Source organism: Sedimentitalea nanhaiensis DSM 24252 (genome assembly GCF_000473225.1).
GTDB lineage: Bacteria > Pseudomonadota > Alphaproteobacteria > Rhodobacterales > Rhodobacteraceae > Sedimentitalea > Sedimentitalea nanhaiensis.
The window spans coordinates 4,056,336-4,113,608 of sequence record NZ_KI421509.1 but is presented as its reverse complement, the minus strand read 5'-3'; the positions used below and the strand labels follow the sequence as shown (position 1 = coordinate 4,113,608).

The following is a 57,273-nucleotide window of genomic DNA, read 5'->3' as shown; positions in this document are numbered from 1 at the left end:
CAGCAAGACGCCAAACCCGTCTTTGGCGACCTTGAAGTCTGGCTGGCCGCGCAACTGAACCGCATCTCGGGCAAATCCGAGCGCGCCAAGGCGAAGCGCCAGCGCTCGTTGCCGGCTTCGGCTATGTCGCAACGATGGGTGAGGCTGGCTCTTCGTCTGATGTCATTTGCAAAGCTCTGGCTGCATCAAACTGCGATAAGAACACTTGGCCTGTCAGTTCCGACAAGAAATGCGCTCGTTTGAGGCGGTCCATCACGGGACCTTTGACTTCGGACAAGTGCAACTGCACGTCCATTTCCCGAAGCCTTTCATTGATGGTCTCGAGCGATTCCAGGGCGCTTAGGTCGATGTCGTTAATTGCCGAACACTGCAGGATTACGTGCCGGATATTTTTTTCACCCGCCACCCGATTGTGAATTTTGTCTTCCATATAACGCGCATTGGCGAAATACAGGCTTTCGTCAACGCGCAGGGAAACGATATTCGGGTCGGTGATAACGTCATGGCGCAGTATATTACGGTAGTGTTCTGTTCCAGGGACCTGGCCAACTTCGGCAATGTGGGGTTTTGATGACTTGTAGAGATGCAACAGGATTGACAGTCCAACACCAGCAGAAACGCCAGCTTCAACACCCATCGCAAGGGTGATGATGATTGTCCCGAAAACGGCTGAGAAATCGGCTTTGGAATAGTCCCAACTGCGCTTCAGGATTGAAAAATCCACCAGGCTCAAGACCGCGACGATAATGGTCGCGGCAAGGGTGGCTTTGGGCAGAAAATAGATTAACGGTGTAAGGGCCAGAGCGGCGATTGCCAAACCGACGGCGGTGAAAGCTCCTGCGGCGGGTGTTTCGGCACCTGCATCGAAATTGACGACAGATCGAGAGAATCCGCCGGTGACCGGGAAGCCGCCTGTCAGCGAGGCCCCGATATTGGCGGCACCAAGGCCGATCAACTCTTGGTCGGGATCGATGCGCTGGCGTTTTTTGGCGGCAAGGGTCTGGGCGACAGAAATCGACTCGACAAAGCCGATGATGGAAATCAGAAACGCAGGAAGAAGAAGCTGGCCAAGCAGTTGGGGGGAGAAAGAGGGGAGTGTCATAGGGGGAAGGCTCTGCGGCACTTCACCAACGATCTTGACGCCTTTGTCCGCAAGCCCCAAAACCCATACGGCAAACGTCGTCGCGACGACGACGGCCACCGGACCCGTTTTGACGAGAACGCCGACCAGGCCGGCCGAGATGCCGATCCGCTGTAACAGGGGTTTCAGGCCCTTACGGACCCAGAACAGGAACGCTGTCGCAAGTATGCCGATGATGGCTGTTATCCAGTTTGTCTCGGCGATATGGCGTGTGATCGAAATGACCAGCTCAAGCAGATTGTGGCCTTCGCCATCAATCCCGAGGATGTGCTTGAGTTGGCTCGCGGCAATGATGATGCCCGATGCGGTGATAAAACCGGCAATGACGGGATGTGACAGAAAATTCGCCACGAAGCCAAGGCGAAACAGCCCCATGGCCAACAAGATCACACCTGAAAGTGCCGCCAACGACAATGCCGCAACCGCGTAACCCATTGTTCCCTGCTCAACGATGTTGTTGAGGGCTGCGGCGGTCATCAGGGACACCACGGCAACGGGACCGACGGCCAAGGCACGGCTGGTGCCAAAGACCGCATAAAGCATGATCGGCGCGATAGAGGCGTAAAGCCCTGCCTCGGGCGGCAGCCCGGCCAGCAAAGCATAGGCCAGCGATTGCGGTATTAGCATGATTGTCACGATCAACGCGGCAACAAGGTCGTTGGACAGGGCAGAACTGTTATAGGCCCGCCCCCATGTCAGTATGGGCAGGTAGCGCGTCATATCGGTTTTCATTTTGTTCTCTGGGGGTTAAGTAACCCCCGCATGGTGCGTGGGGGTTTTGTTAGGAGTCTATTTAACAGTTACCTTTTCCGGCTTTGCCATCCATTCGTGACCCTTGAGCATGCCTTGCCAATAAATCGGTGGGAGCATTTTTTCTTTCAGGAACCACGCCGCGCGGGAGGGTTTTGTGCCGTCGATGATGGCTTTTGGGAAGCTGGGCAACATCGTCCCGCCATAGCCGAACTCTGCCAGAACGATCTTGCCGCGCTCGACTGTCAGCGGGCAGGAGCCGTAGCCGTTGTATTGGGCCACAGGGGAACCGCCGCGCATGTCTGCCACGATATTCTCGGCAACGATCGGTGCCTGAATGCGCGCTGCCGCCATGGTTTTGGCGTTGGGTGCGTTCATCACATCGCCCAACGACCACACATTGTCGTAGGTCTTGTGGCGCAAAGTGGCTTGGTCCACGTCGACCCAACCTGCGGCATCCGCGAGCGCAGACACGCGAATGAAATCTGGTGCCGTCTGCGGGGGGCAGACGTGCATCATGTCGAATTCCATCTCGATCCGCTCCACAGGTGTGTCGGGCTTTGCCACATCGAACCAGGCTTTCTTGGCAGGGCCATCTACAGCAACCAGATTGTGGAAAAAGTTGAGAGTCGCGTCGTATTTCTTGACGTAGTCCATCAAAGCAGGAACGTAGTCCTTTACGCCGAATAACACGCCGCCTGCGTTGTTGAATTGAATGTCGATATTCTTGAGGACGCCGAACCGGTGCCAGGCGTCGCCTGACAGGTACATCGCCTTTTGCGGCGCGCCAGCGCATTTGATCGGCATAGAGGGCTGGGTAAAGATCGCGCGGCCCTGTTTCAACTTCTCAACAAGCTTCCACGTGTAGGGCGCGAGATCATAGCGGTAGTTCGATGAAACACCGTTCTGGCCGAGCGTGTCGACAAGACCTTCGATTTTGTTCCAGTCCAGCTTGATCCCGGGACAAACGATCAGGCGATTGTATTTCACAACGCGGCAACCGTCCAAAATAACGGCGTTGTTCTGAGGTTCGAATGCCGCAACGGCCGACTTGATCCAATGCACGCCTTTGGGGATGAGTGACCCCATTGTGCGAGAGGTCTTTTCTGGCTCAAAGATGCCGCCGCCGACCATCGTCCAACCGGGCTGGTAATAATGGATGTCAGCTGGATCAACGATCGCAATTTCAAGATCCGGCTTGCGGGCTTTCAGGCTTGCCGCAGCGGCAATACCACCTGCGCCGGCCCCTACGATGACGATCTCATAGTTTGCATCGCCGGTATCAGTGGGGGTTTTGCCCCCATTGACAATCCGCCGAACGACGCCGCCCATATCGTATCCTGCCGCTTTGGTCGCGGCAAGGATATCCGCAAGGCTGCGCTGGCCAGCTTGCGCCAGCGACCAAAGGGTTGCGGACCGAGTGCCCGTGCGACAATAGGCCAGTACGGGGCCGGGCAATTCGGTCAGCGTTTTGTCGAATGCAACCGCATCGTCATCCGTGACCTTGCCCGATACGATCGGCACATAGGCGACCTGAAGACCGGCTTTTTTGGCGGCTTTTGAAATTTCCTCGAAGGCCGGCTGGTCAGCGCCTTCGCCGTCAGGACGATTGCAGATGATGGCGCGAAAGCCTGCCTCCTTGATGGCTTGCATATCCGCAGGCATGATCTGTTCGCTCACGGATAGCCCCGCGGTCAATGGTTTGATGTCCATGATTTCTCTTCCTGATCAGATGGCGTTGATCGGCACTTTCAACATTGGGTTGCCGTCCTGGTCGGTCGGAACCTCTCCGGCACGCATATTTACCTGCAAAGACGGCATGATCAGTCTCGGCATTGCAAGTTGCGCGTCACGTTCCGTGCGGAATTTGATAAAGTCGTCGCGGGACTTGCCGCCACCGACGTGGATGTTGTCGGCCTTCTGCTCAGCCACTGTGGTTTCCCATTCAATCGCGCGTCCGTTCGGGCCGTAGTCGTGACACATAAACAGACGCATCTCGTCCGGTAGCGACAGAACCTTCTGGATGCTGTCGTAAAGCACGCCAGCGTCACCACCGGGGAAGTCGGCACGCGCAGAGCCGCCATCAGGCATGAACAGCGTATCGCCTGCGAAGGCGGCGTTCCCGACAACATGGACCATACATGCGGGCGTGTGACCGGGGGTGTACATCGCAAAGGCTTGCATTGTTCCGATCATGTAGGTGTCACCATCTTTGAACAGCGCATCGAACTGCGATCCGTCGCGCTGAAATTCGGTCCCCTCGTTGAACACTTTGCCAAAAGTCTCTTGAACGACCATGATCTTTTCGCCGACGCCAATTTTCCCGCCCAGTTTCTGCTGGAGGTAGGGTGCAGCGCTCAGGTGATCGGCGTGCACATGCGTTTCAATGATCCAGTCCAGCGTAAGGCCGCGGCTTTGTATTTCTGCTATCAGAGCGTCGGCCGCGTCATAAGTGATCCGTCCCGCAGCATAGTCGATATCCATAACGCTATCGATAATGGCGCAATGATCACTGTTCGGGTCTTTTACGATATAGGTGATCGTGTTGGTTGCGTCGTCGAAATGGGCTGAAATCTCAGGTTTGACGGACATATCGACAGGATAGGTCATGTGTTTTCCTCGAGTTGATTAGGCTTGGGCGATGCCCGGTTAGAGATTGCCGCTTGCAGCAGTTTGGCCGCGATAATTCCGCCCAACAGAGCGGCTACGAAGATAAAAACTTCGGCTTGGCCTGTACCCAGAGCAGGCAGTGCACCACCCGGGCAAAAACCGGCGATGCCCCAGCCAACACCGAAGGCGGCGGAACCGCCGATCAAAGGCAGATCGAGGTCGCGGCGTGTGGGTAACTGAAAGCTTGCCGAAAGAAATGGGGCAGGGCGCTTTAACACATAGCGATAACCGATGAAGGTCACGATAAGAGCGCCTCCCATTACATAGGCAAGGCTCGGATCCCACGTCCCGGCAACATCAAAAAAGTTCAGTACTTTTGCTGGATTTGCCATCCCGGAAATGGAAATGCCGACACCGAAAACCAGACCAATGAGGTATATGGTAAGTATACGCATCGATTATGCCCCTAGTATGTGTCGGACCACAAAGACTGTGATGCCGGTTGTGAGCATAAAGGTGATCGTTGCGGCGATAGACCGGGGCGATAGCCTGGCCATTCCGCAGACGCCGTGGCCCGACGTGCAGCCCGACCCGAATGTCACGCCGATGCCAACAATAAAGCCACCGATGACGAGCATCGTCGTTGAGATCGGCACCTGCACTGCTGGAAGCTTGCCGGTGATGAGCAGGACCGCAATGGGGCCGCTGATCATGCCGGCCAACACGGCGGCACGCCAGGCCCAGTCCGAAAAGTTTGCTGGCTGCATCAGCCCAGCAAGAATACCCGTAGCTCCCATGACACGTCCAATGGTTGCCATAAGCAGAACTGAGGCCAGGCCGATCAACGCACCGCCACCAAGCGATTGAAATGGGGTAAAGGCGGTCTCAATCATACTTTACAGGTCCGGATGCCAAAGATGCGGTAAAGTGGGCAGAACTTCATGGCCGATGTCGCAACCATTACGATGCCCGCGATGACGGAAACCATCGTAGCGGTGCTGGATTCAAATATCGCCAGGCCGCTTACGAACGGTGCGGCCAGCAAGGCGATGCCAAGCGCGAGGCGGAAAATCCGATCTATTGTGCCAAGATTCGCAGTCATTTTTTGTCTCCTATCAAAAGCTATACCGGACATAGACCTTTGAGCTGCAATCGTTGGTGACAATGTCACCAAATGTTGAAATTGTTCATGTGTTATGGTCGGCCAGCACTGCAAGCTGGGCCCGGTCAAGCAGACTCACGCTGCCACGGGCCTGTTCTATCCATCCTCGGCGTTGGAACTCTTGAAGCTGGCGCGAGACCACTTCGCGCGCCGTTCCAAGTTCCACTGAGAGTTTCTGGTGTGTTGTTGCGACCAAATCCTGGCCATTTGAAAGCCTGAGCAATTTGTCCGCAAGTCGGACGTCCAGCCTTTGGAAGGCGACCTCGTCAATCATCAAAAACAAGTCGGTTATGCGTTTGGAAAATGCAGCAAACACAAAGTTTCGAAAGGATTTCGACTGCGCGACAAGGTCATCAAAAACGTCACGCGGGACGGCAGCGGCTTGGGTGGGTGTTTCTGAAATGCCTTCCGCTGAATAGTTTTCGTATGCCAGAAGGCAGGCTGTTGTCAGAACACAGCTTTGCCCGGCGTGAATGCGATAGAGTACAATTTCATGCCCGGTATCAGACACCTGTCGCACCGCTACCGTCCCATCCAATAGAAACAGCATATTTTCGGGTGAGTTTCCGGGGCCAAAGATTGTCGCCCCTTTAGGAACCTCAATGATGGCACTCCGGGAGAGCAAGAGCTGTTTTATTGATGGCTCCAGACGAGAAAGGCCCGGGAAACGCTCTACCCATTCTTGCGCATTGGTCATCGGGCGGTCGTCTCCGTCCTTGGCATCTCCAACGGGGCGATCCGCTCCATCAGTTGCCCGCGGTTTGCGGCAATATTGGCTATCGTAAGAGCGTCCAATACGGCCATGAAAGCCGCTATGGCTTCCTGCATTTTCCTCGACAAGATACAGATCCCCATCAGCGGACAGGTGTTGTTCCTGGGGTTGAAGCACTCGACGACTTCAAGAGACCCCTCTGTAATCCGCACTACGTCGCCAACGATGATGTCTTCGGGCGGGCGCGCAAGACGAAAGCCACCACCGCGCCCTCGAACAGTCTCAAGATAGCCGGCCCTGCCTAGCTCGTGCACGATCTTCGTTATGTGGGGGCGAGAGAGACTATGGATCTTGGCCACATCGTCCACGCGGACAAGGTCGGGAGACTTGAGCGCTGCAAGTTGCAAAGATCGCAACGCATAGTTGGTATAGCTGGTCAGTTTCATGATGCATCCTATTGCTGCACCATAAAGTTATATTGAAAGTATTGCTTTTGCAAAATTCTTCGTGCCAAGACGTCGGTGACGGGGTCGTCCCTGTCAATGGGATTAAGACAGCCGGAATTTGGCCCTGTCACGGTTTGAGGCCGCTCCGTTTGCTCATCTGCGCGGCGTTTCTTTCGAAAGCCAAGGCGCTTTTCCGGCCTGGGCACCAGCGCTTCAAGTCGATTAATGGGTCTGGGGCCTGAATGCTGCAGGGTACGCAATCGGCGGCTTTGGCGGAAATGCCGCGCTCGACCGAGCAACCTTCAGACGGGGCTTGCCGTCGATGGAAAATCCTGCCAATGATCTTGGTGTCGGTTTCCTTCGGGAATGAAAAGGGAATCCGTTCCAGCTTAGGTTGGGAAACGGAACTGCCCCCGCAACTGTAAGCGGCGAGCGCTTCTCAACATGCCACTGGGAATACCCGGGAAGGCGAGATGTGCGATGACCCGCCAGTCAGGAGACCTGCCGACGCGAGCGAAACCACGACCGGACGGGGAGTGCCGGGGCGAGAAACCTCATGCGGCCCCGGTCGCACGCTGTTTCGCGTTTCGTCCCCGAAGGTCCTATCTGACGGGACGAGACAGATGAGACAGACCATAGTCGCCACCACGTTTCTGGTCGGCACAGCGATGCCACTACAAGTACAAGCGCAAGAAACGGATTACCCCTTTACCCTGACAAATTGCGGTGTCGAGACCACCTTCGACGTTGCTCCCGACAGCGCCGTGACCATCGGCCAATCCGCAACTGAGATCCTATATTCATTGGGTCTCGCGCCAAAGGTCGTCGGCACTTCTGTCTGGTTCAATCCGGTTCTGCCGGAATATGCCGAGGTGAACGAGGGCATTGAACGGATTTCTGACAACGATCCCAGTTTCGAGAGTGTGGTCGGAAAAAAACCCGGATTGGTCGCGGTTCAATACGAATGGCATGTGGGGGAGAGCGGCATCGTGGGCACGCGCGAGATGTTCCGCGACGTGGGCATTCCGACCTACATCCTTCCCGCGGATTGCGACACCAAGGACAACTCCACTGGCGGCGACGGCACGCGAACCGGAGCGTTTGAGACAGACTCTGTCTACAAGGGCATTCGAGAACTCGCGGCGATCTTCGACGTTCAGGCGGCGGGCAAGGAATTGGTCGCGGAGCTGCAAAACACCGAGAGCGATGCGGTCGCCCGCGCGGAAGCACTCGATTTACCGGACGATCTGTCGGCCGTGTTCTGGTTCTCTTCGGCGGATCTTGAGATCGACCCCTACGTCGCCGGGCGGCTCGGTGCGCCGGGCTACATGATGGCGAAACTCGGGATCGAGAACGTCATCGAATCCGACGAGGAATGGCCGACGGTCGGGTGGGAGAGCATCTCCCGCGCTGATCCTGATGTGATCGTCATCGCGTACATGGACCGTCGCCGTTTCCCTGCGGACGATGTCGAAAAGAAGATCGCGTTCCTACGCACCGATCCTGTCGCCAGCCAAATGACAGCCGTGCGCGAAGGACGGATTGTGCAGATGGACGCCCACGCGATGAGCGCAACCATGCGGTCGATCTACGGCCTCGAAACTTTGTCGGATGCGCTTTCGGAGATGTCCTTCGAATGAAGATGGCAGCCGCGCCTGTGCGGCTCGTAGCGGGGCGTGGCCTTTGGTTGTCGCCTCTCCTTTTGGCGGCGGCGATCATGGCGGGGACAGCAATCGGCGAGACCCGATTGCCATTCCTCACGGTATTGCAAACGCTTGCAAACCACCTTTGGGGGGCGGGCTACCCTGTGGACGGGATCGAGGCGGGGATCATCTGGAGCTACCGGCTACCCCGCGCCATCATCGCAGCCTGCAGTGGCGCGGGACTGGCACTGACAGGTGTGGTCCTGCAGGCGCTTCTGCGCAATCCCCTGGCCGACCCCTACCTCATGGGCCTCTCGGCAGGTGCCTCGACAGGGGCCGTGCTGGTTACGGTCGCAGGCGTGGGGGGGGGCGCAATCTCCATGTCGCTGGGTGCGCTGACGGGGGCCCTTCTGGCCTTCGGTTGCGTTGTCGCGCTCGCCCATGCCGTCAACGGAGCCGCGGGGGGCGGTCGGGCCACGCAGGCGGCGGCCGCAATCATTCTCGCCGGGATCGCTGGGTCGCAAATGTTCAATGCACTGACGGCTTTCACAATCGCCCGTTCGGCCAATGCCGAGCAAGCGAGGGGCATCATGTTCTGGCTGATGGGCAATCTTTCAGGCGTCCGGTGGGAGGATGTGTGGGCCTGTGCTGGCGTTTCCCTTGCGGGGGTCGCTTTGTGCCTGTGGTACCGACGCGGGCTCGACGCTTTTACCTTCGGCGCTGATGGCGCGGCCTCACTCGGTATCAACGTGCAGGCCCTGCGCGGCAGTCTTATCACTGCGACAGCGATAATGGTCGGTGTTCTGGTATCGAAGGTCGGTGCTATCGGTTTTGTGGGTCTTGTTGTGCCCCACGCCATGCGTTTTCTCGTGGGCACGCGCCACGACCGTCTGGTCCCTGCCTCGGCGTTGGCGGGAGCGGTATTTCTTGTTGCAGCCGACGTGATCAGCCGGATTTTGGTGCCGGGGCAGGTTCTGCCGATCGGGGTGGTGACCGCCTTGGTCGGAGCGCCGGCCTTCGCGCTGATCCTCGTGCGGGGTGGGGCGCGGCGATGAAGATCGACGTACAGGCCCTGTCGGCGCGAGTTCACCGCACCCCGCTCCTGACGGATGTGTCGCTCCATATCGAGAGCGGGGAGCTATTCGGCCTCGTCGGACCCAACGGATCGGGGAAGTCTACATTGATGCGCTGCCTTGCCGGATTGCGCCGCCCGATCCTGGGCCGTGTCATCGCCGACGACACCGATCTTGGACAAATGCCCGCCAGGCTGCGTGCCTGCCGCATCGCTTTTGTCGAGCAGCAGGCCGACACGACGGACCGTCTGACCGTTCGGGAGGCGGTGGAACTGGGACGTACGCCCTATCTTTCGCCGCTACGTCGATGGGGGGCCGACGATCAGGCGGCGGTCGAGAATGCCCTTTCGTCCGTGGAAATGGATGCTTTCGCCGATCGCCTCTGGCATACTCTCTCGGGGGGCGAGCGGCAACGTGTCCATATCGCCCGCGCGCTTGCTCAGGCGCCGGACCTCCTTCTTCTCGACGAGCCGACGAACCACCTGGACATCCGTCATCAACTTTCACTCATGGCGTTGGTCCGTGACCTGCCCCTCACTCGGGTCATCGCGCTGCACGATCTGAACCAAGCTATGACCTGCGACCGGGTTGGGGTCCTGCACAAGGGCCGGCTAATTGCCGCTGGGCCGCCTGCCAATGTCTTGCACGAGGATCTGCTCGCCCGGGTTTTCGGCGTAGCAGCAAAGAGCGCCACGGCACCCGATGGGGCGCCGCGCCTCCATTTTTCACATGCACTGTAAAGAATCGCCCTATGCGCACACTCGCCTGGCTGCTCGCCCTAATGCCGATGACGGCATATGCCGAAACCCATGATGTCGCTATGCTTACCCGCAGCGAAGCAGGAGCCATGATTTACGATCCCCCTTATCTGGAGATTGCGCCCGGCGACACGGTGCGTTTCCTGCCTGTCCAGGGAGGTCACAACGCTGCGTCAATCCCCGAGATGCTACCGGAAGGAGCGGAACGCTTCATCGGTGGGATCGACGAAAAAATCTCGGTGACCTTCGGTATTGAAGGTCGCTATGGCATCAAGTGCTCTCCGCACTACGGGATGGGAATGGTTATGATTGTCGATGTGGGAGAGGTTGCGGAAGCGCCCATTCCCGATGGCGTTCCAGCCCGCGCCCGCGAGCGGATGGAGGAGTTCCTCGGTCAATGAGAGTGAAAGAGTAGACAGGATCTGATGCACCGCCAACTTGGCTCACCTCAGAAAGAGATCCTTCATATGGAACGGAGAAGGGCCGCTTTGGCCTAAGGTCTGCTGTCGGGCCGTTCCATCCCGTCCGTTGCGATATATTTCCATTTCAGGGTTTGAATTTCGCCAAGGCGGCAGCCGGTCGGGATCAGCAACCGGAATGCCGTGACGATATAGGGAGCTTCGCTGCCATCGCGTTCCACCTCGGCCAAGACCTTGGCCCTCGAAGACATCACCCGCACTCCGAACCCGGAAATCTGGCTGTCCCAGACAAAGAAATCCCGGTCCTCGGGGCGCAGCGCATCGATGATGCGTCTGGACAGTTTGGCCATGATTGTCCCTGGAAGTGACCTGCCCTCCGATGGGGTTGTCCTCCCGAGCTTGTGACGCGCGTCTGACCGTTTTCATCGGGAAGGGTGAGTCCCGGTAAATTCTTGACCACTGCAACATAGCTCATGTGAAGCGTCGCACAATTGAGACGGGCACATGAACGCACCCGATCGCATGTTTAAAGCGTTAACACGATTGCATAAACGGAAGTATCCACACCTGCTATAGCGCTGTCTTACTGGCAGCGCATTTCTGACGTCTCGAAAATGCGCTGTATCCTATCCTGGTCGAACTGGTCTTTCAGCCCGATACAGATCACGCCGGTATTGTGATCTTCCTGCACGTCTTCGATACTGTAACGGTTCCCGACAACGTGGATCAATGCCATACCGGTTGCCGTCGCAACGAACCCTTTGGCCCGGTCCACGCCGGGATCGTCGGCCAACGCGGCGCCGAGGACTTCGGCATCTATGCGATGCCTGGACCGCAATACAAGGCTATGGAAGCGACCATGTCCCGTTTCAGCGCCAGCAGCCCTGCGAGCCGGGAAGGGTAGGGCGCCCAGGGCTGCCGAAATGGGAATTTTGCCGGAGGTAACCGGCAGAATGCGCTTTCCTGGGAACTTTTCGCTCAGCCAGTCGCGCACGGTTTTCAACTGTTGCGCCGCCACGAGGTCGGCCTTTGTCAACAGAAGTATGTCGGCCTGGTTCAGTTGTCGTTCGATTGTATCGGCCAGATAACTATTGCTCGCGTTCTTGCGGATCTGTTCGGCGTCCGCCAGTACCAGTATCGCGTCCGGTCTCAAGCCTTCGATCATGCCGACACTCGTGGCGATGGACGCGGGCAGGGCGACGCCGGACGCTTCGATCAATATGTGGTCGGGACGGGGGGACATGTTTTGTATATCGGCCAACGCACCAATCAGATCGCTTCCAAAAGCGCAGCACACACACCCACCGGAGATGGCGATCAGGCCGTCTCCGGTGGACTCGATCAGATCGGCATCGATCGGAAGTTCGCCAAACTCGTTGACCAGCACCGCCAGACGCTGGCCCTCGTTATGACGTAACAAGTGATTGATCAGTGTCGTTTTTCCCGCACCGAGATAACCGCCTATGACCGAAACCGGCAGGTCCATCATATTGACGCGGCCTCAAAGATTCGCCCTCCCTGAACCGTACCCCAGACGGGAATATCCTTTAGCGCCTCGGGGGCAACTGTGGTCGGGTCGCTTTCAAGCACTGCGAAATCAGCGCGTTTCCCGATCTCGATCGAGCCGATTTGATGGTCCATCTTCATTGTAATCGCGGCACCCAGTGTAACAGCGTGCAGCGCCTGTAAGACAGTGATCCGTTCGTTTTCACCTTGAACGCGCCCCGAGGCGGTGCGCCGGTTGACTGCGGCCCAGGCGGTGAAGATCGGCCCGAGAGGAGTCACCGGCGCGTCAGAGTGGATCGTCATCGGCACCCCTTCGGCCAGGGCTGTGTGGCAGGCGTTCATGCTTTGGGCGCGTTCGGGGCCGACGGTCAATGCGTAATGTTCGTCTCCCCAATAGAAATGATGGTTGGCGAACAGATTCACACACATTCCCAGTCTTGCCATCTTGCGAAACTGGGCCGCCGAGGCGAGTTGGCAATGCTGCAAAGTGAACCGATGATCGAAATCCGGGTGCTTTCGCAGCGATGTCTCCATTGTCTCGATCGCCAGTTGGGTGGCCTCATCGCCGTTTGTGTGCGTGTGAACCTGCACACCGGCCTCCAGTGCGCGTTCATAGATTTCGGCCAATTGGTCCGGGGCAATGTACCACAAGCCGTTTTCGGCGCCATTGTAATAGCCGGGCCAGCGCATACGAGCTGAAAACCCCTGAATTGAGCCGTCCGCAATTACCTTGATCCGGCCAAGTTCCAGCCGTTCTGTACTGCGTTCGCGCAATGAAGCCGTGTATTCTACCAACTCCTTTGGCGATAGACCCATGTTAATGCGAAAAGGGACCAAACAGACGGGATAGTCACCTGCTCCGGTCACTTCGGAAAACATCTCGACGAGATCGTCATCAAGCTGCTGGCCAAGGTCCGAGGACGTCGTTACGCCCGATCGCACGCAAAGTCTTGCATAGTTCTGCAGGGCTTCTGGATCTGCGGACAGGAACGCCCGGTCCATTCCGACATGCTGGCCCGCGGGCATCATTATCTCAGGGCTCTTGAGCTCGCCGGTCGGAAAACCGTCCTCACCCAGGGGAATGCCAGGGTGCGTGTTGCCTGGCTTCAAAAGACCTGCCAGATCCAGCCCTTTGGTGTTGACGTTCAGGATGTGTCCAGAGGCATGTAACACGCCAATAGGCCGTGTGTCCGAGACACGGTCCAGGTCGGCCCTCGTCATGCGTACATTGGCCATGTATATCGGATCGAAACCCCACCCCAACAAAGGCCGGTCTGGGTCTTCCATGGCCGACGCAGCTTCTTTCAACCGTGCCACCGCCTCGTCCACGGTTTTCAGCCCGTCCCAAACCTTGCCGTCGGGGTCCATGCGGTCGAACCACCCAACATAGGTAAAATTCCATAATGCGCCTTCCATGCTGTGCGCATGACCTTCTATCAGGCCCGGCATCAGCACTTTGTCTGCAAAGCGATCATCCAGTTCGTAGGGTCCCCAACCCGCCAGGTCTTCAAGCGTTCCCGCACCCAGGATCCGACCGTCGCGAACCGCGACGTGACTGACCTCGGGCTGGTTCGGATTCATTGTAATGACTTTTTGGGCTGAATAGATTGTAGTCTTCATTTTTTATCCTGTCCGTCGCTCAAGCGCCTGCAAGGAACCTAGGAAGATTTCATTCGTCAGGAAAATAGATATAACTAAGGGATAAGCGCTATTAGATGATGGAATGGTGGCGATGCAGAACTTCACACTCAAGCAACTGCGGTACGTTGAGGCTGCCGGCCGACTCGGGTCGATTGCGCGCGCTGCCGCTGAAATGTCTATTTCGCAGAGCTCGATTGCAGCCGCCATCGAAGTGCTTGAAACTGGCTTGGGCTTTAATCTTTTCATCCGGACACCCTCAAAAGGAATTCGGCCTACACCACAGGGTGTACAATCGCTTGCGCTGATCCGGCGTTTTCTGCAACAGGCACGGAATTTCCAAACAGAAATTCAATCTGTTGCCGGCACAGCTCGCGGTACGATCCGTATTGCTTGCTATGCAACGGCTGCACCTTCGTTTTTACCAATAATCTTACGCAGTGTCACCGAACGCTTCCCCGAATTGTCAATCACGGTTTTGGAGGGTTCGCTCAAGATGATCGTCGACTTCGTTAACGAGGGGGAGGCCGACCTGGCCTTCACGTATGATCATTTCAGGGATGCAAAGCATCGTTTCTATCCGCTGTTTTCAGCTCCGCCTTATGCTATCGTGCCGAGCGACGATTCAATCGCTTCTGCGGGCCGGACGACGCTGGCCGAGCTGTCCGAGAAGCCGCTCGTAATGCTCGACTTGCCGGGTGCACGCGATTACTTTGCCGATATGTTTCAGAAGGCTGGGTATAATCCAGTCGTCGTTCACTCGACCCGTTCGTCAGAAATACTGCGGGCCCTAGTCGCAGGCGGCTTTGGTGTCTCCCTGCTCAATATCCGCCCTCTCGACTACCGTGAGGCCGAATCTGGTTATCGCATTGTTCCCATTTCAGACAACGTACAAGCGGCACCCTTTGGTATTGCCATAAACGACACTGCAGGCATTCCGGGAATGATCATGGCGTTTATCGATAACTGTCTGGAATTGCGAGAAAAAGGCGCATTCTCACATCTTGTAGTCGAGTGAAAGGAGGATTCCTGTGTTTTTTGGTGGATGTCGGACTAATTTATCAACTTTTTGATGGAAGAAGCCTGCGCTAAGCTTTGCGAAACCACCCGACCGCAACAAAACTGCGGCACTTGCAAATGGTCATCAACAGGGAGACCGGAACGTGAAACACAGTACCAAAAACCTGGTAGCTGCAACTCTGATCGCGGTTTGCGCCGCTGGCACGGGTTGGGCGCAGGACACACCAAAGGCTGGCGGAACGCTGGTGGTTGCGTTGCCCGGAGGGACACCTCGGGTCTTGAACCCTGCGGTGCAATCCGGAACTGCGACCGGCATGCCGGGTTCCCAACTCTTCGCCTCGCCGCTTCGATATGACGAAGATTGGACACCAAAGCCCTATCTCGCCAAAAGCTGGGAAGTCAGCGATGATGGGCTGAAGGTCACACTGCATCTGCAGGAAAACGCAACGTTCCATGACGGTGTGCCGATCACCTCTGAAGATGTTGCTTTTTCGGTGGATGTCATCAAGAAATATCACCCTTTCAAATCGATGTTCGCGCCGGTCGAAAGCGTCGATACACCGGACGAGCACACCGCTGTGCTGAACCTGACTTCTCCGCACCCGGCGTTGATGCTGGCAATGTCCGGCCAGTTGATGGCGATCATCCCCAAACATATCTATGGCGACGGGCAGGACCCCAAAAATCATCCACGCAACAATCAGGATGTCGTGGGATCCGGACCTTTCAAACTTGTTGAATTCAAGCCTGGCGAGCACGTCATCCTCGAACGCTATGATGGGTATTGGGAAGAGGGGCTGCCTTATCTGGACCGGATCGTGGCGCGCATCATCAACGACAGTTCGGCCCGCGCGATCGCGTTGCAGAACGGTGAAATTCAGCTGTCCACCTTCGAGATGGAGCCCACGACCATAAACCGCCTTCAATCCGACGAGAATCTGACGGTGACCAAAGAGGGGTACGGCGGCATCGGCGCGATTGACTGGCTTGCGATGAATACCACCCGTGGACCGCTGCAAGATGTAAGAGTACGTCAAGCCATTGCTTATGCGATAGACAAGAACTTCATTCTCAAGGCCCTGATGCGGGGTACCGCAGTCGAGGCGAAAACCGGTATCCATCCCGACAGTCCTCTCTACAACCCTGAGGTGGAAGCCTATGAAGTTGATCTGGACAAGGCCAACGCCCTGCTGGACGAAGCCGGTTTCCCGCTTGAAAATGGTAAGCGGTTCGAACTGAACATCGAACTGCCCGGTTTCCCCGGTTATAAAGCCCAGACCGAATACATAAAGGCAGCCCTCTCCAAGGTTGGCATTGATGTCACCGTGCGCGCGCATCCGGACTTTCCAACCTGGGCTCGGGTCATGGGCAACATGGAATTCGATCTCTCCATGGATAGCGTCTACAATTGGGGTGACCCGGTGATTGGCGTGAACCGCACCTACCTGAGCTCGAACATCGGCAAGGGTGTCTGGTCAAATACCCAAGGATACGCGAACGCGCGCGTCGACGAAATTCTCGCCGCCGCCGCGACAGAGATGGACGCTGAAAAACGCAAGGCGCTCTATTCCGAGTTCCAGGAGATCGTGGCCGAGGAAGTGCCGATCTATTTCATCAATGCCGTACCTCAGCATAGCGTGTATTCCAACAAGGTCGGCAACCCGCCGCAAGGCATCTGGGCCTCCAGTTCGCCGATGGATAAAATCTATCTGAAAGACTGATGTATCCGCCTGCGGCCCTTGCGGTCGCGGGCGCTTATTTTGCAGGCCCTCGGCTGAAAGGTGCTCACAATGAACGCGTTGCACGTCACGACAACTCGGATATTTTATGCCATCTTGTTGCTCCTCGCCGTCCTGGTGCTGAACTTCACGATGATGCATCTCGCGCCCGGCGACGTGGCCGACACCATCGCCCAATCAATGGGCGGCGCCGACGAGGAAACGATGGCCCAGATCCGCGCCGATTACGGACTGGACAAGTCCTTTCTGGTTCAACTCGGAAGTTACTTGGGCCGTGTATTGCGCTTTGATCTTGGCTATTCCTTTTATTACAATCAGCCTGTGACCTCCCTTATCCTGCAGCGGCTGCCCGCAACGCTGTTGCTGGTCTTCACCGCACAGATTTTTGCCATGTTTATCGGCGTGGTTCTGGGGGTCATTTCCGCGCGTCGCCCCAACGGCATTCTTTCACATTTTGTGACTTTCATTGCGCTATTCGGCTATTCCGCCCCGGTGTTCTGGACCGGTATTCTGCTGCTTATCGGATTTTCCCTAAAGATTCAGTGGTTTCCCGTGGCAGGCATGCGGGATGTCACGCTTGAAGGAGGCTTTGCAGTTCGGGCGCTGGATATCATGCGTCACATGGTTCTGCCGACCATAACGCTGAGCTCGATCTTCCTTGCGCTCTATTCGCGCCTTTCGCGGGCCTCGATGATGGAAACACTGGGGTCGGACTACGTTCGCACCGCCAAGGCCAAAGGGCTGACCGAACGCGAAGTGGTCTACAAGCATGCGCTCAAAAACGCACTTTCGCCGGTCATCACACTTGCGGGACTTCAGTTCAGCGCCGTGATCTCCGGGGCGGTGCTTGTCGAAACCGTCTTCGCGTGGCCGGGCCTCGGAACGCTGGCGTTCCAGTCGATTCTTGCCCGTGACACGCCCACGATCCTGGGCATTCTCTTCTTCTCTTCTTCTCTGCTTTGATGGTTATCGTAGGAAATCTTTTGACTGACTTCGTTCTGCGCCTCGTCGACCCGCGGCTGAAAGGACGTGCATGATGACCGACCAGACCATTGATCCGCCCGTCGCCAAGGCCCGCTCGCCGCTCTCCGAAGCCTGGGAGATGTTCCGTCACAACCATTCGGCCATGGTTGGGCTGGGGCTGTTGGTGCTGATCGTTTTGGCCGCGATTTTCGGCCCGCTGCTATACCCTACCGATCCGTTTGATATGGTCTGGGCACCATTTTCGCCTCCGGGTGAAGAAGGCTTTTTGCTTGGGACCGATTACCTGGGACGCGATCTGCTGTCGCAGATCCTGTACGGCGCGCGGGTGACGTTAATCATCGGACTTTCGGCGGCGATTGTCACCGTGGTGATCGGTGTTACGGTGGGTGCGCTTGCCGGGTTTTACGGCGGCATCGTCGAAGAAGCCCTGATGCGCTTTACCGAGTTTTTCCAGGTCTTGCCGACGCTGCTTTTCTCGATGGTTATCGTGGCTCTGTTCGGTGCGAGCCTGCCAATGATCACCTTTGCCATCGGTATTGTCAGCTGGACGGCGGTCGCGCGCATCACCCGATCAGAGTTCCAACGCGTACGCGAACTTGAATATGTCATGGCCAGCCGCGCTTCGGGGGCCTCCAATTCTAAGCTCATGTTCGAGGTGATCCTGCCCAATGCCCTGCCGCCGATCATCGTGCAATCGGCGCTCATGGTTGGGTCTGCGATCCTTTTTGAGGCCGGGCTGAGCTTTCTCGGACTGACCGACCCGAATGTGGTGAGCTGGGGGCAGATAATTGGGTCCAATCGGCAGTACATTCTGGAATCCAGCTTTACTGTCACAATTCCGGGGCTCGCGATTTTCATCACGGTCCTCGCCATAAGCCTGGTCGGTGACGGTCTGAACGATGCGCTGAATCCCAAGCTGAGGAAACGCTGATGGCTCCGCTACTCAAGGTCGAAAACCTGCGCATCGAGCTTGCGACACGCGCTGGCGTCGCCCCGGTTATCGACAACCTGAATCTGGAACTGGGTCACGGTGAAAGCATCAGTTTCGTGGGCGAATCCGGGTGCGGCAAGTCAATGACCGCGCTTGCGATCATGGGCCTGTTGCCGGAAGGGATCGGGCGCGTCGCCTCTGGCAGCATCCAGTTCGATGGCGAAGAACTGACCACAGCCTCGCCGCGGCGGTTGCGCGAAATTCGCGGCAACGAGATCAGTATGATCTTTCAAGAGCCGATGACCTCTCTGAACCCGGTCTACACAGTCGGCGAGCAGATCGCCGAAGTTCTTCGCGCACATCAGGGATTAAGCCAGAAAGCGGCTTGGAAACAGGCAATTGAGTTGCTGAACGCCGTGCAGATTCCCAACCCCAAGAGCCGGATGGAATCCTATCCTTTCCAGATGTCGGGCGGTCAGCGTCAACGCGTTATGATCGCAATAGCGCTGGCCTGTACGCCCAAGATCCTGATCGCAGACGAGCCGACGACCGCGCTCGACGTGACCGTACAGGCGCAGATTTTCGATCTTTTGCGTGACCTTCGAGCACAAACCGGAACGTCGATCATCATGATCACACATGACATGGGCGCTGTCGCAGAGATGTCCGAACGCATGATCGTCATGTATGCGGGACGCAAGGCGGAAGAAGGCCCGGTTGATCAGGTCATTGCGCGCGCCCGTCACCCCTATACCCATGGGCTGATTAGCTGTGTACCGCATATCGTGGCGAACCTGACCGAGGAGAGACAGGACCTAACGGAAGTTCCTGGCATTGTACCTGGATTGTCGGAATTCGGGCAGGACCTTTGTCTGTTCTCGTCACGATGCCCCCGCGTGACCGATCAGTGCCGCCAGGCCCGGCCGCCCGAAGCGCATTTCGGAAATTCCCGGATTTCGGCCTGCTGGCATGCGGAGGAGTTATGATGAGCGATCTTCTTGACGTTCAGAACCTGTCAGTCCGGTTCGGTGTTCGCCGCAAGGGCGGTTTTTTTGCCAAACCGACCTACCTGACCGCAGTGGATGATATCTCGTTCACCGTTCGCAAAGGTGAAACTTTGGCCATCGTCGGCGAGTCGGGATCCGGAAAAACCACGGCGGCATTGGCCATTGCTCGCCTTGTCAGTGGCCTGACCAGCGGCAAGATACTGCTTGAAGGCCGTGATCTCCTGCCTTTGGACCGTGAGGACCTGAAAGACATGCGCCAGAAGGTGCAAGTTATTTTTCAGGATCCGTATTCTTCGTTGAATCCGCGCAAGCGGGCCGAAGATATCGTGCGTGAACCGCTCGACAGTCTGACGGACAAGTCCATTTCCGAAAAACGCGAGATTGTGGACGGGCTATTCAAGGCCGTGGGGCTGCACCCGGAACAGAAGCGCCTTTTTCCGCATCAGTTCTCCGGTGGGCAACGACAGCGGATCGGCATCGCCCGCGCGCTTTCGACCCAACCCGAGGTCATCATCTGCGACGAACCCGTTTCCGCGCTCGACGTCGCGGTACAGGCGCAGATCCTGAATCTGCTGCGACGTCTGCAGACGGAATTCGGGCTGACATATGTTTTCATCAGCCATGATCTGGGCGTGGTGCAGCATATGTGCGACAGCGTTGCGGTGATGTATATGGGGAAGATCGTCGAGCACGCCGATCGGCTGTCGCTTTTTAATAACCCCTTGCATCCCTATACGGCTGCGCTGTTGTCTGCGGTCCCGTCCGTCGACCCGATGCTGCGTGAACAATCGCGGCGCATCTTGATCCCCGGCGATCCCCCCGATCCTCTGGATTTGCCGAAGGGCTGCCGTTTCGCGTCCCGCTGCCCCGTGGCCGAGGCGCGGTGTCGTGATGTCGCCCCTCGATTGAAACTGGCCGGCTCAAATCACCGTGCCGCGTGCCACCTGGTGGAAGACGAGACCTCTCCGCTCGCCGGGATCAGATCTTGATTGCGTCGACAGGGCCGACACAGTTGCAGGAATGCGGTTGCCACGCTAACCGGCAAGTTTGTTTTGCGACGGACCAGCGCCATGTATTGCAAACACCTCGCGCCACGGCGGGATAAGTTCGAAGAAACCGTTGCGTGATCGTGTGACAGGCGGAATGGACATATTCAGCGTCTCATCGAGATCTGCGCAATTTGGTGTCGGAGCGGCGGATCAGCGGTGTAACGGTCCCGAAGTCCTGGCAATTGTATTTTGGCAGTATGAACACCTGCCTCCCCTTTGAGTTCGTTAATTTGGCTTAGCTCTGCTCAGGTTTTGGCCTTCCTTTGGCCGGTTCGCATAGTCCCGTACCGTGTCCGACGGCGATCACACTCAAGTCTTGGGCATCTGCGCCGATGTCGGTCACGAGAAGCAAACAGCCTATCGTCAGGTCGTGGCCATTTTCAGAATCATCTGGACCGCGCTGCCTGACACCGCGTTTCCTATTGACGGACTCCGCTAAAACTCACGATCATTCTTGTGAAATGCGTCCGCTTCTGTGGATTCCATTGGTTGTCCCTTTTTTGCGGCAAATAGCGTCCTCAAGGGGGCGGAACAAAGTCGCAGGCGGCTCGATGTGACTTGAAATCCGAAGAATAAATTCATAAAGTAGAATATATATGAAAGATAGGAGCAGACCGATGTCGCTTGATCGTATAATTCTGGCCTTTGCGGGCTCCATGGTTCTTGTCTCCGTTGCATTGACGGTGTGGATCTCGCCTTATTTCGTCTGGCTGACGGTATTTGTCGGGGCAAATCTGTTGCAATCTGCGTTCACCGGGGTCTGCCCGGCGGCCCGTTTATTTATAAAGCTTGGGGCCAAACCAGGCAAAGCCTTCTAAGGCGGGAACATGCGCATTCTGACATTGATTGTCGGCTTTCTGGCCGCCGGGCCGGGATTGGCCGGAACCGTGACGCTTGCACCGACGGCGGTGACCGAATGGAAAGCGGTCTATGGCCGTATCGAAGCGCGCGAAAACATTCCGGCGCGGGCGCGCATCGGCGGGCTGCTGACCGAACTTTCGGTCAGCGAGGGCGATCTGGTGGCTGCGGGCCAGAGGATCGCCTTGGTGCATGATGATAAAATCGCGTTTCAGATCGCCGCTCTCGATGCCCAGATCCGGGCATTGAAGGCGCAATTGACCACCGCAGAGACTGAACTTGCACGCGGTCAGACGCTGGTTGATCGCGGTGTTGTCACCGCACAGCGGCTGGATCAGCTGCGCACGTCTGTGGATGTGGTGCGCGGGGAAATCGCGGCGACCGATGCACAGCGCGACGTAGTCAGCCAACAGGCAACCGAGGGCGAGATTCTGGCCCCCGGCGAAGGTCGGGTGCTGACCGTACCGGCGACGCTGGGGGCGGTGATCCTGCCGGGCGAACCGATCGCGACGATTGGTGGCGGTGGATTTTTTCTGCGATTGGCGGTTCCGGAACGCCACGCGGTGTCATTGGAAGAAGGTGCAGAAATCCGGATGCATACCGCAGGCACCGACACCGCAGGCCGGATTGCAAAGATCTATCCGCAGATTGAAAACGGGCGGGTGATTGCCGATGTAGAGGTTGACGGGCTGAATACCGCATTCGTGAATACGCGGGTTTTGGTGGAGCTGCCAGTAGGGGAACGCTCAGCGTTGCTGGTTCCCATAGCGGCTGTTGCGACCCGGTCGGGAATTGATTTCGTGACCGTGGCGGCGGGCGCGGGCAATGCCGACCGGGCGGTCGTGCTGGGTGATCCCATCGCTTGGGACGGAATGGCGATGGTCGAGGTGTTGTCCGGGCTTGCCGCCGGTGACGTTCTGGTGACCCCATGACGCCAATAAAAACGCCGCTCGGCATTGCCGGGGGGCTGACCCGGATGTTCATTACCTCGCCGCTGACACCGCTGTTTCTGTTGGCGGCGTTCGTTTTCGGTCTTGTCGCCCTGATCAGCCTGCCGCGCGAGGAAGAGCCACAGATTTCCGTACCGATGGTCGATATCCATGTCCGTGCCGACGGTCTCAGGGCCGAGGATGCGGTCAAACTGATCACCGAGCCGCTGGAAACCATCGTCAAGGGCATCACGGATGTCGAACACGTCTATTCCCAAAGCTATGACGATATGGTGGTGGTGACGGCCCGGTTTGTTGTTGGTACATCCTCGGATTCTGCGGTGCTACGGGTGCATGACAAGGTGCGCGCCAATTTCGACCGCATCCCGGTTGGAGTGCCCGAGCCGATGATCGTCGGGCGCGGTATAGATGATGTGGCGATCCTGGCGCTGACACTGTCACCGAGCGAACATTCGGCGGATCGGATCACCGCCAACGATCTGACACGCATCGCGCGCGAGTTGCGCACCGAGGTCGCCAAGATCCCCGATGTCGGGCTGACCTACTTGGTGGGGGAAACGCCTGAAATGTTGCGGGTTGCACCTGATCCGGCGCGGCTGGCGCTGCATGGGGTGACGTTGCAACAACTTGCCGTAAAGGTGGCGGGCGCAAATACCGCTTTTCCGACCGGCCGTATCCGCGACCAGGGCGAACAGATCTTTCTGCTGGCCGGGGAAACCCTGCGCTCGCCAGAAGCGATCGGAAATCTGCTGCTGACCACCCGGGATGGTCGCCCAGTCTATCTGCGCGACGTTGCAGATGTGGCATTTGCCGCCGACCGGGGCGAATTTCTGGTCTCGACGGTGACAAAAAACCAGGACGGCGTGACCCGGGTGCCCTCGGTGACGCTGGCCGTGGCCAAACGGGCCGGCGCGAACGCGGTGCATGTCGCCGAGTCCGTGCTGCACCGGGTCGAGATGTTGGATGGCGGATTGATCCCTGAAGACATGCAAGTCGAAGTCACGCGCGACTATGGCGAAAGCGCCAATGAAAAGGCGAACGAGCTGCTCTATCACCTTGGCCTTGCAACCGTGTCGATCATTGCCCTGGTCTGGATTGCCATCGGTCGTCGCGAGGCGTTTGTCGTGGCGCTGGTCATTCCGATGACGATCCTGCTGACCCTGTTTGCGTCCTGGCTGATGGGGTATACGCTGAACCGGGTGTCACTGTTCGCACTGATTTTTTCCATCGGTATCCTGGTGGATGACGCAATTGTCGTCATCGAGAACATCGCTCGGCACTGGGGCATGGGCGATGACCGGCCGCGCCGTACAGCGGCGATTGATGCGGTGGCCGAGGTCGGCAATCCGACGATTATCGCGACGCTGACCGTGGTTGCAGCCCTGCTGCCGATGCTGTTCGTGTCTGGCATGATGGGACCCTATATGAGCCCGATCCCCGCCAATGCCTCTGCCGCAATGATCTTTTCGTTTTTCGTGGCGGTGACAGTGACGCCGTGGCTGATGCTCAAGGCGGCGGGCAATGCCCCAGCGGTGCATCATGAGGAGTCAGACGGTGGCAGGTTGGGACGTCTTTACCGAACCGTGGCCAGTCCGATCCTTGCGACCAAGGGGCGAAGCTGGCTGTTGATTGCGGGGGTGACGGCGCTGACTTTCGGATCGTTGGCGCTGTTTTACACGCAGGATGTGACAGTCAAACTGCTGCCGTTCGACAACAAGTCCGAATTGTCGGTGCTGATCGACCTGCCCGAAGGGGCCTCTGTCGAGGCCACCGACGCGATTGCCCAGCAAGTCGCAGGGATCGTGCTGGATCTGCCCGAGGTCCATTCGGTGCAGACCCACGCCGGCACTGCCGCGCCGTTCAATTTTAACGGCCTCGTGCGCCATTCCTACCTGCGGGCTCAGCCCGAACAGGGCGACGTGGCGATCAATCTATTGCCCAAGGACGCGCGTACACGCAGCAGCCACGATATCGCGCTGGACATCCGGCAACGGCTGGCGGCGTTGGATGCGTTGTCGGCGGCCAGCCTGAAAGTGCTCGAACCCCCGCCCGGCCCGCCGGTGCTGGCAACCCTTCTGGCCGAGATCTACGGACCCGATGCCCAGACCCGCCGCGCGGTGGCGGCGCGGGTCGAAGACGCATTTCGTTCGGTGCCATTTATCGTCGATGTGGACAATTCCTATGGCGTTCCCGCGCGACGACTGCGGGCCAGGGTTTCCACCGATGATGCCGAATTTTTCCGGGTACAGGAATCCGATGTGCTGAACACGATTGCGATCCTGAATGGCGGACAGACAGTGGGTTATTCCCATCGCGGCGGGGGGCGGCAGCCGATTCCGATCCGACTGGAACGGCCCATTGGCGAACGCACCCTGGGCGAAGATTTTCTGACCACGCCGATTCCGGCCAACGCGCTGCCGGGCGACCGTGGTGTGGTCGAATTGGGCGACGTGGTGCAGGTGATCGAAGAGCGTGCCTCGTTTCCGGTCTTTCGCCACAACGGACGCGCAGCGGAAATGGTGACTGCGGAACTGGCCGGAGATTTCGAGGCACCGCTTTACGGGATGTTGGCGGTACAGGAGGCGCTGGATGCACAGGATTGGAGCGATCTGCCCAAGCCGACGATTGCGCTGCATGGCCAGCCCGGGGATGACCGCCATCCGATCCTGTTATGGGACGGCGAGTGGGAGGTCACCTGGGTTACGTTCCGCGACATGGGCGCGGCGTTTGGTGTGGCCTTGTTGGGCATCTATATCCTTGTCGTCGGGCAATTCGGCTCGTTCAAAGTGCCGCTTGTGATCCTGACGCCAGTGCCGCTGACCTTTATCGGCATCATCGGCGGTCACTGGCTGTTTGGTGCGGCTTTCACTGCAACCTCGATGATCGGGTTCATCGCCTTGGCGGGGATCATTGTGCGCAACTCGATCCTGCTGGTCGATTTCATCCGCCACGCCAAATCGCCCGACCGCCCCTTGACCGATGTGTTGCTGGACGCCGGGGCAGTCAGGTTCAAGCCGATCCTGCTGACTGCGCTCGCGGCAATGATCGGCGCTGCAGTGATCCTGAACGACCCGATCTTTCAGGGGCTGGCGATTTCGTTGCTGTTCGGACTGGCCTCGTCCACGCTGCTGACGGTGCTGGTTATTCCGGCATTATACAGGGTATTCAGAACCTGACGGGACCATGATGGGTGATACTGCAACGCAGCGGCCCCGCAACCAGTTCACCCGATCCGAGCCGGTTTGGGTCACGCGGCATGTCAAGCATCGCCGCGCGACCTTTCAGTGCGACATCAAACCGGGCTGGAGTGCGCTCTGGTGGATTTAGTCGCTTTTGCGACATCCTCGATCGTCTCCGTGATCGCCTCGGATTCTTCTTCTACCATGCGTTGGGCGCAGCGGTTCATCATGCCCAGATAATCACGAAAATCTTCGTTCAACCGTTGCATTGAACCCCTTTGCCAATCAATCAGCGCCCTTGACACGACTAGCGGATCGATCACACCTCCCGAGGCTGTTTCTGTCACCGCGCGCGTTGCTGTCGCGGCGGCCTCACACCGGCGCCTGAACCACTCAGAAGAGTACTTCTCGGTTTCGCTCAACAGCAGTTTCTGCATCCGTATGAAATGTGTCATTTGCGGGCTGTTCAGAGGATCCCACGGCATGCCGCCGCCGACCGCCTGACGCTTGTTCGAATTCGGCATCTCTTCTCCACCCTCCATATAAATCTTCGGTACGAAGGATAGCAGAATTGCGATGCCCGGGCTTTGACCCACATCAATGTCCATCTCTGCCCGGCGGCAGTGGAGGAATTATCTCTCGCCGGTCTTGCGCCGGTCGCGGTCCTTCAGCGCCTCAAAGCCGATGATCACATCCAAGAGTTCGGTGGTTATTTCACTCTGCCGAACTGAGCGGGTATCGCAAATAAGCTCCTCCAGCCGGTCCTCGACCGACTGTTCCGCCTGCTGCATGCGTGCCAGTCGTGCGGCGTTCTCGGTCACAAGCGCCTCGGCTGCGGCGCGGAACAAGCCTGCGAACAGGAAATTGCGGACCAGTGCGGATAAAAGCGCGTCGGGAGGCAGGCTGAAGTGTGGCAGACTCCTCGAGTTCCAGGGCCGCGCGGCAAGCGCACTGATCAATTCGGGATCCAGCGGCAGCAATTGCTGCGCAATCGGGCTTTGCTGACCGTGTTCGGCGCGGCGCATGAAAACCAAGGTCACAGAAATCGCCGCAGATATGTCATCGCGGCGGATCGCATCGATCCGGGCGATGAGATCGCCCGCCAGACGGCCCAGCCCATCGGCTGTCGCGGGTGGCAGCAGGGTGGCCAGCGGAACCATGCCCAGACCGGTGAGCGCATCCTCCATTTGCACCCCGATGCAGATGACTCGCGACGCGGGCAGCAGGGTCATTGCCCGTGCAGTTTCTGTCGCCAGAATCTCGTTATAGTTGCCGCAGAGCCCAAGGTCCGAGCCAAAGGCGATGATCACTGGCATCGCATCCGGCTGCGCCACCGGTGGCAACGCGCCGGTACGGTGCAGAAATGCGTGCAAGCCATCCAGCACGGTGTCGTGATAAGCCTCGATGGCCTGGGCCGCCTGTTCGTATGGCCGCGCGTTGATCGCCGACATCGTTTTCATCGTGCGCACGATACCGCGAATACTGCGCAGCGTCTCCGTGCGCCGGGTCAACAGTTCAAGGGTCTGTGCCATCGAGCCCTACCTGTGCCGCGATCGCACCCCGCGCGGTTGCGACAATGCGGGTACGGTCCGCATCTGTCAGCCTTTCGTTATCGGCGATGCGGACCGCCAGCCCGGCGTCATCGGCCCGCACCGCTGCCCGAATGGCCGCCATCGCCGCCGTTGCCCGGGTCTCGTCCATACCGTCCATCAGCCCCTCCATCGCGGCCAGCAACACCGTCAGCTGTTCCGCTGCCGTCATCGGGTCTCGCTCGGGCTGTCGCAACGCCGCGCGCACCGCCTCGCCGCGCGTGAGCCGGGCGCGCGTTGCATCATCCAGCCGCGTACCGAAGCGGGCGAATTCCTCAAGCTCTTCGAACTGTGACAGCGTCACCCGCAGGTTGCCCGACACGTCACGAAAGGCGCGCGCCTGCGCCTTGCCGCCGACACGTGAAACCGATACCCCCAGATCGACCGCCGGAAACTGGTTCTTGCGGACCAGGCGCGGAGACAGATAGATCTGCCCGTCGGTGATCGAGATCAGGTTGGTCGGGATAAAGGCCGACAGGTTCTCGGCCTGGGTCTGAACCACCGGCAGGACTGTGATTGATCCGCCCCCGACGCTTGGCGAAAACTGGCCGGCGCGCTCCAGCAACCTTGCGTGAACATAGAAAATATCGCCGGGAAAGGCCTCGCGCCCCGGCGGGCGGCGCAGCAGCAGCGACAATTCCCGATACGCATGCGCATGGTGTGTCAGATCATCCATCACCACCAGGACGTCCTGTCCATTGGCGGCAAAATTCTCGGCCATCGTCATCGCTGCATAAGGCGCGACATAGGCCAGGCCCGGCGCATCTTCGTCGCCAGCCACAATAATGACGGTTCTGTCCATCATCGCGCCGTCCTGTATCGCGCCGATGACCTTTGCTACCGCATCGCCACGCTGTCCGATGGAGCAATATAGACAGATCACGCCAGTGTCTTTTTGATTTAGAATGGTGTCGACGGCGATCGAGGTCTTGCCGGTTTGCCGGTCTCCGATGATCAGCTCGCGTTGACCCAACCCCACGGGAACGGCAGCATCGACGGCCTTCAGCCCGGTGGCCAGGGGCCGGGTTACGGCGGATCGGTGCAGAATATCGGGTGCCTCGACTTCGATCGGGTGCAGGTTGACGGTATCTACCGGCGGCTTGTCATCACGGGGGCGGCCCAATGCGTCGACGATGCGACCCAAAAGCGCCGTACCGACCGGAACACCGACAACCCGGCCGGTACGCCGAACGTCCTCTCCCATGCTGATCTGTTCCGACGGACCCAGCAGCACGACACCCAGCCGTCCGGGCTCCAGATCAAACACGATTCCGCGCCCGCCCGAGGCGAATTCCAGCACCTCGTCTGACAGGGCCCGCACCAGACCGGTGACGATGGCGATGCCGTCACCGACCTCTGCGACACGGCCAACCTCGCTGATCTTCGGCGCAGGCGGCGGGCTGTCCAGAACTGCCTGCACCAGTTCGTCAAAGGTAAGTTCTGGGGTGGCTTCACGCGGCATCTGTAAAACCTTGTGCGCGCGCCTGACGTGCCCGATCCGCCAGAACGGCATCGAGGCCATCAAGATAGCTGTCCACCGTCCAGGCGACCTGCGCACCGCCCAGCCGGAGGGTAAGTCCCGGTGCCAGCGCAGGTTCGGTATCGAACCGTACTGTAACGTCGGGCAGAACCGCAGCAAGATCACGTTCTAGTTGCGCGCGGACATCAGATGGCAGCGGATCGCGGGTCAGGACCACGGCCTCGCGATTGTCGCCAGCGGCCTTTTTCAGATCGTCGTTCGCCGCCGCCAGCCGTGTCACCGCATGGGCTGCAATCCGGTGTTCGAACGATTCATCGGCCAGATCCAACAGCGCCTTGCGGGTCAGCGCCAACAGCGCCTCGGCCCCGGCCCGGTGCAGATCCGCAGTGTACCGGCGGGCTTCCGTTGCGTTCTGTGCCTGTCTGGCGGCCAGATCCCGTTCCAGTTGTTTGCGCGCCTCGGCCAATAGCGCGTCGCGCTCGGCTTCGGCTTGCTGGTGCGCCTCTTTCAGCAGATCACCCCGGCTGGAGCGCAGCGACTCGATCTCGGCCCGGAATTCGGCTTCGGCCGCCTCCGCCGTCCGGCGCACCATGGTGGCGTCGTTCATCCGCTCTGCAATCTCATTCTCGCGCGCGTCGATACCGTCCAGGATCGGCCGATAGAGAAAGCGTTTGAGCAGCCAGACCAGCACCAGAAAGTTGACGATCTGGGCTATGACGGTGAACCAGTCGATCGACATGTCTAACCGCCCGTTGCCTGCGATGTTGCCTCCAGCGCCACATTCCAGAACGGATTGGCAAACAGCAGGATCATCGCAACCACAAAACAATATATCGCGGTGGATTCGATCATCGCAAGGCTGACAAACAGTGTCCGCGACAATGTCGAGGCCGCATCGGGCTGTTGCGCAATGGCGGTGAGCGCGGCAGATGCCGCCCGCCCCTCGCCAAGGGCGGGGCCAAGGGCGCCAAAAGACACGGTCAACCCTGCGGTAAAAATTGAAATGGCGGCGATGATGGAAAGATCTGTCATGTCTGCTCCTGTTTGGATCGGGGCGTGTTAGGACCCGGTGGTGCCGAGGCCGCGGAAATATAAACGGTGGCGAGGATGGCGAAGATATAGGCCTGGATCAGCCCGGTCAGCAGGCCCAGCATATCCATCACCACCGGAAAGAAGAACGGCGCAACGCCCAGCAGGATCGCCGCAATCACCGCCCCGCTCATGATGTTACCGTACAGTCGGATCGCCAGCGAAAGGCCCCGCGAGACTTCGCCGATGACGTTAAAGGGCAGCATGATCGCCGATGGTTCGATATAGGTTCTGAGATATCCCCCCAGCCCGCGACTGCCGATCCCGAAGATTGGCACCGCCACCAACACCGACAGCGCCAGCGCGGCGGTGGTCGAAAGTGAAGCGGTGGGCGGATGAAACCCCGGAATCACCAGCAAGAGGTTCGAAGTGACGATGAACAAGAACAACGTGCCGGTGAAATACAGCAGTCTCGGGTCGACGCGCTGGGTGATGCTCTGGATCTGGTCCTGAATACCGATCACGATCACCTCCAGCATGGTCCGCCACCGGTTCGGCGGCACGTCGGAACGCAGATTGCGGGTGATCAATGCGGACACCCCGGTCAGCAGCGCCATGACCAGCCAAGTGTTGAAGATTGTGGCATTGATCGCCAAATCCCCGATGGAAAAAATCGTGTCGTCGTCGGGCGTCAGTTTCATGATGACACCCGTGTTGCCGCAATGGGTCGGGCGATGGCAATTGCGGCAACACGCGCCGCGACGAAAGCCAGCGCAAACCCGGCCAGCGCCGTCGCTCCGCTTTGCGCCACCATCCAGCCCAGCCCCAGCAACAGCGAAATACGCAGTGCGCTGCTGAGCAGCAGCACCGGCAGCGGATGTGCGGCGCGCAGCGCCAGACGCATACCGAGCGCCAGTCCCAGAAAGAACGCCACGCCTGCGCCAAGACCCAGCAAGGCCCCCAGACCAAGGCCGTTCCAGTCGATCGCGATCATCTGCCGTCTCCTTCCTTGCCAATCCATGCCCAGGCGATCAATGCGCCTAGAACCACCCCGCCCAGAATCAGCGCAACGGGCCAGGAAAAGGCCTGCGGTGCCACCCGGTCCAGCCATAGCCCGAGAAATGCACCGATCACCGTTGGCACGGCGATCGACCAGCCGATCATCCCGAATGTGCCAACCCCCCGCAACGGGCTGGGTCCCGGATCGTCGCGCGCGATCTTCATGCGACGGGCCCGATCGCCGATCTCTTCGGTCGATTTATCCGCATCGTTGGTCATGGCTGCGGCCTGCGCAGATTGCTGAACCGACGGACCATATCCGCTTCAAGCCGCGACAGGGCGGCCCGCGCTGCCCGCTCGTCATCGGCCACTTCGGCAAAGGTCCGGCCCACGGTATCGTGCAGATTTTCAAGGCTGTCGCTCGGCACGCCACGGCGCACGGCTATTTCGACCGCATGGCCCTTTTTGACCAGCAGTCCTGCGTCGATGCCGAAAACCCGCTCATGCCCGTCCGGTGCCGTGATCAGCAAAACCGACGGCACCAGCGCGGTGACAAAGTCGACATGGTTGGGCAGAATGCCAAAGCTGCCATCTTCGGCGGTCGCAGCCAGACGTATGGCCGGACCCTGAAACAGAATACGCGAGGGCAACCGCAGAGCGATTTGCATTTCTGCGGCCATGCTCATGTTGCCGCCTCAAGATCCGAAAGCGCACCGATCATGTAGTAGGCACTTTCCGGCAGCTCAAATGTGGTTTGCCCAAGGATCCTTTCGCATCCGTCCAGCGTTTCGCTGATCGGCACCAGCTTTCCGCTGGTACCGGCCGATGCGGTCACCGTAAAAAAGGGCTGGGTCAGGAACCGTTCCAGCCTGCGGGCGCGCGCTACCACGGCGCGGTCATGCGCGGACAACTCCTCGATCCCCAACATGGCGATTATGTCGCGCAGTTCCTCGTATTCTGCCAGCGTTCGGCGCACCGCGCGGGCGATGTCGTAATGCCGCTGACCGACAACCGCCGGGGTCAGCATGACCGACGCCGAGGCGAGCGGATCGACCGCAGGGTACAGCCCCTCGCTGGCACGTTTGCGCGACAGAACGACAGAGGCCGACAGATGCGAGAAAATCTGCGCCGCCGCCGGGTCGGTAAAGTCGTCGGCAGGCACATAGACCGCCTGGATCGAGGTGATCGATCCCCTTTGGGTCGAGGAAATCCGCTCTTGCAGCGCCGCAAGCTCGGTCGCCAGTGTCGGCTGATAGCCCACCCGCGACGGCATCCGGCCCAGCAGGCCCGACACCTCGGATCCGGCCTGCACGAAACGAAATATGTTGTCGATCAGCAGCAGCACGTCCTGACCCCGATCGTCACGAAAGAACTCGGCCATGGTCAGGGCTGTATTGCCGATCAGAAAACGCACGCCGGGGGCTTCGTTCATCTGGCCAAACAGCATCACCATCTTGTCGCGCACGCCCGCAGCGCCCATTTCGCGCCATAGTTCTTCGGCCTCACGCGACCGCTCGCCAATACCGCAGAACAGGCTGACGCCGCGATGGTGTTCGACGGTGTTGTGGATCAACTCGCTCAGCAACACCGTCTTGCCAACGCCAGCACCGCCAAACAGACCCGTCTTGCCGCCGCGTTCAATCGGCGACAACAGATCGATCGCCTTGATCCCGGTCTCAAGAACTTCCGCGCGCAACACCCGGTCCGACAGCGGCGGCGGCGGGCGGTGGATCGGACGGTATGCAACCGCATCGGGCGGCGCCCGCCCATCGATCGGGGCGCCGAAAACGTTCAGCATCCGGCCCAGAACGGCCTCGCCGACCGGGACCTCGATGCCGCCACCCTTGGCGGCAACAGGCAGCCCCAGCCCCAGCCCGCGCACCGAGCCAAGAGCGATGCAGCGCACGACACCGTCGCCGACCAGCGAGGCCACCTCCATCGCGACATCGCCAGCATGTACTAATGCATGAATGCGTGGAACCGGCGCGCCAAAGGCGACGTCAACGACACCGCCCCGGATGGCAACGATAGCGCCATCGCTCGCCTCTGTGTCGATCCGGTTTCCGGCTGCGCTGTCTGTCATCCAAAGGGTCCTCCGGGAAGGTATAATCAGCCTGCGGCCATACCGCCATCGACCGGGTATTGCGCCCCGGTGATGAACGCCGCATCGTCCGAGGCCAGGAACAGGACGAGATTGGCGATGTCGGCACTCTCGCCATATCGGCCCAGCGGAATGGCCGCCTGAAGCTGCTGTTTCACCACCGCGCCATGACCCGGATTGAAACCGTCCTCAAGCGCGCGCATCATCCGGGTGTTGACCGGCGAGGGATGGATGGAATTGACCCGGACGTTGTGCGGGGCAGCTTCGATCGCGGCAGCTTTGGTCAAACCCACAACCGCATGTTTGGACGCAATATAGGGCGCGAGATTCGGACTGCCTTTCAACCCGGCGATGGACGACATGTTGATAATGCTGCCCGATTTTCGTGCAATCATGTGTGGCATAACATGTTGCAGCCCCAGAAATGTACCGCGCACATTGACGGCCATCACCCGGTCGAAATCATCGATACTCTGATCAATCAGCGGGGCAACCTTGCCCTCGATCCCGGCATTGTTGAACAATACGTCGATCCGCGCAAACCGGTCGAGTGTCGTCTTGACATAACCAGCACTGCCGTTGTCTGACGACACGTCGGCAGCGATGGTCATCACCTCGCCAAGACCACCTAATTCACCTGCCGCTGTGGACAGGTCATCTTCGTTCAAATCCACCAGGGCGACTTTGGCGCCAGCGTGCAAAAACAGCCGGGCGGTTTCCAGCCCTATGCCCGCCGCACCACCGGTGATCAGGGCGACTCTATTCTTCAGCCGTGCCATTTTGGTGTTCCTTTCGTCGGCTTTTTCATGCTGACGCCTCTGTGCTCGCGGTCATACGACGGGATTTCACACCTATTTCTGCACGACATAGGTTCCCGGTGCGTCCGTCAGGGTGGCGAGCCCCGCGTTTTCGTTCCCAATAGACGGCGGTGCTTTGGGTGCCCCCGACCGCCCGTCCAGCCACGACACCCAGTCCAGCCACCAGGAGCCGTCTTTTTTCGGGGTTCGTGCCGCCCAGCTTTCAGGATCGACATAGTGGTCATCGTGGCGTGCCGTGGCAATCTGATAGCTGCGGTTCTTGTGGCCGGGCTCAGACACGATGCCGGTGTTGTGACCGCCGCTGGCGAGCGCAAAGGTCAGGTCCGTATCGAGATACAGATGCATCTTGTAGACCGATTTCCAGGGGGCCACGTGATCCTTGGCCGTGCCCACGGAAAACACCGGAACCCGGATGTCGGTCACGGAAATCGGTCGCCCCTCGACAAGAAAGCGCCCTTCGGTCAGTTCGTTGTTCAGAAAAAGCGACCGGAGGTATTCCGAATGCATCCGGAACGGCATGCGTGTGCCGTCGGCGTTCCAGGCCATCAGGTCGAACATCGCCGTTTCATCGCCCATCAGGTACCTGTGAAGGATCTGCGACCAGACCAGATCCACGGACTTGATCATTTGAAAGGCCCCGGACATCTGGGTCGTATCGAGATATCCCTGATCCCACATCATGTCTTCCAGGAACGTCAGCTGGCTGTCGTTGATAAACAGCTGCAATTCGCCCGGCTCGGTGAAATCGATCTGCGAGGCGAAATAACTGAGCGTTGCGAACGGATCGCCGCCGTCGCGACCGATTGTTGCGGCCGCAATTGAAAGCAACGTGCCGCCGAGGCAATACCCGACGCCGTGGATTTTCTGGCCCGGCACAATGCCCTGCACCGCGCCGATTGCATCCATGACGCCCATCTTGCGGTAATCGTCCATCCCCAGATCGCGGTCTTCGGCATCCGGATTACGCCACGAAATCATGAACACCGTATACCCCTGATCGACCAGGAACTTCACCATCGAGTTTTCCGGCGAAAGATCGAGGATGTAGTATTTCATGATCCATGCCGGCACGATCAGGATGGGCTCCGGCCTGACCGTTTCGGTGGTCGGCGTGTATTGGATGAGTTCGATCAGGTGGTTGCGATAGACCACCTTGCCGGGCGTCACGGCAACCTCATGGCCGGGCCGGAACGCTTCGGCCCCGGCGGGCGGCTTGTCGTTTTGCAGGCGGTCCAGATCGTCGAGCCAGTTCCGAAAGCCGCGAAAAAGGTTCTGGCCTCGCTCTTGGCGCGTCTTTGCCAATGCTTCAGGATTGGTGAGCAGGAAGTTAGACGGCGAAAAGGCATCCAGGATCTGCCTTGACGCAAACTCCATGACGTTTTCGTGCTGACGGGTAACGCCGCGCACATCGGTGGTGACATTGTGCCACCACTGTTGGTTCAACAGGAACCCCTGAGAAATCACGTTGTAGGGCCATTTCTGCCAGGCCTCATCGCGAAATCTACGGTCTTGTGGCAGCGGCTCGATACAGGGGTCGAGACCGGCTTGTGCCCCGGCACATGTCATTGCAAAGCGCGACAGCCGCAGCCATTTGCCAAATGCCTTTTGCGTGATTTCGATCTGCTTTCCGGGAGATGTCGCCAGATGCGCCATCCAATCCAGATAAGCCCCGGCAAGTGCCGCAGGCGACACGCCCTTTGTAAACCGGGCCATTCCGGCATGGGTCGCCCGATCTAGAAACTCCGTGACAGATCGGCTGCTGACCTCGTTGCATCTGTTATCCTTGATCGGGTCAGGGGCAGATCCATTCTGCCTCGGTCCATCGTGCCGATCGACATTTGTCTCTGCTGGTCCGTGGGCCATGATTTCAACTCCGCAAGCCTGATATCGCTTTACTGGCAGCAGTAATAATTGCCTTGATGTCGATCAATTCGGGGGCTGCAAACCAAAGACGCTTTGACGTAATGGGAGAGTTCAACCCGATAGAACGCGGAAACGGATATTCGCCGCTGCGGGGATAAACGCCTGAAGAGATTTCTTTTTTCAGACCTTTCAGATTATCATGGAACGCCCGGCCTGGGGCTTTTGTTTGGGCTTCGCCGAGAGCCGGTCACTCGGGCCGTGAATGCGGCGCGCTGCAGGCCTGAAGAGCTGCCTCGACCATCGTATGCCACGGCACTCCCCACGTCTCACGGCCATGGATCGAGGCACCAATTCCCATAATTCTGCGCACAATCCGTGCCGCCTTCCTCTCCTGGCCGAGACCGGGTACGGAATTGTCCGGGCACCGGCGGGCTTCCCTCTTTGCCCCGCTCAGCCTGTTCAGACTCGCTGGAGCCAGGCTGGCGTATCACCAGATGCTCGAAAAGATCAGCGCCATCACCACGCCGATCACCATTGCGATGATCGCGGCGGGATCGACACACCTATAGAATCCGCTCTCGTTGTAAAACCTGTCGATATCCGGCGCCTGACGTCGCAACACATAATAGTCGACGACCAAGATCGTGAAAACTGGGCGCAGGACTACAAAGTACGCCTGGTGAACAGGCTTAAACCCGCAGCCGACTTATCTTTGACCAACTCTCGCGGAAACGTGCAGGATGCCGCAAGCGGACGATGACCGCCGGTTTCTTGAAGCCAATCTTGAACGTTTTGTCAGCGTATATGCTGGCACCACCACGTTATTCAGGATGTTCGCGGTCACCTGAGCGAAGGCGATGAACAGCAATATGAACAACCCCGTCTATTGCGGATGCCCTCTTCGCAAATTTTGAGGCAAAGAGGCCATGATGAGCAGCAACAAGTTCAGCGACGATTTCCGCGGGTGCGTCCATCAGGCGGCGCGCTCACAAGCGCGCATCATTTCGCAACGGCTTCCATGAAACGGTGGCGAATGACAACCGGGTCCATCGTGATGACGGGCACCTTGATATTGCCGCTGTCACACTTGCAGACCAAAATCGTCATTTCGTTGTTGTCGATGGCCTCCTGTAACACGGGGCCAAGGTCTTTGGCCTGCACCTCGAACACGTTATCGCAGCCACATGCCCTGGCCACAGCCGCCAGCGAAGTCTTGCGCCCCGCATAGGTCGGTTGATCGCCGGTAGAGCCGTAGGATCCGTTGTCGATAATCAGCAGTGTGTAATTGCCGGTCGCGTTGTTGGCGATTGTGGGCAATGTGCCAAGGTTGGTCAGAACAGAGCCGTCGCCGTCAATCGAGATGACAGGCTTGTCCTGTGCCAGCGCCAGACCAAATCCGATGGATGATGACAATCCCATGGTGCCAAGCATGTAGAAATTGGTCGGCTGGTCATCGATCATGTGCAGCTCTTGGCTGGGCAGGCCGATGTTACAAACGACGAGGTGGTCGCGGATAATGGGTGCGATTTCACGCAGAATTTCGGAACGGATCATTGCTCGCCGTAGCCTCCCCAAAAGTTGGCGTCAGTCAGGATCGCCACGGGTTTGTTGCACATGAAGGTGTATTTGAGGATGTTGTCGAACTCCTCGACATCTTTCTGCCAATGGAAATGATAGGTCGGGATGTTCATCTGGGCCAGCAGCGCTTTGGTGTGCACAGCCATCTCGACCTGACAGGCGACCGGCTCTCGCAATTCACCCCGGTAGGAGATGATCATCGGCAGCGGCATGCGGTAAAACTGTGTCAGCGTGGCGAGCGTGTTGATGGTCACGCCAATGGCGGTGTTCTGCATGATGATTGCAGGGCGCTTGCCGCCCATGAAGGCACCGGCGCAGAGGCCCATGCCTTCGTCTTCCTTGTTGGCGGGAATGTGAAAGATGTCGTCGCGTTGCTCGATTTCGTCGATCACACCGGCCAGCTGTTTGCAAGGAACTGTGGTGACGAAAGATACATCGTTGGCGACAAGATCATCCGCGATCTTTCTGTGGATGTTCATCCTGGGATTGCCTTTCTTGGGTGGCACCGATGAGCGCTTTGGTGGGTTTAAGAACCGAGGTCGACGTGTATGCATGGCGTATGACGCACGATGCCGTCGAGCCGCGAAAATAGTCGCTGAGCCCGGGTTTGCGGGCCCCGTTCACGATGCAATCTATGGTGTTCGCATTCGCGTGGTTGATGATCGCGCGCGCGGTGTGTCCAGACACGATCTCGGTGGAAACGCCTTCGAACTCTTGTACCTTTTCCTGGGGTTCGTGGTGCGCAGGCCCGAAAGCCTTTCTAACGGTGTCTTCATCGCGGTCGGCCCGTACCGAGACTCGGTGGTCAAGCGCCAGCGGGACCAGAGATTTTCGATACATCTTCGTTCTCCGCTAGGGACGACGGGCTGCACCCAGGGTGTCGGGATGCCTCTCGGCGCCGCATGGGGCACGTCCGTCGTTTTCTAAAGGCGTCGGCTCCATCTGACAACGCGCGTGTTTCGACCCGCTCCAAGACACCCGGCGGTGCCAAAGCAGAGATTGCTTCATGGCTGGCAGAATGTCCAACGGCGCCAACGATCAATTCATGGGTCGCATTGTTTGGGACGACAGCGTTTTGCTGACACGGGTCCACAAGAAAAGCACGGTGGGCTTGGTTCGCCTCGACAATTGTATGTCGCTGACGTCCATCGCGCCAAACGCCAGGGTCCCTGCCAGCCCAAACGCGCTGCCACCGATCGCCGGTGTGCGTATGTCCCGCCCCTTTGGCAGCGCCTCCAGTGCAAGCCGTACAGCGTGCCAACTGACAGCCAAGGGTTCGGCCAATACGGCCTTGCCCAGGGAGGCATTGTCGGTCACGGTCGCCGCCCTTGAAGCGTCTGAGCATAGGAAAGCTATGGCCTCTCCATGCCTTGCATCCGATCATTGAGCCCGATGCAGATCTGGCCGGCGTTGCGCGCGATCCGGCTCCCGCCTTTTTATTTCATTTCAGGCACATGCGCCCGGATTGTAAAGAACAGGCCGACAGATTGATCGCCTGGGTTTGATCCCGGCTATCAGCGGTCACGGCTGTCAGCCGCCGCACTTTCCCCTGGTGGAGATTTGTGGCACGGGCCTGAGATTGACGGTATCGAAACGGTGATTTTCCGCCTCCCGGTCCGCAGCTACAAGCAGCCGTCCGAGATCTGTCACACCGATGTTCGAAGCTTGTCGGTAGTCATGCAGAAGCGCCGCCAGTTCGTCTGCGGAAAGGCCCAGCCGGACCTCGTCGCCCGCCTGTCGAAACGGGTAGACACGCCCGCTCAGCCGGTTGAACAGGATTGCTGACATGACCAGAAGCGCTGTCATCGCGCTAACCGGTACGAGGGCATAGAGGAAGCCCGTCTCCAGGACCGGGACAGGGTCGAGGGCGGCCAGCAAGGCGACCGCGCCGCCCGGCGGATGTAGGGCACGGGCAAACATCATTGCGAAAATGGCCAACCCCACGGCCAGAGGTGCGGCCCATGGTCCGGAATAAACCGACAAGACACCCACCGCGATCAGGGCAGAGAGCGTATTCCCGACAACTGCGGACCACGGCTGGGCGAGGGGCGCGTTTGGAGCCGCAAAGACGAGGACGGCCGTGGCTCCGAGAGGCGCGATCAGGGCAAGATGTGGCGCGTGATCGCTCGGGAAGGCAGACACGAGGAACGCGCAGAGACCGATGCCGAAGCACGCACCGAGAGCGGCGCGCCATGCGTCTGGTCCGGTTGGCTGGGGAAGCACCGGAAGGAAGCCTGAAAGATGGAAACGCCTTGTATGCATCAGGAGTCGCCTGCCTATTGATTACTTGCGGGCCTGAGTGCTTGAAGTATGTGCGAAATGCAAACTGTGCTTGCGCAATGACGAATGCCGTCAAGGCTAATCCGTCCTATTATTGGCCCTCACACTGGAACGGTTTCCCCGCCATAGCCCATGTTCTTGACTGCGCGATGTGGCTGAAGCGTTCTCACGAAGTAAATCATCTTTTTTGCCCCGGGACGAAGTTGGCCGTCATGGCCGGCTGGCCCCCGTGACCACCGCGATGGTAGCATACTCAATCACGCAAACGAACCAGAACCTCCAATGCTCATCCCGCTCTGACGTCCCATTTTATGTGACGGCGGACAGGCGTGCCGATCGGGTCTTCGGGCCTGATGAAACTCTTATCTTACGCAAAGGCCGCGGCTTCGTCGCGTATGCATGGCCTGGATGGAACGGGCATCTTAAACCATTAAAGTCATTGAATTTTATATGGAGAAATGAGTTCTATTTTTCAGATTTGAAATCGTCTGATTTTGATACGCGATGCTTTCGCTTCGGGATCCCTGCACGGGGATGAGCGTTGAATTTGTGGGGCATTTACGGCATCCTGATGAAATCAAACGGCGGCCAAACCCGTCAATTTCAGATCCATGCAACAACGCTCATCCCAAAGCTGTTAAATTACGGGAGTTGTACCGAGAGCCCGCCGATATCTACAGTCTAACTCCTGCAAAGACGTGGGGCGGCACAAGTCCCTAAATGAGTTCTGCCGCCTCCTTGCCGTTATGCGACGAACAGGAAATCCTGACCGCCGGCGTTGATGTCGATGCTTATCGCATCCTCCAGCACCAGGTCGCCGGTCCATCCTTCGAACCGCAAATCGCCCGTGTAGAAAAAGCTATTGCCGTCAAAAACGAGCGCATATTTGTCGACGGTCCAATTGTCATCGGCTCCGCTGATGAACCCGTCGCTGTTGGTGTCCAGGTCGGCCACGCTGTCAATGACATCACCGTTTGCCCCTCTGGCACCGAGGAACCGCAATATGTCCTCTTGATGGGTGAAGTCGGTGATCGTGGTGACGTCGCCAGCGGCCGAGGCAAGAGACGCAGCATCAAAGACAAACGTGTCGGCATTATCGCCACCCGTCAGTTCGTTGTTGCCTTCGCCCCCGCGCAACACATCTGCGCCGGCACCGCCGTTCATGACGTCATCACCGTTTTCCCCATACAGGTCGTCATTGCCGTCATGCCCGAACAGGCGGTCATTGCCGGAGCCACCGAAAAGATCGTCGTCACCGTCATTGCCGTAGAGGTTGTCGTCACCGCCCCTGCCGCGCAGCCAGTCGTTGCCGTCGCGGCCCCATATGGTGTTCTCTCCATTGGTACCGGCGACCTGGTCGCGGCCGCTGCTGCCGTTGTAGTTTTCGATGCTGACCAGTGTCTCGGTTCCGCCAACGGTCAAATTGGTCGCGGTCCCGTTGATCAGGTCCACGCTCCAGCGGTGCGCGCTGTAGGAATTGTCAACCGTATCGACGCCGGTGCCACCGTGCAGGATGCCGTCGGCACCGAAGCCTCCGCTGAGGATGTCGTTGCCGCTGCCGCCGTACAGATAGTCGACACCGTTTTCACCCCAAAGCCGGTCATTGCCTGCACCGCCGAACAGGCTGTCATTGCCGTCACCGCCAATCAGATAGTCGGCACCGTCGCCACCACTCAGGACATCGGTTCCATCTTCGCCATAGAGCCGGTCATGTCCATCCTGCCCATACAGCCGGTCATTGCCCGCGCCGCCCCTGAGCGTGTCATTGCCTGCTCCGCCTTCCAGGCGGTCGGCACCGTCACGACCATATAGCCGGTCAAAGCCGTCACCGCCATAAAGCCTGTCATTGCCCCCGCGGCCGTCGATGTAATCGTTGCCGTCATCGCCACGCAGGGTGTTGCTGCCACCGGTGCCATAGATCCGGTCGTTGCCGCGCGAGCCGATCGCGCTTTCGAAACTGCTGATGGTTTCCGAGCCGGGCGCGGACAGGTTGTTCGCAGTCGAGGCTGCCAGGTCGATCCGGAATGCATTGCTGGTATAGCTGTAGTCGATGGTATCATGACCCGACCCGCCATCAAGCACGGAATCCTGGTCGAACCCGCCGCGGATCGTGTCATTGCCCGCGCCGCCATAGATCCGGTCGACGCCGTTGCCTCCATCAATGACATCGTTGCCGGACCCACCGAAGATAAGGTCGTTGCCGGCCCCGCCATTGATCACGTCGTCTCCGCCTCCGCCACGGAGGGTATCGTTTCCGTTATTGCCGTTGATCGTGTCATTGCCGCCGTAGCCGAAGATATTGTCGGCGAAAGGGGTGCCGGTCAGAAGATCGGCCAGTGGGGTACCAAAAATATTCATCGTTCATATCCTTCAAGAAGTGTTTCGTCAGAACATTTGACGCCAGGATATGTTGAGGTGTGAGGCGTCAGACGGACGTCAGATGGGTGTCAACTGACTGTCAGGCTGGTGTGCGCCATGTGAAAAATGTTGGGGGAAACGGCGTTTTGGTGGCGATTTCCTGCTTTGCGCAACAACGCGCGCTTGCTGACGCCGTGTATGGATCTATGCCTGCGCTTGCTATCAGAAGCGATCTGGCGCAACCTCAAAGTGCATTTTTACAACTCGTCGCTCTGCTCTAACTAGATTAGTACGTGTACAAGAACTGAACATGACGCCATGTCCGAATGTCTCGGAACATATCTGGTTGTGCGCCTGTTCGGCGCGCTCTCCATTGGGTTTTCCGATGGGTCGCAATTGCGGATTCCAGGCGGCCGGCAAAAAGCACTGGTCGCCTTGCTGGCTTCGGCCCCGGACATGCGGCGCAACCGCGCTTGGCTTATCGACAAGCTTTGGTCGGACAGCGACCCTGTGCGCGGACGTGCGAACCTGAGACAGTTGTTGCACGCGGTCAAACAAACGTTCGGAGCGGAGTTCCAGGACCTGTTTGAAGTTGCCACGGATACAATCGGGCTAAGACCGGGATGCGTCGAGTTGAGGGGCAACCCGGAGGATGGGGAGTTGCTTGAAGGCTTTGATCTTGCGCAGGAAGGATTCGAGGACTGGTTGCGCGATCAGCGCCAATCGGTCGCGGGCCGTGCCGCGTTGTTCGCGCAATCTGTGCCACAGCCGACGCAAACGGTGTTGCCACGCATTGTAGTTTGGCCGTTTGGGGAGATCGCGCAAGCAGCTCGAAGCGGCATTGGGGACGCGCTCGCACACGAAATCACGTCGGGTTTTGCGAGATCTCAACTTATCGACGCTATTTCGCATTTTTCGGCGCGTGCGGTTGCGGACGGTCACGGTGCGCCGATGTCTTCCGCGGACAGCCTGAAAGCAGACTATGCGGTCACCGGTCAGTGCAGACAGATCAATGACTCGCTGACTGTCAGCGTGACGCTCTATGACCTGACCGCGCAAAGGGCAATCTGGTCCGACACGCACAAGATCGGGTTCCGCGGCTTTCTGGCTGGCGACGATACGCTGGTCGGGCATGTCGTGGGACAGTCGCTTAGGTTGATCATGTCCCGATCGGTGGCGGCAAGCGTGACAATACCCCTGCCGCGATTGCAGGCGCACAGTCTGATGATGTCGGGCGTTTCGCTGATGCATGCGTTTGAATATCCATATTTCCGACGCGCCGAGGCCCAGCTACGCGAGGTTGCTCGACGCTGCCGCGGTCATTCAGAACCCTTGGCCTGGCTTGCTCAGTGGCATCTTCTGCGGGTTTTTCAAAAGTGGAGTCCGGACCCTGAGGAGGACCGGCGACAGGCGCGCGCGGCCATTGCGGCCGCACTGGATCTTAACCCGGTCTGCCCATTGTCTCTGGCCATCGACGGTAACATTCATACGATCCTGTACGGGGATTTCGAGAGCGCGGCGCGGCGCTTTTCTGCGGCGCAAGCGATCAATCCAAGCAGCGCGATGATCAACCATCTGGCCTCGGTCCTTGCGACGTTTCGCGGCGAAGGCACCGAGGCTGTCAGGCTGACAGAGCGCGCCTATGCGCTGTCGCCGCGCGATCCCCGGCAACCGTTTTTCCAGACGCTCAGCGCCGGTAGCTATGTTGTCGGCGGGCGTTATGGGCAAGCCGTGGAAATGGCCGAGGCGTCGCTGCGGCGTAACCCCAATCATCTGTCTGCGCATCGCTGCCGGGTGATCGGACTGCAACTTGGCGGGCGCGAGGTCGAAGCGCGCACCGCCGCAGCCGAACTGCTGCTGGTCGATCCGGGCCTGACGGTTAGCAATTACTTGCGCGATCATCCTGCTGGTCAGAGCGATCTGGGTAACAGGTTGGGCGATGCGCTGAAAAAGGCCGGTATTCCGGCCAACTGAACATTTAGACGAAGGATATCGAACCGTGCCAATTCTGCAGTCTCTCCAGAGCCTTCAATCCCTTCAATCGCTGCAATCCTTGCAGAGCCTGCAAAGCCTCCAGTCGCTGCAATCGCTTCAAAGCCTGCAAGGCACGCCGGCCAGCCCGATGGGGCTGCTCACGGCAAGAGATGGGATTGTCGGTCCCTGGCAAGGCACTATTGATCCGCCTAAACGATCACCGGGTGCGGCAGAAAACATGCGCGCGTGGCCGGACTGGTGCGGGCAGGTTGTGCTGAACAATGAAATCCTGTCGCGACTGACCTACAGCTTCGACCCTGTCGAAGGTGCGGCGATTGTGCATCTGCTGGATTTCAGGAACCCAGAACAGATCGCGGTGGTGCCGCTGGCGCGGCTGATCGCGCCCGAGGCCGAAGACTTTGCGATTCAGGCACGGATCGTGAATGATTATGCCGATCTGCGTCCGGACCGGATGGCCGAAGTCACCGATCAGGCGGCTGGAACACTGGGCTATTTTGCGCGGCTTATGCCGCTTGACATGGGGCGCATGCCGCTGACGCGGCATGTGCTGGGACTTGCGCAGGATTGCGCGCTGCACGTGGCGCAGCATTGCAAGCATCTGCTGGCATGTCGGCGCCCCGATGCGCTTTCGTCGCAGATTCAGCCGATGATCCCGACCCCGGGACACAGCACCCTGCCCAGCGGGCACGCCACCGAAGCCTTCGCCATTGCGGGCGCGCTGCAGCGGCTGGTTCCGCTTGAGTTCAAAACCGAAGATCTTGACGCGAAACTGATCCACATGGCGGCCCGTATCGCTGTCAATCGCACAGTGGCCGGAGTACATTTTCCCGCTGACAGCTTTGCCGGGGCGGTGCTGGGATTTGCGGTTGCAGATGTGATCGCGCGCCGCGCAGGGGATCCCGGCGACATCTTTGCGGTCCGGTTTGACGGGCGGGGCATTCGGCATGCAGATTTTTATGCGTCGCGCGTCTGGAAAGACGCACAACGGCAGGATTTCACGACAGATGATGGTGTCGAAATCACCCGTTTTCTACCTGACTCGATCGCTACGGATACCTCAGGTATTCTGCGCTGGCTTTGGACAGAGGCGCGACAGGAATGGAGCCGGTGATATGGCTTATCAATGGCTCTCGGAACAAGAACTGGACGCCCGCGCGGCCGATTTGCAAATCGCCCCGCACCCGGCACTGGAACCTGTCAGCGCATGGCTTTTCCGGCAGCACAGCCCGTTCTTGGCGGCTGGCGGGCTGACAGAGGCTGAGGCCTCTCTCTATTCCATGGCAATTGACGGCGATGGGTTTGACGCTTCGGCAAATGGTGCTTTCAAGGCCAGGGAGGTGCCGGGCGTTCAGGGCCGGGCCGGCTCTGGCCATTTGTTCAGCGATGCCTTTTTAGGACCGTTGCTGCGTTCGATCAAAGACGATATCGATGATCCGAGTGTCTATGTTCTACCCGTTCCGGCAGATGGCGTTTTGCGCGACGCGGACCTGGGGGCGCGGAATGGGTTAGGCGCGCCATCGGACGATGCGATGCGCAGTCCGGATGCGGCACCGCCCCGGGCCGTCATCGGAATCATCGATCACGGTGTGAATATCTTTCACCAGCGTTTTCGCTCTGGCAGGACGGCAAGTCGCGTGGCCTTTGCATGGTTGCAGGGGGCGCAGAGTCAGGGCCAGCTTCCGTTTGGTGCAGAGTGGCATCGCGGCCAGATAGAAGCAGCGCAGATCGAAGCGGGGGATGACGAGGACGCACTGCTGCGCCAGATCGGGGCGGATTTCGAACGCCCGGGGTTTCGGCCGCTTGCGCAACGCACAAGCCATGGCACGCATGTTCTGGATCTGGCCGCGGGAATGGATCCGTTTGACCCGGTAGGTGCGCGTTATCCGATCATTGTCGTGACCTTGCCACCCGAGGTGACACGGGAAACCTCGGGGTCCATGTTGGCGCTGCCGTTTGTCCTTGGGCTAGAGTACATTCTAGACCGGGCGCGCTGGCTGACGTGCGGACACGGCGTGCCCCCTCAGGTCTATGTCAATTTCAGCTTCGGACTTTCCGGGGGGCCGCGCATGGGGGGGCATCAGCTCGAGAAAACCGTGCATCGGTTGGCGGCGCGACATGTCGAAAAGACGGGTGCTGATCGACCGCCAGTGGTCGTCGTGGCTGCGGGAAATCGCAACATGGCGCGGGGCCATGCCCAAAGCCTCCCCTGCGCCAAGGAATTGTCGGTAACATGGCATATCCAGCCTGCCGATCCCACCTCGAACTTCCTCGAAATGCGCATCGTAGCCGAACGCGGTTCCATAGACGGTGTTGATTTTTGCCTGACCCCTCCGGGACAATTGCAACCGCTGTGTGCAAGACTGTCTGTCCCAATCGAAGACCCGCTTGAGGGGCCACAACTCCTGGGGCTGAATACCTCCCTGATAGGGCGGGTGTCCGCACGCCAGGTCTCCGGGCGCGTGACGATTCTGACACTTGCCCTGGCTCCCAGCGATCCGGGGTCAACGGGCGGCACTGCCGCACCCGCAGGAGATTGGCAGGTATCAGTTCAAGTGCCAGGCGCGACGCCGGACCGGATCGATGCCTATGTGCTGCGCGACGATGTCCCCTATGGATTTCGCGATGGCGGGCGGCAAAGCTATTTTTCCGATCCCGGCTACGTCGATCGGGACGAGCAGGGTCGGCCCGTCACCGAGGATCCCGCAGGAGCCCCCAGCCTCATCCGGCGGGCGGGAACCGTCAATGCCATCTCGACGGGCGAACGCCACATTGAAAATACACGAGTTCTTTGGGTCGTCGGTGGGTATGTTGGGCTGGACGCGACCGGCCAGTTGCGCGCTGCGGACTATTCGGCGGCCCCGTTGGACGATGGCGTCGAACAGATCGACGGCAGCGCGCAGAGCGAATTCTCGAAGGTCCTGCCTGGCGTTCTGGCTGCCGGAACGCGATCCGGATCGCGGGTCCTTCTTAACGGTACCAGTGTTGCCGCTCCTCAGATGGTTCGACACCTGGCAATGGGACAAGGTACTTTGAGACCGCCTTCAGACAACGCGCAGAAAATTCGTCTTGGACAGTCGGTGTTAAGTCTCAGGACCTGAAAAGAGGGCGCTGGCCAGAGAGAGCTGCTTGAGGCGGAATGGTCCGCCCCCAGCGAGCGGTTCGTTTCGAATGTTTGTGCATGGTCGGCGTCTGGCGATAGCCTGGCTCTGCTCGGATTTGGCATCCTTGACCGGCAGCGTGTCGTTTTTCTCTTGCGGATCGGTTTGGGCGAAGTTGCAATACATGGTGCCGGTATCCGGTGCCATCGGCGAGAAACGCTCGGGAAAACCCGTGGTGGCGATCTCGATACGGCGCTGACCCCGATCGCAGCGGATCCGCGCGCAAGAAGGCCAGATCGAATGCGGAGGGAGAACGGACGCTGTAGGCTGCGTCCTTGAATTCTTTCGGCAATGCAGGACGTATGAAAGGTTCCACGGGATCGGCGGCGCACAACAGTTGGGATCCGGAGCGTTACGTCTGGTGGCGGTTTACTGTGACCGTCCTGCCCGAAGTCGGGCGGTTTGGAGGCCTCAGCAGATTGCGCCTGCGCGCAAGCCGCAACAAGCTTGGCGCTTCTTTATGTGCACCAGGTTTATGTGTACGAGGAAAGTTGCCGCACGTATTTGCGGCAATGGGTTGCGCCCGCATGTCTGCGGACCTGATGAGCCATCCTCAGAAAATCACTGCCATGATCGTCCTCCACGACTTGATCGAGGGTCGCCGAAAAGCAGAAAAGGAGCCCCAAGGCCTGCATAATATCTCTCTCGATTGACTCGAAAAATCTATGCCACTATCTTTTTTGGCTACGCGAAGAGGAGACCGGACTGCGACTTCGGCATCCGGCACATACGAATACGAGAGTCACTGGCGGGGACCGCTCGCGCTGGAGCGGGTATTTCTTGGATCTGTGAGGAGGAGACGATTGTCGATGCGCGGGCGATGACGCAACAAAACGCGGGCCTCATAGATCCGGACAACCTTTCGGATTGGGTGCCCGGCAAGGTCCTGTGCGAAAGCAAAGGACTTGCCTGGAAAGATGTGTCGCAACGCACCTACCGCTATCACGGGCAGGACGTGGAAATTCCGCCGATGGATGCCTTCATGATTGTCCAGTACCGCAAGGGCAGTACGCCGATGGATCGTGAGTTCGATGGCCATTGGACGCGGACGAAATGCGCTCCCGGCCATTTTTCACTGCTATCGCGGTCGATGCAATCGCACTGGAACTGGACCGAGGGGCTGATTGTTTCGCACCTCTACCTGACAGACGGGTTGATGACCCGCGTGGCACGCGATGTGCAGGGGCAGGATGTCAAGCAAGTCGTCTTGCATGATGTGTTGCAGGGGGCCGATCCTGTGGTCAACCATATCGCGGATCAGCTGACATCCGAGGCTGCGTCGCGGGGGCCCGCCGGATCGCTCTATGCAGAGGCGCTGTCTGTGCAATTGGCCGTGCATCTGCTGCGCAACTACGCATCGTTTGAAACGCGCCCTGCGCCCGGGTTGGCGGGGCTTTCGCAATCCGATCTCAACCGTCTCGAAGACTATATCGAGGCCCATCTTGCAGAACCGCTGGCGCTGGACGATCTGGCAGACATGCTGGGAATCGGAGTCTGGACACTGAACCGCCACCTGCGGGCCAGTGTCGGGAAATCCGCATATGCCTTTGTCCAGGGCAAACGGGTGGACCGTGCATGCGCCATGCTGCGTGAACCGCACCGGGCTCTCAAAGATATCTCGGCCGCGTGCGGTTATTCGGATCAGGCCCACATGACGCGCAGTTTCCGCAAGGCGATTGGGGTCACACCCGGGCAGTATCGCAAGGGTCTGTGACCCGGCCCTTGTCCGGATTGTTCAAATCTTCCCCCTGAAATGTGCAAGACAGACCCTGCCTGATCCGGCAGGCTCAGAGCGTGTCGCTGTTCTGGACCGTGAGGCCCCATAGCGCGACACACCGAACGACCGCGAAGAGGCGGACATCACACTCTGGGAGGAGATCTATGTTAGATTCGACACAAACTGCCGTTTCGGCGGGCCGAAAAACTGTGCCTGCTCAACTGGATGCGCTGGTTATCGGCGCAGGCGTGGCGGGACTCTATCAACTGCATCAACTGCGCGAGCTGGGCCTGAAAGTCCATGGTTGCGACGCGGCTGGAGATGTGGGGGGGACATGGTATTGGAACCGCTACCCCGGCGCGAAATTCGACAGCGAGGCCTATATCTACCAGTATCTCTTTGATGAAGGCCTCTACAAGGGGTGGACATGGAGCGAACGCTTTCCCGCACAACCCGAGATCGAGCGCTGGTTGCATTACGTCACCGACAGCCTGAATCTGCGCGACAGCCTGTCATTCTCGACCACCGTCACCAACGCCACCTTCAACGAAGATACCGGCCGCTGGACGGTCGAAACCGATCAAAGGGACGTGATCGATACGCAATACCTTGTCTGTTGCACCGGCATGTTGTCGGCCCCCTTGCAGGATAGGTTCCCCGGGCAGGCTAGCTTTGAGGGGGATATCGTGCACACGGCGCGTTACCCGCGCGAAGGGCTGGACATGGCGGGGAAACGCGTTGGCGTGATCGGCACGGGCGCCACCGGCATCCAGGTGATTCAGACCATCGCGCCGGAGGTCGACCGACTGACGGTTTTTGTCCGCACGCCACAATACGTTCTGCCGATGAAAAACCCGAAATACGGACCCGAAGAAGCTGCATGGTACAAAGGGCGGTTCGAGGAATTGCGCAGCAACCTGCCGCATCATTTCGCCGGGTTCGAGTACGATTTCGAAAACACATGGGCCGACCTGACGCCCGCTCAACGCCACGCCGTGCTGGAAGAAATGCACGCCGACGGATCGCTGAAGCTCTGGCTGGCGTCGTTCGCCGAGATATTCTTTGACGAGGCGGTTAGTGAAGAAGTGTCAGAGTTCGTGCGCGAAAAGATGCGCGCACGGCTGAAGGATCCGGCGCTGATCGATATTTTGGTGCCCAAGTCCGGCGACTATGGTTTTGGCACCCACAGGGTCCCGCTCGAAAGCAACTATCTGGAGGCCTATCTGCGCGATAATGTGCAGGCGGTCAGCGTCCGAGACAATCCGATCGCCGAGATCGTCCCCCAAGGCGTCAAGCTGGCGGATGGCACGGTCCATGAACTGGACGTGATCATCATGGCGGTGGGCTTTGACGCGGGCTCTGGCGCGCTCACCCGGATCAACATCACCGGGCGCAATGGCATGACCATCCGCGACGAATGGGCCAAGGACATCCGCACCACGATGGGCCTGATGAAATACGGCTTTCCCAACTTCTTCATGACCGGCGCGCCGCTGGCGCCCTCGGCGGCACTTTGCAACATGACGACCTGTCTGCAACAGCAGACGGAATGGATTGCGGGCTGCATCGGATATATGCGAGACAGTGGCCAGGACATGATCGAACCCACCCTTGAAACAGAAGACGCATGGGTCGCGCATCATGACGAGACAGCAAGCGCCAACCTGATCTCGAAAACCGATTCCTGGTACAACGGAGCCAACATCGAGGGCAAACCGCGCCGCGTGCTTTCCTACACCGGAGGTGTCGGCACATATCGCGCCAAGTGCGAGGAGATCGCCCGCAGTGGCTATGCATCCTTCGCGCAGACCCGGGTGAAGGCCCCGCAATCGGCCTGAAATCCCAGACCGGTGCCCGGCTTTTCATTCTCGCCGACAAGTCCAGGCACCCCCGACACAGACATTACAGGAGCAATTCCATGACACTTCCCTTCAACGCGGACACAATTCTGCTAGACACCGTCTCGACCGAGCCGGGCGTCCCCGGTGTCGTCGCCATGGTCACGGACCGTGACAGCAACATCTACGAAGGCGCGGCCGGTCTGCGCAGCACTGACGGTGATGCGGCGATGACGACCGACAGTGCCTTCGCCCTCTTCTCGACGACCAAGGCGATCACCGCGACCGCCGCCTTGCAACTGGTCGAAGAGGGTAAACTGGACCTCGACGCCCCGGCCGGCACCTATGCCTCCGACATCGGCAAGTTGCAGGTTATCGAGGGTTTCGACACCGCCGGAGAGCCGATCCTGCGGGCGCCCAAACGGGCGGTGACGACGCGTGATCTGCTGCTGCACACAGCCGGTTTCGGCTATGATTTCTTCAACGAGACCTACAAACGTCTGGCCGACGAAAAGGGCCAGCCCAGCGTGATCACCGCGTCCAAGGCCGCGCTCATGACACCGCTGCTCTTCGACCCCGGCGAAGAGTGGATGTACGGCGCCAACATGGACTGGGCCGGGCAGGTTGTCGAAGGTATCACGGGCAAGCGTCTGGGCGAAGTCTTTCAGACCCGGATCTTTGACCCGCTGGGCATCGAAGACATGACCTTCGAGCTCAACGGTGGCTTGCGCTCCCGCCTCGCCGGGATGCACGCCCGCGGCGAGGACGGCGCTCTCACCCCGATGGAGTTTGAACTGCCCGACACGCCAGAGGTCCACATGGGCGGTCACGGTCTCTATGGCACGGTGGGCGACTACATGCGCTTCATCCGCATGTGGCTGAACGACGGCATGGGTCCGCATGGCCGCGTCCTGAAGCCCGAGACCGTCGCCATGGCCGAAAGGAACCACCTCGGCGACAAAAAGATCGGTATGTTGCCAGGGGTCATCCCAAGCCTGTCGAATGACGCCGAGTTCTTTCCGGGGCAGTCCAAATCCTGGTCCTTCAGCTTCATGGTCAACGACGAGGACGCGCCGACAGGCCGCCCCGCAGGATCGCTTGGCTGGGCGGGGCTTGCGAACCTGTTCTACTGGATCGACCGAAAAAACGGCTACGGCGGATTCTGGGCGACACAGATCCTGCCCTTCGCGGATGCCGCTTCTTTTTCCGGCTACATGAACTTCGAAAGCGCTTTTTACGCCTCGTTGAAAGCGGCAAAAGCTGCCTGAACATGATAGTCGACCGCCGGCTTACCGGCGGTCGATCTGATTTTCTGTTTACGCGCTCTTTCATTTCGCGTTTCCCGTGGCTTTTTGGAGACCAGTTTCATTCATCGACGCTCCTAACCGACAGTATTTTCTGCCGGTTTTCTGCGGATGTGATCAAGGCTTGTCTCACGAATGCGCCATGCAACCCACGATGCAAGCTTTGAGCACGTTTTTGTCGGTCTCTGCGTCATGGAGCGATACCGCCGAGACGTCCCGCTTGTGGGTCATGGCCAGCTCGACATTGAGCGCGGCCAGCCACGCGTCGATATCACCGATAAACTAAACGCCGCAGTTAGATCTAAGCCACCGCTCCTCTTGCGTCTCCGTCGCTTTTGCCCGTCCGATATATCCTTATCGCCACGCCAGATCAGACACTTTCGATCTGCGGGGTGGATGACGGTCTGCTTGCTATCAAAAGAGGTGGTCCTGGATATTCGACCAGTTTGCAGCCTATCTATGCGGCATCGCTCATCGCGGTCTTTTCTTCGCTGCGTTCGGCGGCCAGCCCGGCCATCGTCCCGGTGAAAACACCTCTGTCGTGCCATCGCTTCCAACGATCATACAGGGTCTTCTGGGGTCCATACTCTTTGGGCGCATCCCGCCAACGCAAGCCATTGCAATCGATCAGGATAATGCCGCCCGGCACGCGCCGATCATCGACGCAGGGCTTGCCGTGGGACTTCGGGAAATAAGGCTCAAGGCGCGTCATCTGCGCATCGCTCAGCCAGAAGATATCAGACATGTCCCCGCTCGTGTGCGAACCGTGAGACATGCGGCGCGGCGCAAACCAATGGGTCCTGACCCTGGTGGATGCGCAGTCATTGGCAGCGTTGAGATTGCAAACGGCCCCGCTGACTTTGGGCCTGTCCCAGACGCAGCGGTCCAGCTTACGCGTTGCGGCCATTCGTGCGGGCTGCAGCATTCCCAGAAACAACTCAGAATTACTCCAGACACCCGATAGATCGATTAGCGCTAAACGTCCGCCACGACTTCGCCCTTCATCTCCCCGGTCATCCGCGCCATATCCTCTTTGTGGACTGAATTGCGAACCTCGTCGATCTTCAGCTCGGCTGTGTCCCTTGTTCTCTTGTCCGGCCATTCTGTAATCGCGGCGCTCGTCCGTTCGCTGGTGCGTATCACTGTGATGCGGCTTGCCCCAAGACTCTTTAGCGCGGGCAGGCGTTTTTCCTCGATCGCGCGCAGAGAAATATTGTAGTCGGTTCCGTCGGCGATCTCCCAGGTGGTGATTGTGATGTAACGCATATTCCCCTCCTTCGGTTGCGGTTTCATTCTAACATAAAAACGGACAATATGACTTGTCTGAACCGCCCCGGGTTTACCGGAGAGGGTTTGGTTCAATAGTTAGGCGTTTGATCCCATGGTTTGATGGTGCGATCCATTCGCGGGAATGGAAGGATGCATTATGGGACAAGCCCGTCACGGCTGCGCCACGCACTGTTACCCGGCAGGCGATTTGCAAAGGCAAATCTGCCGGGAGGGCACGCACGCCATCCGAGCAGCCATACAGCGATCCACTGCCCGGCAGGGCATTGCGCAGCGATGGCGCGAGAGGGGCGCTTTGACCGCGGCGTTGAGCCGGGAGCTTGGCATCAACGTCAAGACTGTTGCGAAATGGCGGACTGACAATGGCGTCCAGTTTGCGGAACAGCCTCGGAATCGGAACGCCATCTATTCCAGACCAATGCGGTTCGACATGATCTGTGAAACCAATGGGATCGAGCACCGGCTAACAAAGCCAAACCATCCGCGGACCAACGTCCAGTTCGGGGGTGGGCACAACCTGGGGGTCTTGAGCTAAGGTGTCGCGGCTTATCAATTACTGGAGGCCGCCATGGAAGTCCGGATTATCGTCGAAACGACTGCTGAGAAGGGGGAAAGCGGACACACGAACTTCGCCGTCTCAGTCTCGGCGTTGCGCCCCTCGCCGCCACCTCGCCTGCCTCCCAATTTCGGCGCGATTTGGGCACCCTCGGGTGGGACGGTCGGCGTCCCGTCACCGTGATTTCAGACGGGGAGGCCGCGCTCCCAAACCTAATCCGCGGCGCAACCAATGGAAAAGTGCGGCACATCCTTGATTGGGGCACATCTCGATACGGGTTCAGCATATTGAGAACGCAATCAGGGGGCTAGTTCAGGCCGAGAGCTTCCCAGGAATGCCCGTAATCTTCACGAAACCGGCTGAGAGTTTGCGATGGAATCTTTGGCACGGCAAAATCCAGACCGCTGGCACCGATCTTCAATGGCGGATTGCCGATTGTGCAAGGTTTTCAAAAGCAGACCCCGCGATTCGCGAAGCGGCATCGAGGGCCTTGGCGCGGTGCTATAGCCTCTCCAGCTATCTCGCTAACAGCATGGAATCATTGACCAACTGCGGTCGGCGAGATCGCCAAGGCCTGCCGATCTCGACTTCCCGTGCAGAAGGCTGTGTCGATGACACCGGCAACGCTCGCATGGGGAAATGTCGCCGGATGAGATGGTCGCCTCGCGGAGCTCACAATGTGGCCGTCACCCGAGCGGCCGTTCTTGATGGGCGTTTGTCAGTTTCAAACGCCAAGATAGCGGCATGAGACCCCCAGGTATTGCCCACTCCCCTTTCGGCCTCGAACCGGGGTCAAAGAGCGATCTCGGCGTAGCCGAAGCCGTCGATCAGATATTCCTTGTGCCTTCCATTTCCCCAGATGGTTGCGCCGTAAGCAGAGTGCGTCCGGCCGGTTATATCGAGGCGTGGCGATGAACGCGTGCGTGCCGGACGCCAGTACCCGGGTCATGGGGCGGCGTTGCTATTCCTTTTGCAATCTCCGCCTTGCAACTTATTCTTTGTGCCATGAGAGACATGTCAGGCCAGAGATCGCCCGGTAGTTTGCGCATTCTGTGCGAAGCGGCGCCCGATTACGGCGTCACCGCCGAGGCGTGCCTGGCGGGGACAGGGCTTGTCGCCTTTGATCTTTACAGCGAACATACCCATGTTCCGCTCGAGCAGGAGCTTCGTGCGATAGGGAATTTTCTCAGGCTCGCACCATACCGTCCGGGGCTGGGGGTCGAGATCGGACGGCGGTTCCGGCCTGAGGTGTTTGGGATATGGGGCTACGCCATCCAGAGCAGCCCGACCTTTCGTGCGTGCCTGCGGACAGCGAGAGCCTTCGCCAACCTGTCGTTCATAATTGCGCCCCTCGATCTGGACGAACGCGGCGACCCGCCGCGGCTGATCTTTGACATCGGAAAATTGCCGACCGGGCTCAAAGGTTTCGTGCTGGAACGACAGCTTACCATCGTGGCCGGTTTCAGCACCTGGCTGATGCCGGATTTCCCCCTATCGAAGCTCACGCTCCAGACAACCCTGAATACGCCCGAACTTGCGGCCGCCATTGAAAAGATGCTTGGCATCGCTGTAACGCTCGATTGCGCTAGGGACGCACTCGAACTTCCCGGCGCCCTGATGGATGAGCCGTTGCCCCGGCATGATCCGGCAGTCATGGAGCAATGCCTGCGCCAGTGCCGTCAGTTGCTGAAGCAAGAGGACTCCGGCGATCTATACTGGACCTCTCGGGTGCGCGAGGCGGCATTGACCGGGATAGAAGGCGATCACACCGTAGGATCGGTTGCCACGAGGCTCGGCATGACGGAACGGACATTGCGCCGACGTCTCTCGGATGAGGGCACCAGTTTTCGGAAAATTCTTCTGGAGAGCCGTTTGGCGATCGGCCACGAGCTTTTGAAAACAGCGGGAATGGACGTGTCATCGGTTGCCTGGCGGATCGGGTATTCCGAGCCTTCGAGTTTCATTCGCGCTTTCACGAAGGAATTTGGGTGTTCGCCGGGCAGTATGAAGCAACGGGTTTCCGGGGCGCGGTAAGATACCACCGCGAGGCCCGCACGGATCGATTTCATGGCCGAAAATATCAATTTATTGTCCGCCGCTGCTCTTCCATGCGGCGCCCAACTTCTTTTCAATACTGGGAATGAGGGAGGTACCATGAAGTTTGACCATGTCATCGTCGGAGGGGGATCCGCCGGGGCGGTTCTGGCCAACCGGCTGAGCGAAGATCCCGGCACCCGCGTGTGCCTTCTGGAGGCCGGTGGCCCCGGGACCGGCATTTTCTATCGGATGCCCGCTGGCGCCGTGGCCGTTGTGCCGAACAAGCCTTTCAGGCTGGGCAACTGGGCCTTTGAGACCGTGCCGCAGAAAGGGCTGAACGGGCGCCGGGGATATCAGCCGCGCGGCAAGGTGCTTGGTGGGTCTAGTGCTATCAACGCCATGCTTTATGTGCGTGGACAGCGTCAGGATTACGACACCTGGGCCGAACTGGGCTGCGATGGCTGGGGCTGGAACGATGTACTTCCCTATTTCATCAAGGCGGAAAACAATGAACGCGGCACCGACGATCTGCATGGCGCAAACGGGCCGTTGCAGGTATCGGATCAGAAGGAACCGCGCCGGATCAGCCGCGATTTCGTGACGGCGGCAACGCAGCTTCAGCATCGCGAAACCCGCGATTTCAATCGGGGCGACAACGAAGGGGCCGGCCTTTATCAGGTGACGCAATTCCACGACAAGGACAAGAACGGCGCGCGCTGCTCGACCGCCACGGGCTATCTGTTTCCCGTCATGGAGCGCCCCAACCTGAAGGTGATTACCGGGGCGCACGCCAAGGAACTGATCCTGGATGGCAAGCGCGTGACCGGTGTGATCTACAAGATGAACGGACAGGGACAGGACATCGCCGTCAATGCCACGCGTGAGGTCATCCTCTGTGGCGGCGCGTTGAAGTCGCCGCAGATCTTGCAGGTGTCCGGTATCGGCGATCCCGGGGATCTGACCAAACATGGCATCAAGGTTCGCCATAACCTGCCGGGTGTCGGCAAGAACTTGCAGGACCACCTGGATTTCACCCTGTCCTACAAGTGTTGATTGTCACTGAGAACTGACCCGGCAACTGCAGAAATTGTCATTGAGAATTGACCCATGTGCAACCTTGCCCCTGCTTGATTCAGCTGGGGGCTATTGGAGTGGTAGACATGGGATTTTTGAGGGTCATTCGGAAATGGGCGCTGCGAGACAAGATGCCCATTCGCGAGATTGCGCGGCGAACAGGCGTGTCTCGCAACACGATCAAGAAATATCTGCGGGCCGGGATTGTCGAACCCGAATTCCAGAGACCGGACCGGCCGAGCAAGCTGGATCCGTATGCTGAGAAGCTGACAGCTTGGTTGCTGTCTGAGCAGCGCAAAACACGCAAGGAGCGGCGGACTGCCAAGCAGATGCATGCCGATCTGGTGCAGCTTGGCTTTGATGGCTCATATGAGCGGGTCGCGGCCTTTGTGCGGGACTGGAAGGGTGAACGGCAACGCGCGTATCACACGACTGACCGCGGGGTCTTCGTTCCGCTGGTGTTCCAGCCTGGCGAGGCGTTTCAATTCGATTGGAGCGAGGACTGGGCCTATGTTGGCGGCGAGCGGATCAAGCTTCAGGTCGCCCATATCAAGCTGTCGCACAGCCGCGCCTTCTTGGTGCGGGCCTATCTGCTGCAAACGCATGAGATGCTGTTCGATGCCCACTGGCATGGCTT

The 57,273-nt window shown here is 58.9% G+C and carries 52 protein-coding genes, 6 pseudogenes and 1 riboswitch (1 of these 59 cut by a window edge); of the genes and pseudogenes, 26 read left to right on the top strand and 32 right to left on the bottom strand.

Annotated features, from left to right (window positions below; genetic code table 11):
* A pseudogene (locus NANH_RS29460) lies at positions 1–42 on the top strand (hypothetical protein); its annotated part reaches 99 nt to the left of the window's first position; the annotation flags it as partial.
* Positions 43–121: 79 nt separating this feature from the next.
* Here the strand turns inward: NANH_RS29460 and NANH_RS0122370 are convergent.
* The 8 genes from NANH_RS0122370 to NANH_RS0122335 form a co-directional block, all read right to left on the bottom strand.
* Complete coding sequence (locus NANH_RS0122370; RefSeq protein WP_027264043.1) at positions 122–1,873, bottom strand: SulP family inorganic anion transporter; 1,752 nt, start codon at positions 1,871–1,873, stop codon at positions 122–124.
* A 57-nt stretch (positions 1,874–1,930) separates the two neighbouring features.
* Positions 1,931–3,604 (bottom strand): bifunctional protein tyrosine phosphatase family protein/NAD(P)/FAD-dependent oxidoreductase, encoded by a 1,674-nt coding sequence (locus NANH_RS0122365; protein WP_027264042.1) that lies wholly within the window; start codon positions 3,602–3,604, stop codon positions 1,931–1,933.
* A 15-nt stretch (positions 3,605–3,619) separates the two neighbouring features.
* The gene (locus tag NANH_RS0122360) at positions 3,620–4,501 is read right to left on the bottom strand and encodes an MBL fold metallo-hydrolase (protein WP_036050239.1); all 882 of its coding nucleotides are present in this window, start codon (positions 4,499–4,501) and stop codon (positions 3,620–3,622) included.
* Entirely contained in the window at positions 4,498–4,956 is a 459-nt protein-coding gene (locus tag NANH_RS0122355; protein ID WP_027264040.1) for a DUF6691 family protein, read from the bottom strand. The genes NANH_RS0122360 and NANH_RS0122355 overlap by 4 nt, the downstream gene beginning before the upstream one ends.
* 3 nt (positions 4,957–4,959) lie before the next feature.
* Positions 4,960–5,394: a YeeE/YedE family protein gene (locus NANH_RS0122350; protein ID WP_027264039.1), complete on the bottom strand. Its 435-nt coding sequence runs from the start codon at positions 5,392–5,394 to the stop codon at positions 4,960–4,962.
* Positions 5,391–5,603: a YgaP family membrane protein gene (locus tag NANH_RS0122345; protein WP_027264038.1), complete on the bottom strand. Its 213-nt coding sequence runs from the start codon at positions 5,601–5,603 to the stop codon at positions 5,391–5,393. The genes NANH_RS0122350 and NANH_RS0122345 overlap by 4 nt, the downstream gene beginning before the upstream one ends.
* An 85-nt stretch (positions 5,604–5,688) precedes the next feature.
* On the bottom strand, positions 5,689–6,360 hold the full coding sequence (locus NANH_RS0122340) for a Crp/Fnr family transcriptional regulator (protein ID WP_027264037.1): 672 nt from the start codon (positions 6,358–6,360) through the stop codon (positions 5,689–5,691).
* Positions 6,357–6,821 (bottom strand): RrF2 family transcriptional regulator, encoded by a 465-nt coding sequence (locus tag NANH_RS0122335; protein WP_027264036.1) that lies wholly within the window; start codon positions 6,819–6,821, stop codon positions 6,357–6,359. The genes NANH_RS0122340 and NANH_RS0122335 overlap by 4 nt, the downstream gene beginning before the upstream one ends.
* Before the next feature lie 334 nt (positions 6,822–7,155).
* A riboswitch (cobalamin riboswitch) is annotated at positions 7,156–7,344 on the top strand.
* A gap of 100 nt (positions 7,345–7,444) precedes the next feature.
* Here NANH_RS0122335 and NANH_RS0122330 point away from each other — a divergent pair.
* From NANH_RS0122330 to NANH_RS0122315, 4 genes are read left to right on the top strand one after another with little or no spacing between them, the layout of a single operon-like run.
* Positions 7,445–8,461, top strand: a complete 1,017-nt coding sequence (locus tag NANH_RS0122330; protein WP_081710516.1) for an ABC transporter substrate-binding protein — start codon at positions 7,445–7,447, stop codon at positions 8,459–8,461.
* Positions 8,458–9,519 carry a FecCD family ABC transporter permease gene (locus NANH_RS0122325; protein WP_211237107.1) on the top strand — a complete coding sequence of 354 codons (1,062 nt, stop codon included), beginning with the start codon at positions 8,458–8,460 and terminating at the stop codon, positions 9,517–9,519. The genes NANH_RS0122330 and NANH_RS0122325 overlap by 4 nt, the downstream gene beginning before the upstream one ends.
* Complete coding sequence (locus tag NANH_RS0122320; RefSeq protein WP_027264033.1) at positions 9,516–10,277, top strand: ABC transporter ATP-binding protein; 762 nt, start codon at positions 9,516–9,518, stop codon at positions 10,275–10,277. Before NANH_RS0122325 ends, NANH_RS0122320 begins: the two co-directional genes overlap by 4 nt.
* Positions 10,278–10,288: 11 nt before the next feature.
* On the top strand, positions 10,289–10,696 hold the full coding sequence (locus tag NANH_RS0122315) for a pseudoazurin (RefSeq protein ID WP_027264032.1): 408 nt from the start codon (positions 10,289–10,291) through the stop codon (positions 10,694–10,696).
* A gap of 92 nt (positions 10,697–10,788) precedes the next feature.
* Here NANH_RS0122315 and NANH_RS29455 read toward each other — a convergent pair whose 3' ends face one another.
* The 3 genes from NANH_RS29455 to NANH_RS0122300 form a co-directional block, all read right to left on the bottom strand.
* A complete protein-coding gene (locus NANH_RS29455) occupies positions 10,789–11,064 on the bottom strand; it encodes a site-specific integrase (RefSeq protein WP_027264031.1) in 276 nt (91 codons plus the stop codon).
* 233 nt (positions 11,065–11,297) lie between these two features.
* Positions 11,298–12,203: a CobW family GTP-binding protein gene (locus tag NANH_RS26950; RefSeq protein ID WP_081710515.1), complete on the bottom strand. Its 906-nt coding sequence runs from the start codon at positions 12,201–12,203 to the stop codon at positions 11,298–11,300.
* Entirely contained in the window at positions 12,200–13,840 is a 1,641-nt protein-coding gene (locus NANH_RS0122300) for an amidohydrolase (RefSeq protein ID WP_027264030.1), read from the bottom strand. The genes NANH_RS26950 and NANH_RS0122300 overlap by 4 nt, the downstream gene beginning before the upstream one ends.
* Positions 13,841–13,952: 112 nt before the next feature.
* Between NANH_RS0122300 and NANH_RS26945 the strand changes: the two genes are divergently transcribed.
* The 9 genes from NANH_RS26945 (at position 13,953) to NANH_RS0122250 (ending at position 25,572) form a co-directional block, all read left to right on the top strand.
* Positions 13,953–14,876 (top strand): LysR family transcriptional regulator, encoded by a 924-nt coding sequence (locus NANH_RS26945; protein ID WP_161631381.1) that lies wholly within the window; start codon positions 13,953–13,955, stop codon positions 14,874–14,876.
* Positions 14,877–15,021: 145 nt separating this feature from the next.
* A complete protein-coding gene (locus tag NANH_RS0122290) occupies positions 15,022–16,599 on the top strand; it encodes an ABC transporter substrate-binding protein (RefSeq protein ID WP_027264029.1) in 1,578 nt (525 codons plus the stop codon).
* Positions 16,600–16,668: 69 nt separating this feature from the next.
* Positions 16,669–17,580: an ABC transporter permease gene (locus tag NANH_RS26940; protein ID WP_245601498.1), complete on the top strand. Its 912-nt coding sequence runs from the start codon at positions 16,669–16,671 to the stop codon at positions 17,578–17,580.
* Positions 17,581–17,653: 73 nt separating this feature from the next.
* Positions 17,654–18,532 (top strand): ABC transporter permease, encoded by an 879-nt coding sequence (locus tag NANH_RS0122280; RefSeq protein WP_027264028.1) that lies wholly within the window; start codon positions 17,654–17,656, stop codon positions 18,530–18,532.
* On the top strand, positions 18,532–19,518 hold the full coding sequence (locus tag NANH_RS0122275) for an ABC transporter ATP-binding protein (RefSeq protein ID WP_027264027.1): 987 nt from the start codon (positions 18,532–18,534) through the stop codon (positions 19,516–19,518). Before NANH_RS0122280 ends, NANH_RS0122275 begins: the two co-directional genes overlap by 1 nt.
* Entirely contained in the window at positions 19,515–20,528 is a 1,014-nt protein-coding gene (locus NANH_RS0122270; protein WP_036050236.1) for an ABC transporter ATP-binding protein, read from the top strand. The genes NANH_RS0122275 and NANH_RS0122270 overlap by 4 nt, the downstream gene beginning before the upstream one ends.
* 677 nt (positions 20,529–21,205) lie before the next feature.
* Complete coding sequence (locus NANH_RS0122260; RefSeq protein WP_027264025.1) at positions 21,206–21,406, top strand: YgaP family membrane protein; 201 nt, start codon at positions 21,206–21,208, stop codon at positions 21,404–21,406.
* Positions 21,407–21,415: 9 nt separating this feature from the next.
* Positions 21,416–22,378 (top strand): efflux RND transporter periplasmic adaptor subunit, encoded by a 963-nt coding sequence (locus NANH_RS0122255; protein WP_027264024.1) that lies wholly within the window; start codon positions 21,416–21,418, stop codon positions 22,376–22,378.
* A complete protein-coding gene (locus NANH_RS0122250; protein ID WP_027264023.1) occupies positions 22,375–25,572 on the top strand; it encodes an efflux RND transporter permease subunit in 3,198 nt (1,065 codons plus the stop codon). Before NANH_RS0122255 ends, NANH_RS0122250 begins: the two co-directional genes overlap by 4 nt.
* A gap of 116 nt (positions 25,573–25,688) precedes the next feature.
* On the opposite strand, the gene NANH_RS26935 is transcribed toward NANH_RS0122250, so the two are convergent.
* The 19 genes and pseudogenes from NANH_RS26935 to NANH_RS26915 form a co-directional block, all read right to left on the bottom strand.
* Positions 25,689–26,183 (bottom strand): hypothetical protein, encoded by a 495-nt coding sequence (locus tag NANH_RS26935; protein WP_051372555.1) that lies wholly within the window; start codon positions 26,181–26,183, stop codon positions 25,689–25,691.
* Positions 26,184–26,207: 24 nt separating this feature from the next.
* The gene (locus NANH_RS0122240) at positions 26,208–27,107 is read right to left on the bottom strand and encodes a F0F1 ATP synthase subunit gamma (RefSeq protein ID WP_027264022.1); all 900 of its coding nucleotides are present in this window, start codon (positions 27,105–27,107) and stop codon (positions 26,208–26,210) included.
* Positions 27,091–28,626: a F0F1 ATP synthase subunit alpha gene (locus tag NANH_RS0122235; protein WP_027264021.1), complete on the bottom strand. Its 1,536-nt coding sequence runs from the start codon at positions 28,624–28,626 to the stop codon at positions 27,091–27,093. Before NANH_RS0122235 ends, NANH_RS0122240 begins: the two co-directional genes overlap by 17 nt.
* A complete protein-coding gene (locus NANH_RS0122230) occupies positions 28,616–29,383 on the bottom strand; it encodes a F0F1 ATP synthase subunit B family protein (RefSeq protein ID WP_027264020.1) in 768 nt (255 codons plus the stop codon). Before NANH_RS0122230 ends, NANH_RS0122235 begins: the two co-directional genes overlap by 11 nt.
* A 2-nt stretch (positions 29,384–29,385) precedes the next feature.
* Positions 29,386–29,676, bottom strand: a complete 291-nt coding sequence (locus NANH_RS0122225) for a F0F1 ATP synthase subunit C (RefSeq protein ID WP_027264019.1) — start codon at positions 29,674–29,676, stop codon at positions 29,386–29,388.
* The gene (locus tag NANH_RS0122220) at positions 29,673–30,374 is read right to left on the bottom strand and encodes a F0F1 ATP synthase subunit A (protein WP_027264018.1); all 702 of its coding nucleotides are present in this window, start codon (positions 30,372–30,374) and stop codon (positions 29,673–29,675) included. Before NANH_RS0122220 ends, NANH_RS0122225 begins: the two co-directional genes overlap by 4 nt.
* Positions 30,371–30,667: a hypothetical protein gene (locus NANH_RS26930; RefSeq protein ID WP_051372554.1), complete on the bottom strand. Its 297-nt coding sequence runs from the start codon at positions 30,665–30,667 to the stop codon at positions 30,371–30,373. Before NANH_RS26930 ends, NANH_RS0122220 begins: the two co-directional genes overlap by 4 nt.
* Entirely contained in the window at positions 30,664–30,951 is a 288-nt protein-coding gene (locus NANH_RS0122210; RefSeq protein ID WP_027264017.1) for an AtpZ/AtpI family protein, read from the bottom strand. The genes NANH_RS26930 and NANH_RS0122210 overlap by 4 nt, the downstream gene beginning before the upstream one ends.
* The gene (locus tag NANH_RS0122205; RefSeq protein ID WP_027264016.1) at positions 30,948–31,358 is read right to left on the bottom strand and encodes an ATPase; all 411 of its coding nucleotides are present in this window, start codon (positions 31,356–31,358) and stop codon (positions 30,948–30,950) included. Before NANH_RS0122205 ends, NANH_RS0122210 begins: the two co-directional genes overlap by 4 nt.
* A complete protein-coding gene (atpD, locus tag NANH_RS0122200) occupies positions 31,355–32,755 on the bottom strand; it encodes a F0F1 ATP synthase subunit beta (RefSeq protein WP_036050231.1) in 1,401 nt (466 codons plus the stop codon). The genes NANH_RS0122205 and atpD overlap by 4 nt, the downstream gene beginning before the upstream one ends.
* Positions 32,756–32,781: 26 nt before the next feature.
* Entirely contained in the window at positions 32,782–33,552 is a 771-nt protein-coding gene (locus NANH_RS0122195) for an SDR family NAD(P)-dependent oxidoreductase (protein ID WP_027264014.1), read from the bottom strand.
* Positions 33,553–33,624: 72 nt separating this feature from the next.
* Positions 33,625–35,454 (bottom strand): PHA/PHB synthase family protein, encoded by a 1,830-nt coding sequence (locus NANH_RS26925; RefSeq protein WP_081710514.1) that lies wholly within the window; start codon positions 35,452–35,454, stop codon positions 33,625–33,627.
* A gap of 487 nt (positions 35,455–35,941) precedes the next feature.
* Positions 35,942–36,121: pseudogene (locus NANH_RS29450) on the bottom strand (cytosine permease); the annotation flags it as partial.
* A gap of 332 nt (positions 36,122–36,453) precedes the next feature.
* A complete protein-coding gene (gene comE, locus NANH_RS0122175) occupies positions 36,454–37,008 on the bottom strand; it encodes a sulfopyruvate decarboxylase subunit beta (protein ID WP_027264013.1) in 555 nt (184 codons plus the stop codon).
* A complete protein-coding gene (comD, locus tag NANH_RS0122170; RefSeq protein WP_027264012.1) occupies positions 37,005–37,511 on the bottom strand; it encodes a sulfopyruvate decarboxylase subunit alpha in 507 nt (168 codons plus the stop codon). Before comD ends, comE begins: the two co-directional genes overlap by 4 nt.
* Complete coding sequence (locus tag NANH_RS28165) at positions 37,483–37,872, bottom strand: universal stress protein (RefSeq protein ID WP_074920804.1); 390 nt, start codon at positions 37,870–37,872, stop codon at positions 37,483–37,485. The genes comD and NANH_RS28165 overlap by 29 nt, the downstream gene beginning before the upstream one ends.
* 198 nt (positions 37,873–38,070) lie before the next feature.
* Positions 38,071–38,349, bottom strand: coding sequence for a hypothetical protein (locus tag NANH_RS29000; RefSeq protein WP_027264010.1), 279 nt, complete (start codon positions 38,347–38,349; stop codon positions 38,071–38,073).
* 213 nt (positions 38,350–38,562) lie between these two features.
* Positions 38,563–39,294, bottom strand: a complete 732-nt coding sequence (locus NANH_RS26920) for an HPP family protein (protein WP_081710513.1) — start codon at positions 39,292–39,294, stop codon at positions 38,563–38,565.
* Positions 39,295–40,056: 762 nt separating this feature from the next.
* Positions 40,057–41,670 (bottom strand): calcium-binding protein, encoded by a 1,614-nt coding sequence (locus NANH_RS26915; RefSeq protein WP_051372551.1) that lies wholly within the window; start codon positions 41,668–41,670, stop codon positions 40,057–40,059.
* A 318-nt stretch (positions 41,671–41,988) separates the two neighbouring features.
* Between NANH_RS26915 and NANH_RS0122140 the strand changes: the two genes are divergently transcribed.
* The 7 genes from NANH_RS0122140 to NANH_RS0122105 all read left to right on the top strand — a co-directional run bounded on the left by NANH_RS0122140 (position 41,989) and on the right by NANH_RS0122105 (position 51,646).
* Entirely contained in the window at positions 41,989–43,644 is a 1,656-nt protein-coding gene (locus NANH_RS0122140; protein WP_027264009.1) for a hypothetical protein, read from the top strand.
* A 238-nt stretch (positions 43,645–43,882) separates the two neighbouring features.
* Positions 43,883–44,776 (top strand): phosphatase PAP2 family protein, encoded by an 894-nt coding sequence (locus NANH_RS27605; RefSeq protein ID WP_051372550.1) that lies wholly within the window; start codon positions 43,883–43,885, stop codon positions 44,774–44,776.
* 1 nt (position 44,777) lies between these two features.
* A complete protein-coding gene (locus NANH_RS0122130; RefSeq protein WP_027264008.1) occupies positions 44,778–46,763 on the top strand; it encodes a S8/S53 family peptidase in 1,986 nt (661 codons plus the stop codon).
* 362 nt (positions 46,764–47,125) lie between these two features.
* Positions 47,126–47,476, top strand: coding sequence for a hypothetical protein (locus NANH_RS28725; protein ID WP_139236634.1), 351 nt, complete (start codon positions 47,126–47,128; stop codon positions 47,474–47,476).
* Positions 47,477–47,643: 167 nt separating this feature from the next.
* Positions 47,644–48,537: a helix-turn-helix domain-containing protein gene (locus NANH_RS0122115; RefSeq protein ID WP_027264006.1), complete on the top strand. Its 894-nt coding sequence runs from the start codon at positions 47,644–47,646 to the stop codon at positions 48,535–48,537.
* A gap of 167 nt (positions 48,538–48,704) precedes the next feature.
* Positions 48,705–50,378: a flavin-containing monooxygenase gene (locus NANH_RS0122110; RefSeq protein ID WP_051372549.1), complete on the top strand. Its 1,674-nt coding sequence runs from the start codon at positions 48,705–48,707 to the stop codon at positions 50,376–50,378.
* A gap of 80 nt (positions 50,379–50,458) precedes the next feature.
* Entirely contained in the window at positions 50,459–51,646 is a 1,188-nt protein-coding gene (locus NANH_RS0122105; RefSeq protein WP_027264004.1) for a serine hydrolase domain-containing protein, read from the top strand.
* Between the two features lie 499 nt (positions 51,647–52,145).
* Here the strand turns inward: NANH_RS0122105 and NANH_RS0122100 are convergent.
* A pseudogene (locus NANH_RS0122100) lies at positions 52,146–52,427 on the bottom strand (transposase); the annotation flags it as partial.
* 230 nt (positions 52,428–52,657) lie between these two features.
* A complete protein-coding gene (locus NANH_RS0122095) occupies positions 52,658–52,948 on the bottom strand; it encodes a hypothetical protein (protein WP_139236632.1) in 291 nt (96 codons plus the stop codon).
* A 376-nt stretch (positions 52,949–53,324) separates the two neighbouring features.
* On the opposite strand from NANH_RS0122095, the pseudogene NANH_RS29910 reads away from it, so the two are divergent.
* The 5 genes and pseudogenes from NANH_RS29910 to istA all read left to right on the top strand — a co-directional run.
* Positions 53,325–53,468 (top strand): annotated as a pseudogene (locus tag NANH_RS29910) (IS481 family transposase); the annotation flags it as partial.
* A 146-nt stretch (positions 53,469–53,614) separates the two neighbouring features.
* A pseudogene (locus NANH_RS29435) lies at positions 53,615–54,273 on the top strand (ISKra4 family transposase); the annotation flags it as partial.
* 266 nt (positions 54,274–54,539) lie between these two features.
* Positions 54,540–55,559, top strand: coding sequence for an AraC family transcriptional regulator (locus tag NANH_RS0122085; RefSeq protein ID WP_161631380.1), 1,020 nt, complete (start codon positions 54,540–54,542; stop codon positions 55,557–55,559).
* 120 nt (positions 55,560–55,679) lie between these two features.
* Positions 55,680–56,609: pseudogene (locus NANH_RS26905) on the top strand (GMC family oxidoreductase); the annotation flags it as partial.
* A gap of 113 nt (positions 56,610–56,722) precedes the next feature.
* Positions 56,723–57,273, top strand: a 551-nt coding sequence (gene istA, locus NANH_RS26900; RefSeq protein ID WP_154665591.1) for an IS21 family transposase, incomplete at its 3' end; no start/stop codon positions are given.

Excerpts from the sequence above, each read along its gene's own strand:
- NANH_RS0122370 (WP_027264043.1), bottom strand. The coding sequence starts at position 1,873 with ATGAAAACCGATATGACGCGCTACCTGCCCATACTGACATGGGGGCGG.
- NANH_RS0122365 (WP_027264042.1), bottom strand. The coding sequence starts at position 3,604 with ATGGACATCAAACCATTGACCGCGGGGCTATCCGTGAGCGAACAGATC.
- NANH_RS0122360 (WP_036050239.1), bottom strand. The coding sequence starts at position 4,501 with ATGACCTATCCTGTCGATATGTCCGTCAAACCTGAGATTTCAGCCCAT.
- NANH_RS0122355 (WP_027264040.1), bottom strand. The coding sequence starts at position 4,956 with ATGCGTATACTTACCATATACCTCATTGGTCTGGTTTTCGGTGTCGGC.
- NANH_RS0122350 (WP_027264039.1), bottom strand. The coding sequence starts at position 5,394 with ATGATTGAGACCGCCTTTACCCCATTTCAATCGCTTGGTGGCGGTGCG.
- NANH_RS0122345 (WP_027264038.1), bottom strand. The coding sequence starts at position 5,603 with ATGACTGCGAATCTTGGCACAATAGATCGGATTTTCCGCCTCGCGCTT.
- NANH_RS0122340 (WP_027264037.1), bottom strand. The coding sequence starts at position 6,360 with ATGACCAATGCGCAAGAATGGGTAGAGCGTTTCCCGGGCCTTTCTCGT.
- NANH_RS0122335 (WP_027264036.1), bottom strand. The coding sequence starts at position 6,821 with ATGAAACTGACCAGCTATACCAACTATGCGTTGCGATCTTTGCAACTT.
- NANH_RS0122330 (WP_081710516.1), top strand. The coding sequence starts at position 7,445 with ATGAGACAGACCATAGTCGCCACCACGTTTCTGGTCGGCACAGCGATG.
- NANH_RS0122325 (WP_211237107.1), top strand. The coding sequence starts at position 8,458 with ATGAAGATGGCAGCCGCGCCTGTGCGGCTCGTAGCGGGGCGTGGCCTT.
- NANH_RS0122320 (WP_027264033.1), top strand. The coding sequence starts at position 9,516 with ATGAAGATCGACGTACAGGCCCTGTCGGCGCGAGTTCACCGCACCCCG.
- NANH_RS0122315 (WP_027264032.1), top strand. The coding sequence starts at position 10,289 with ATGCGCACACTCGCCTGGCTGCTCGCCCTAATGCCGATGACGGCATAT.
- NANH_RS29455 (WP_027264031.1), bottom strand. The coding sequence starts at position 11,064 with ATGGCCAAACTGTCCAGACGCATCATCGATGCGCTGCGCCCCGAGGAC.
- NANH_RS26950 (WP_081710515.1), bottom strand. The coding sequence starts at position 12,203 with ATGATGGACCTGCCGGTTTCGGTCATAGGCGGTTATCTCGGTGCGGGA.
- NANH_RS0122300 (WP_027264030.1), bottom strand. The coding sequence starts at position 13,840 with ATGAAGACTACAATCTATTCAGCCCAAAAAGTCATTACAATGAATCCG.
- NANH_RS26945 (WP_161631381.1), top strand. The coding sequence starts at position 13,953 with ATGCAGAACTTCACACTCAAGCAACTGCGGTACGTTGAGGCTGCCGGC.
- NANH_RS26940 (WP_245601498.1), top strand. The coding sequence starts at position 16,669 with ATGAACGCGTTGCACGTCACGACAACTCGGATATTTTATGCCATCTTG.
- NANH_RS0122280 (WP_027264028.1), top strand. The coding sequence starts at position 17,654 with ATGACCGACCAGACCATTGATCCGCCCGTCGCCAAGGCCCGCTCGCCG.
- NANH_RS0122275 (WP_027264027.1), top strand. The coding sequence starts at position 18,532 with ATGGCTCCGCTACTCAAGGTCGAAAACCTGCGCATCGAGCTTGCGACA.
- NANH_RS0122270 (WP_036050236.1), top strand. The coding sequence starts at position 19,515 with ATGATGAGCGATCTTCTTGACGTTCAGAACCTGTCAGTCCGGTTCGGT.
- NANH_RS0122260 (WP_027264025.1), top strand. The coding sequence starts at position 21,206 with ATGTCGCTTGATCGTATAATTCTGGCCTTTGCGGGCTCCATGGTTCTT.
- NANH_RS0122255 (WP_027264024.1), top strand. The coding sequence starts at position 21,416 with ATGCGCATTCTGACATTGATTGTCGGCTTTCTGGCCGCCGGGCCGGGA.
- NANH_RS0122250 (WP_027264023.1), top strand. The coding sequence starts at position 22,375 with ATGACGCCAATAAAAACGCCGCTCGGCATTGCCGGGGGGCTGACCCGG.
- NANH_RS26935 (WP_051372555.1), bottom strand. The coding sequence starts at position 26,183 with ATGGACATTGATGTGGGTCAAAGCCCGGGCATCGCAATTCTGCTATCC.
- NANH_RS0122240 (WP_027264022.1), bottom strand. The coding sequence starts at position 27,107 with ATGGCACAGACCCTTGAACTGTTGACCCGGCGCACGGAGACGCTGCGC.
- NANH_RS0122235 (WP_027264021.1), bottom strand. The coding sequence starts at position 28,626 with ATGCCGCGTGAAGCCACCCCAGAACTTACCTTTGACGAACTGGTGCAG.
- NANH_RS0122230 (WP_027264020.1), bottom strand. The coding sequence starts at position 29,383 with ATGTCGATCGACTGGTTCACCGTCATAGCCCAGATCGTCAACTTTCTG.
- NANH_RS0122225 (WP_027264019.1), bottom strand. The coding sequence starts at position 29,676 with ATGACAGATCTTTCCATCATCGCCGCCATTTCAATTTTTACCGCAGGG.
- NANH_RS0122220 (WP_027264018.1), bottom strand. The coding sequence starts at position 30,374 with ATGAAACTGACGCCCGACGACGACACGATTTTTTCCATCGGGGATTTG.
- NANH_RS26930 (WP_051372554.1), bottom strand. The coding sequence starts at position 30,667 with ATGATCGCGATCGACTGGAACGGCCTTGGTCTGGGGGCCTTGCTGGGT.
- NANH_RS0122210 (WP_027264017.1), bottom strand. The coding sequence starts at position 30,951 with ATGACCAACGATGCGGATAAATCGACCGAAGAGATCGGCGATCGGGCC.
- NANH_RS0122205 (WP_027264016.1), bottom strand. The coding sequence starts at position 31,358 with ATGAGCATGGCCGCAGAAATGCAAATCGCTCTGCGGTTGCCCTCGCGT.
- atpD (WP_036050231.1), bottom strand. The coding sequence starts at position 32,755 with ATGACAGACAGCGCAGCCGGAAACCGGATCGACACAGAGGCGAGCGAT.
- NANH_RS0122195 (WP_027264014.1), bottom strand. The coding sequence starts at position 33,552 with ATGGCACGGCTGAAGAATAGAGTCGCCCTGATCACCGGTGGTGCGGCG.
- NANH_RS26925 (WP_081710514.1), bottom strand. The coding sequence starts at position 35,454 with ATGGCCCACGGACCAGCAGAGACAAATGTCGATCGGCACGATGGACCG.
- comE (WP_027264013.1), bottom strand. The coding sequence starts at position 37,008 with ATGATCCGTTCCGAAATTCTGCGTGAAATCGCACCCATTATCCGCGAC.
- comD (WP_027264012.1), bottom strand. The coding sequence starts at position 37,511 with ATGAACATCCACAGAAAGATCGCGGATGATCTTGTCGCCAACGATGTA.
- NANH_RS28165 (WP_074920804.1), bottom strand. The coding sequence starts at position 37,872 with ATGTATCGAAAATCTCTGGTCCCGCTGGCGCTTGACCACCGAGTCTCG.
- NANH_RS26920 (WP_081710513.1), bottom strand. The coding sequence starts at position 39,294 with ATGCATACAAGGCGTTTCCATCTTTCAGGCTTCCTTCCGGTGCTTCCC.
- NANH_RS26915 (WP_051372551.1), bottom strand. The coding sequence starts at position 41,670 with ATGAATATTTTTGGTACCCCACTGGCCGATCTTCTGACCGGCACCCCT.
- NANH_RS0122140 (WP_027264009.1), top strand. The coding sequence starts at position 41,989 with ATGTCCGAATGTCTCGGAACATATCTGGTTGTGCGCCTGTTCGGCGCG.
- NANH_RS27605 (WP_051372550.1), top strand. The coding sequence starts at position 43,883 with ATGCGCGCGTGGCCGGACTGGTGCGGGCAGGTTGTGCTGAACAATGAA.
- NANH_RS0122130 (WP_027264008.1), top strand. The coding sequence starts at position 44,778 with ATGGCTTATCAATGGCTCTCGGAACAAGAACTGGACGCCCGCGCGGCC.
- NANH_RS28725 (WP_139236634.1), top strand. The coding sequence starts at position 47,126 with ATGAAAGGTTCCACGGGATCGGCGGCGCACAACAGTTGGGATCCGGAG.
- NANH_RS0122115 (WP_027264006.1), top strand. The coding sequence starts at position 47,644 with ATGACGCAACAAAACGCGGGCCTCATAGATCCGGACAACCTTTCGGAT.
- NANH_RS0122110 (WP_051372549.1), top strand. The coding sequence starts at position 48,705 with ATGTTAGATTCGACACAAACTGCCGTTTCGGCGGGCCGAAAAACTGTG.
- NANH_RS0122105 (WP_027264004.1), top strand. The coding sequence starts at position 50,459 with ATGACACTTCCCTTCAACGCGGACACAATTCTGCTAGACACCGTCTCG.
- NANH_RS0122095 (WP_139236632.1), bottom strand. The coding sequence starts at position 52,948 with ATGCGTTACATCACAATCACCACCTGGGAGATCGCCGACGGAACCGAC.
- NANH_RS0122085 (WP_161631380.1), top strand. The coding sequence starts at position 54,540 with ATGTCAGGCCAGAGATCGCCCGGTAGTTTGCGCATTCTGTGCGAAGCG.